Source organism: Stappia sp. 28M-7 (assembly GCF_014252955.1).
In the GTDB taxonomy this organism is placed as follows: Bacteria; Pseudomonadota; Alphaproteobacteria; order Rhizobiales; family Stappiaceae; genus Stappia.
In genome coordinates, this window is sequence record NZ_JACMIA010000001.1 from 2381255 (window position 1) to 2438925 (window position 57671).

Here is a 57671-nt window from a genome sequence, read left to right on the forward strand (position 1 = left end):
GTCGCCTCCTTCCCGGTGGAAGACAGCGACCAGATCATGCTCGTCACCAATGGCGGCCAGTTGATCCGTTGCCCGGTCGACGGCATCCGCATCGCCGGCCGCGCCACCCAGGGCGTCATCGTCTTCAACACCGCCGAAGGCGAGGAAGTCGTCTCGGTCGGCCGCGTCTCCGACGAGGAGGACGCCGAAGAGGCGATGCTCGACGAGGCCGGCGGCGAGACCCCCGCGTCCGGCTCCGACACGTCGGGCGATGCCGGCGACGGCGAGACTGGCGATGGCGAGACTGGCGAGGACGGGGCTCCGGGCGACGACGCCTGATCCCGCCTTACCGTCTCACGACACCATCACGGGCCGCAGGACACTCCTGCGGCCCTTTTTCTTGCGCGCTCCCCTCCCATCCCCTCGGCTGTCACCCCGGATGGCACTCGCTTTCACGCACCACCCTCTCGGTTCGTCATCCCGGGCAAGGCGCAGCCGCGACCCGGGACCGGCGAGCCGAGAGCCTCGCGAAGGCACTCAGGAACAACCCCACACCCGCCGCGCCTTCCCGATCCCGGATCTTCGGCCTCGTCCGGAAAGACGCGGGAGAGGCAAGCGCAGGAGACAGGCAGGCGCGCGGGGAAGACGGAAACGATCCTCTGATGTGAACCCCACCCACAGGATGTCATCCCGGTTTCGGCAACGCCGAAGACCGGGATCCAGTAACCCCGTACGGTTCTGCCCAAGCCTCAACGCTGCCGCGCGCCGAAGCTGGACTGCCGCCTTCGCGCCACCATCCACCCCGGCGGATACTGGATACCTGCCTGCGCAGGTATGACAGCGGACAGTGGAACGGGCGCCTCCCGCCCCACCCCTGCCGAGGGTGCCAATGGGTCCCGGGTCGCGCTCCGCTTGCCCGGGATGACCTCCGAGAGGGAGGCACCATCACCCCCCACCACCGGAGATCCCACCTCGGTCGTCAGCCCACCGCCGTCGTCCCAACCTCTGACGTCACCCCGGACGAAGGCGAAGCCGGAGATCCGGGGCCCATTCGTTCCCAGAGCGGCCGCAATGACACCGAAACCTCGCCCTCCCTGACGACACCACACCCGCCGTGCCTCTCCGGTCCAGGCTCGGCGCTGCACATCATCCGCCCCGCCCACAGGATGTCATCCCGGTTTCGGCAACGCCGAAGACCGGGATCCAGTAACCCCGTACGGCTCTGCCCGAGCCTGAGCGCTGCCGCCGGAACGTCGGTGGCGGCCAACTTCGCGCCACCATCCACCCCGGCGGATACTGGATACCTGCCTGCACAGGTATGACAGCGGACAGTGGAACGGGCGCCTCCTGCCCCCCCTGCCGAGGGTGCCAATGAGTCCCGGGTCGCGCTTTGCTTGCCCGGGATGACCTCCGAGAGGGAGGCAGCATCTCGCACCCCACCACCGGAGATCCCACCTCGGTCGTCAGCCCACCATCGTCATCCCGAGAAAACGCGCCCCTCACCCTTTCGGGCTGAACAGATGCACCGGCTCGGCGACGCCGCGAAGGCGATGCTCGCCGAGGTCGTCCAGCGGCACATCGAGACCGCGCGCAGCCGCCTGCGAGATCAGGATCTCCCGGCCGAGTTCCTTGGTCAGCGCCTCGATGCGGCTTGCCGCGTTAACCGCCGGGCCGATCACCGTGAAATCGAGCCGTCCGGCCGAACCGACATTGCCGAAGAACACCTTGCCCTCGTGCAGCGCGATGCCGGTGCGCAGCGGCGCCCACACCTCCCGCGCGTCCGCGACCGCCTGGGGCGGCGTCTCGTTCAGCGCCGCGATCCCGGCAAGGGCCGCCCGCGCCGCGCGCAGGGCCGCGTGTGCCGCCCCCTCGCCTTGCGGAAACACTGCCAAAACCCCGTCGCCCATGAATTTCAGGATCTCGCCGCCTTCCGCGATCACCGCCCCGGCCAGCCGCTCGAAATAGGCGTTGAGCAGCGCCGTCATCGCCGGTCCCGGCAGCCGCGCCGACAGATCGGTGAAGCCGCGCAGGTCCGACATCCAGATCACCGCATCGATTTCCTCGCCGACGCCCCGCCGGATGCTGCCCTGCAGCACCTTGCCTCCCGCCGCCGGCCCCAGATAGGCGTCGAGCAGGTTCGCCGAGATCCGCCGGTCGATATGCCGGGCAACATGCAGCGCCAGGATCGACAGCAGCCGGTCGATACCCGCCCGCTCGGTTTCCGTGAAGCCGCCCGGCTGGCGCGTTGCCAGCGACACCAGGTTGTGCTGGCTGCCGGACCCGGTTCCGCCGGCAGCCGTCAGCGGCAGCGCCATGTAATGGCTGTAGCCGAGTTGCCCCAGTTCCCGCAGCAAGGGGTAGTGCGCCGAGGTGTCCTCGTCGATCGTCCGGTCGAACGCCTCGCCGCGTTCGATCACCGCAAAGATCGGGCTTCGCCGATAGGCATCCGTCGCCAGGATATCCTCGGCCACCTGGATCTCGTCGCAGATCCCGTCACCCGCCTCCCAGTTCCAGGCAAAGCCGTAGATCTGCGGGTGCAGCGTGCCCACATGCAGGCTCGCCCGCTCGAAGGACGGCAGCGCCGCCGCCATGCGCCAGCAGAACGCCTCGAAGAAATCCAACACGTCGGCCACAGCCAGCGCCTCGCCGAGCAACCAGGCCTCCACATCCCCCAGCGTCTGGATCGGCGCCCCTTGCGCCTCGCGCTGCGAGCGCCGGCGCAGCCGCACCCCTTTCGCATAGGACCTTGGAAACGGATCGATCCCGGCCATCCCCGTCTTTCCCGCCTCTTCATCCGGCCACCCCGGACAGCACGTCATGACCGCACTCTACCTCAAGGCAGCCGCACCGGGGACAAGTCGAACGATGCGGCGCGGCGCCCGGCGGGGATAAGTGCGCCGGACAGGCGGGGACAAATGCGCCCGGGGCACGCCGCCCGGCAGCATCGGCGATTTCGGGAAATTGAGACGGCCGAAATCAAAATTTCGCAATTTCGAGACGGAATTTTGCAAAATCCGTCTCGAAATTCTCAAGGCCTATTCGGCCGCCTCGACCTTCGGCTTTATCACCGGTTCCATCGCGCTCAGTTCGGCCGGATCGAGATGGCACAGGATCCTGTGTCCATCGCCGAAGCTGCGCAGCGGCGGCAGCTCGACATCGCAAGTGCCCGGCATCATGTAGGGGCAGCGGGTGGAGAACGGACAGCCCGGCGGCGGGTTGGTCGGCGACGGGATTTCCCCCTTGAGCACGATGTGCCGCTTCTCGATCCGCGTATCGGCGATGGGCACCGCCGCCAGCAGCGCCTCGGTGTAGGGATGGTAGGGCGGCGCGAAGATTTCCTCGGTCGTGCCCTGCTCCATGATCCGGCCGAGATACATCACCACCACCCGGTCGGCGAGATACCGCACCACCGACAGGTCGTGGCTGATGAACAGCATCGTCGTGCGGTTCTCGCGCTGGATGTCCATCAGCAGCTCGGTCACTGCCGCCTGCACCGAAACGTCCAGCGCCGACACCGGCTCGTCGGCGATCACCACCTTCGGATTGCCGGCGAAGGCGCGGGCGATGCCCACCCGCTGCTTCTGCCCGCCGGAGAGCTGGCGCGGCTTGCGCTTGGCGAAATCGCGCGGCAGCTTCACCGTGTCGAGCAGCCGGAAGACGATCTCCTCCACCTCCTCGTCCTTGCTGGCGACCCCGAACTTGCGGATCACCCGCGCGATCTGGCTGCCGACGGAATGCGACGGATTCAGCGTGTCGAACGGGTTCTGGAAGACCATCTGCAGCTTCGAGATCGTCTCGGCCTTGCGCCGCTCCACCGGCAGATCGCCGAGTTCGACATCCCCCAGCATCACCTTGCCGTCGGTCGCGTCCTCCAGCCCCATCAGCACCTTGGCGAAGGTCGACTTGCCGCAGCCGCTCTCGCCGACGATGGCCACCGTCTCGGCCTCGCGCGCGGTGAAGCTCAGCTTCTCGTTGGCCTTCACCACCCGCTCGCTGCCGCCCATCACGAACAGCCCGCCCTCCTCGATCAGATAGTGCTTGGTCATGTCCTCGACCGAGAGCACCACCTCGCCCGCCTCGACCGGCGGCTTCGCCTCGCCCTTCGGCAGGTCGCGGTTCCAGTCGATCTCCTGGAAGCGTTCGCAGCGCACCTTGTGGTCGTCGTCGCCCGGAACGGCACGCATCGGCAGCCGGCCGACATTGCACAGCCCGTCGCGGAAGAAGGTGCAGCGCGGCCCGAAGTTGCACCCCTCGGGCCGCTCGTGCGGCAGCGGCAGCTGGCCCGGGATTGCCACCAGCGGATGGGCGTTCTTGTCGGCGCCGGGCAACGGGATCGAGCCGAACAGTCCCCGCGTGTAGGGATGGCGCATCTCGTCGAAGACGTCATGAATGTCCCCGACCTCCACCGCCTCGCCGGAATACATCACGGTCAGCCGGTCGCAGGTCTCCAGGATCAGCCCGAGATTGTGCGAGATGTAGATCATCGAGGTGCCGAACTCCTCGGCGATCTCGTTGATCAGCTCGACGATGCCCGCCTCCACCGTCACGTCCAGCGCCGTTGTCGGCTCGTCGAGCAGCAACAGCTTGGGGTTCGACAGCAGCGCCATGGCGATCACCACGCGCTGCTGCTGGCCGCCGGAAATCTGGTGCGGGTAGGACGCCAGGATACGCTTGGGGTCCGGCAGGCGCACCTTGGCCAGCATCTCCTCGGCCCGCGCCAGCGCCTCGCGCTCGCTCAACCCGTCATGGTAGATCGGCACCTCGGCCAGCTGCGCGCCGATGGTCATCGACGGGTTCAGCGAGGCCATCGGCTCCTGGTAGACCATGGCGATGCGCGAGCCGCGGATCTGCCGCAGCTCCTCCTCGCTCATCTGCCGCATGTCGCGGCCCTCGAACAGGATCTCCCCGCCGACGATCGCGCCGTTCTTGCCCATGTACTGCATGATGGCCAGCGCCACGGTCGACTTGCCGCAGCCGCTCTCGCCGACGATGCCGTGCGCCTCGCCCGGCATGAGCTTCAGGTTGAAGTCCACCACGGCCGGGATCTCGCCGGCGCGCGTGTAGTAGGAGATGCAAAGGTTCCGGCATTCGAGAACGGGAACCTCTTCGGCGGCGTGATCGCTCATTGTGTCCCCCTCCTCAGTCGCGCAGGCTCATTTCCCGAAGGCCGTCGGCCATCAGGTTGAAGCCAAGGATCAGGCTCGAAACGGCCAGCGCCGGCACGAGCAGCATGTAGGAGAACTTCCACAGCATCGCCGTCTTGGCGCTCTCGCGGATCATCAATCCCCAGTCCGGGTCGGGCGGCTGCAGGCCCAGCCCCAGGAAGGTCAGCGTGGTGATCGCCACCGTCGTGTAGCCGAGCCGCAGGCAGGCATCGACGATGATCGGCCCGCGCACGTTCGGCAGCAGCTCGAAGATCATGATGTAGAGCGGATGCTCGCCGCGCGTCTGCGCCGCGTAGACGTAGTCCCGCGTCTTGATGTCGAGCGCCAATCCCCGGACGATGCGCATGATCGCCGGTGCCGAGGCGAAGGTCACCGCCACCACGATGTTGAAGCCCGACGGCCCCAGATAGTTCAGGATGACGATGAACAGCACCATCACCGGGAACGACAGCAGCACGTTGGCGACGAACGAAATGATCTCGTCCCACCAGCCGGCCAGGTAGCCGGAGATCAGGCCGAACATGGCGCCGAACACATAGGCGACCATGGTCGCCGTGACGCCCCAGACCAGCACCCGCTGGCAGCCCCAGATCATGCGCGACAGCATGTCCCGGCCCTTGAAGTCGGTGCCGAGCCAGAAGAACAGGCCGTTCCGCTCGGTGAAGGGCGTCGTGAACGGGGCGATCGGCTTGTTCGGGTCCATCAGGGGCAGGTACGGCGCGCTGACCGCCATCAGCAGCCAGAAGAACACCAGCGTAATGCCGATCACGGCGACCCGGCTTTCGCGGAAGGCGCGGATGCCGAGCACGTAGAGCATCAGCGTCGCAGGGATCGCCGGCAACAGCACGGCCCGCGCCTCACCTCCGATCGCCTGGCCGAACATCACATAGGCCATCAGCGGCAGCCACATCAGCAGAAACAGCGCGATGACGGGCTTCGGCCGCGACAGGCGGTCGAGGGCGGAGGGGCCGGACGGGATCTCGGTCACTGCCATTGAGTGCGTCTCCGGTCCTTACGCAAAACGGATGCGTGGGTTCAGGAAGGTGTAGCCGATGTCGGAGATGATCTGCGACAGCACGGCGACGGCGACGGCGACCAGCGTGCAGGCCTGCACCACCTCCACATCGGGAAACAGCGCCGCTTCCAGCAGCAGCTTTCCGAAGCCGTCATATTCGAAGAAGACCTCGACCACGACGACGCCCGACAGCAGCCAGTTGAGCTGCAGCACGATCAGCGTGAACGGCGCGATCAGCGCGTTGCGCAGCGCGTGCCGCATCACCACCCGGCGGTACGGCAACCCCTTCAGGATCGCGGTGCGGATGTATTGCGAGGTCATCACCTCGGCCATCGAGGCGCGGGTCATCCGGGCCACATAGCCGAAGTCGTAGATCACCAGCGTCAGCACCGGCAGGATCAGTTCGCGGAAGTTGAACCCGCCGATCATCGCCGATTTCACCGGCAGCCATCCGAGGCCGAGGGCGAAGATGATGGTCAGCAGGATGGCGCTGGCGATCTCCGGGATACTGGTCGTGAAGACCGATACGAACGAGATCGTCCGGTCCTGCAGCGATCCCTCCTTCATCCCCGCGAGAATGCCCAGGATCAGCGACAACGGGATCATCAGCGCGAAGACGAAAAAGGCCAGGATGCCGGTATTGGCCAGCCGGTCCGCCAGCAAGGGGCCGACCGGACGGTTCTTCTCGTAGGAAAAGCCGAGATCGCCGCTCAGGATGTTGCCGACCCAGTTGGCGTAGCGCTGGTAGAACGGCACGTCGAGGCCGCGTGCGGCGAGCCAACTCTTGTAGCTCTCCTCGGTCAGAGCCGAGACGGCAAAGCCGCCCAGCTCCTGCACTGCCAGCCGTTTCTTGAACTCCGGCGTGTCGAAGATCGCGAACAGCAACAGCGAGGAGACCGCCATGATCAGAACCATCTGAACCAGGCGTCTCAGGATCAGTTTCAGCATGTGGCGCCCACCGTGTCGGCCCATCGATCATGCCGCAAGCGCGGCATGCGGGCCCTCCCCCTGACCTCGGCAAAGGACCGCCGCGCCCGAAAAACCCAGGCGCGGCAATCCGTTGTCCGTATCAGCTCATCCAGACCTTGTTGAACTGGTGGTACTGGGTCGGGTGGCCCGGATAGCCGTTCACCGACTTGGAGGCCATGCAGTAGACCGGCCGCCAGATCGGCATGACCATCACCGAGGCGTCCTGCAGGATCTGCGAGGCCTTGGCGAGCAGCCCCTTGCGGGCCTCCACGTCGAGCGTCGCCTCGGCCTCGTCGAGCGCCGCGTCGAACTCGGGCGAGGCGAAGCCGGACTCGTTCCACGGCACGCCCGTGCGGTAGCCGAGCGACATCACCATCGTGCCGAGCGGACGGTGCGTCCAGGCGGTCGCGCCGAACGGCGTCTTGGTCCAGATCTCCCAGTACTTGGAGGCCGGAATGACGTTGATGTTCAGCGTGATGCCCGCGTCCTTGAGCTGGTCGCGCATGGCCTCGGCGGCCGTCTGGTGCCACGGGCCGTCCGTGTTGCCGACATCGATGGTCAGCGTGATGCCGTCCGGATGGCCGGCCTCGGCGAGCAGCGCCTTGGCGCCCTCCACGTCGCGGGTCAGCGGCGCCAGCGCCTGGTAGTCCGGATGCACCGGGGCCACGTGGTGGTTCTCGCCCACGTCGCCGCCTTCCGGGTAGACCAGCGGCTTGATCGCGGCATTGTCGATGGCCATGGTCACGGCCTTGCGCACGCGCTCGTCCGTAAACGGCTCGGCATCGACGCGCATGCGGCAGCACAGGCACTGCGCGGTGCGGGCGGCGATGATGTTGCCGTCGATGGCCTTGGCCAGCTCCATCTGCTCGACGCCGAAGTCGTAGATCGCATCGACGCTCTGGCCGGCAAAGGCGGTCAGCTGGTTGTCGGCATCGAAATTGTAGTAGTGGATCTCGTCGAGAAACACCGTGCCGCCCCAGTATTTGAAAGGCTGGCCGCCGACCTCGGTGACGCGCTTCAGGATGCAGCGGTCGCCGACCACGTTCTCGGTGATCGTATAGGCGCCCGTGCCGTTGATCGCGTTGTCGAGCGGCGGCTTGAAGCCGCGATGCACGATGGCGGTCGGGTAGTTGTACATATCCTCGGGGAAGGACAGCACCGGCTTGGTCAGGTTGAAGCGGATCGTGTGATCGTCGACGATCTCGATGGCGCCGTCGATGAGGCTCTTCTTGCCGTCCTTATCCTCGACCATCGCCGAGACCGACGACAGGCCGATATTCGACGAGCCGAGATCCGGGTTGGTCCAGCGCTCGAAGTTGAACTTCACGTCCTCGGCGGTGAAATCGTCGCCGTTGTGCCACTTCACGCCCTTGCGCAGGTAGAAGGTCCAGGTCTTCAAATCCTCGGAGGCTTCCCAGCGCTCGGCCAGCATCGGCCGGGTCACATTGTCCGGGCCGGTCATCGCCAGGTATTCCAGCATGTGGCGCGTCTGGTTGGAGGCCTGGGTCCACGAGAAGGTCGCCGGATCGTCGATCTTCTGGACCTGCATCGCCACCTTCAGGATGCCGCCGGCCTTGGCGTTCGGGTCGTCCGCCGGGAACGGCAGGTTGGCTGCATCCTGGGCGACCGCCGGGCTCGGCAGGCCGGCCATCGCATAGGCCGCGCCGGCGCCCACGCCCAGAAGCGCGGCGTAGCGGACGAACTCGCGGCGGCTCAACCGGCCGCTGTCCATCTGTTCCTGTGCTTCCCTGACTTTCGGATGCATCTTGCTTGACGTCTCGTTGGTCGACATGCCCTGTCTCCCCTCCAACCGATTGCTGTGTTTGCTCTTTTCATCGCCGCTGCGGGCCGGAAGCCCGCCGCGCATGGTGTTCGTGGCCTTGCCGGTCCCGCGTTGGCGCTGGCGCGCCGGCGGGGTGCGACTGCGGACCTGCCCTCGAGATCCTCCTTGTCGGCCGGCCGCGGTTCCGGCCCCTCGCCGGACGCGCGTACCGATGCTCTTTTCCGATGCCGCAGCGTCCGGCATTGCCGCCGCCACGGATCCAACCGCGTCAACCTAGCATGCAATCATGGTGGCTTGGCAAAGCCCTGCGTCCATTTTTTTGAGGTCCGGATCGAACGTGTCGGTATCGGACAACAGATAGTCGCATAATCGATATCGCCTTTCCCTCGTTGCCGGCGCTAGGCTTCTGTCACATCGCGCGTATTGAAACGCGAACGCTTCCGAAACAACCGGCGCTCTGCTTGTCGTTTTCGGAGATGGCTGCATTTTACTGAGACGGATACGAAACTAGACGTCCGCAACCGCAGCGGGGAGCCGGGTTCGCATGGTCGAGATCGACGAAGTTGAGGCCACCCCGGCCGCCGATGACGAGGGCGCCGGCCGGCGCCGCGGACGCAGGGGCCGCCGGGACGTCCAGGGACATCCGGACGCCATCGAACAGAAGCCGTTCCGGGCCCGCCGCAATCCCTTCGCACCGGTCCAGGCGGTGTCCGAAGATCAACTTGAGGCGATCCATTCCGCCTCGCTCGACGTCCTGGAAAATATCGGTGTCGATTTTATCAATAGCGAGGCAAAGGCCCTTTTGAAGGCCGCCGGCGCCGACGTATCCCCCTCATCCGACCGAATCAGGATGGATCGCGGCCTGGTTCTGGAGGCGCTGGCGAGCGCGCCGGAGGCGTTCATCCTTCACGCGAGGAACCCGGAGCGGAACCTGAAGGTCGGCGGCGACAGCGTCATCTGGAGCGGCGTCGCCAGCGCCCCCAACTGCGCCGACGCGCAGCGCGGCCGGCGGCCCGGCAGCCAGCAGGACTATCGCGACTTCCTCCGCCTCAGCCAGGTCTTCAATGTCATCGACCTGAACGGCGGCTACCCGGTCGAGCCGGTCGACATCCACGCGTCGGTCCGCCATCTCGACTGCATCTCAGACTTCGTGACGCTGACCGACAAGGCCTTCCACATCTACTCGCTCGGCCGCGAGCGCAATCTGGACGGTATGGAGATCGCCAGGATCGCACTTGGACTAACACATGAGGAATTCGAAAGAACTCCTTCTGTCATATCGATTATCAACTCTTCGTCTCCGCTGCGTCTCGACACACCGATGCTCCAGGGCATTCTCGAGATGTCGCGGCGCGGGCAGCCGATCGTGCTCACCCCGTTCACGCTTGCCGGTGCGATGGCGCCGGTCACGGTCGCCGGCGCCCTCGTGCAGCAGAACGCCGAGGCGTTGGCCGGGCTCGCCTTCGCCCAGATCGTGCGCCCAGGCGCGCCGGTGGTCTATGGCGGCTTCACCTCCAATGTCGACATGAAGTCCGGCGCCCCTGCCTTCGGCACGCCGGAATACATGCAGGCGGCCCTTGTCGGCGGCCAGCTCGCCCGCCGCTACAAACTGCCCTACCGCTCCTCGGCCGTGTGCGCGGCGAATTCGCCCGACGCCCAGGCCGCCTGGGAAACCGTGTTCTCGCTCTGGGGCGCGCTGATGGGCGGCGCCAACTACATCAAGCACGCGGCCGGCTGGCTGGAAGGCGGGCTGACGGCCGGCTTCGAGAAATTCGTCATCGACATCGACCTGCTGCAGATGATGGACGCCTTCCTTCAGCCGCTCGACACTTCGCCGGACGCGCTGGCGGTCGAGGCGATCCGCGATGTCGGGCCCGGCGGCCACTTCTTCGGCACCGCCCATACGCAGGCCCGCTACAAGACCGCGTTCTATCCGCCTATCATCTCCGACTGGCGGAACTTCGAGACCTGGCGCGATGCGGGCTCGCCGACCGCCTACGACAAGGCGCAGGTGGTCTGCAAGAAGGCGCTCGCCGAATACGAGGCGCCGCCGCTCGATCCGGCCATCGCCGAGGAGCTGGCCGCCTTCGTCGCCCGGCGAAAGGCCGAAGGCGGCGCCCCCACCGACTTCTGACGTCGGCGGCCGATTGCCGCCGACGCTCCCATCCCTTTCCAGACAAGCGGGGAAGCAGACGAATGAAATCCCAGGCTCGCGTGGTGGTGATCGGCGGCGGCGTCGTCGGCTGCAGCGTCCTTTATCACCTGACCCGGAGGGGCTGGACCGACGTGCTGCTGATCGAGCGCTCGGAGCTCACCTCCGGCTCGACCTGGCATGCGGCCGGCGGCTTCCACACGCTGAACGGCGACCCGAACGTCGCCAAGCTGCAGGCCTATACCGTCTCGCTCTACAAGGAGATCGAAGAGCTTTCCGGCCAGTCCTGCGGCCTTCACCTGACCGGCGGCCTGCAGCTGGCCGACACGCCCGAGCGGCTCGACTGGCTGAAGATGGCCCATGCCCGCGGCCGCTATCTCGGCATGGAAACTGAGATCATCTCGGCGAAAGAGGCCAAGGAGCTGCTGCCGCTGATCGACGAGCGGCACTTCGTCGGCGCCATGTGGGACCCGATCGAGGGCCATCTCGACCCCTCCGGCACCACGCACGCTTATGCCAAGGCGGCGCGCAAGGCCGGTGCCGAGATCTCGCTGCGCAACCGCGTCGTCGAGCTGGCCCAGAAGCCGGACGGCACCTGGCTCGTCGTCACCGAGCAAGGCACGGTGGAGGCAGAACACGTGGTCAATGCCGGCGGCCTTTGGGCGCGCGAGGTCGGCCGCATGGTCGGGCTGGAACTCCCGGTCCTTGCCATGGAGCACCACTACCTCCTGACCGAAGACATGCCGGAAATCGCCGAGATCGTCGCCTCGACCGGCAAGGAGATGGTCCACGCCATCGACTTTTCCGGCGAGATCTATACCCGCCAGGAACGCGGCGGCATGCTGCTCGGCACTTATGAACGGGCGGCAACGCCCTGGAGCCCGCGCCAGACGCCCTGGGACTTCGGCCAGGAGCTGCTGGCCCCGAACCTGGAGCGCATCGCCCCCTCGCTTGAGATCGGCTTCGAGCACTTCCCCGCGCTCAAGCACACCGGCATCAAGCAGTTCGTCAACGGTCCCTTCACCTTCGCCCCCGACGGCAATCCTCTGGTCGGCCCGGTGCGCGGCCTCACCAATTTCTGGTGCGCCTGCGCAGTCATGGCCGGCTTCAGCCAGGGCGGCGGCGTCGGCCTTGCCCTCTCGAACTGGATGGTCGACGGCGATCCCGGTTTCGACATCTGGGGCATGGACGTCGCCCGCTTCGGCCCCTGGGCCACCCTCGCCTATACCAACGCCAAGGTGCGCGAGAACTATTCCCGCCGCTTCCGCATCCGCTATCCCAACGAGGAACTGCCGGCCGCCCGTCCGCACCAGACGACGCCGCTCTACGACCGCATGCGTGCGCAAGGCGCCGTGATGGGCGACAGCTGGGCGCTGGAAACGCCGCTCTGGTTCGCACCCGAGGGCACCGAGCCCCGCGACATCGTCTCCTTCCGCCGGTCCAACGACTTCGCGCACGTCAAGGCCGAGTGCCAGGCGGTGCGCAAGGGCGTCGGCATCACGGAGATCGCCAATTTCGCCAAGTACGAGATCGCAGGTCCCGGCGCCGAGGCCTTCCTCGACAAGCTGATGACCAACCGCATGCCAGCCCTCGGCAAGATGGTGCTGACGCCGATGCTCAATGAGACCGGCAAGCTGATCGGCGACTTCACCATCGCCCGCATTGCCGACGACCGCTTCCTGATGTGGGGCTCCTCGCAGGCCGAGATCTATCACATGCGCTGGTTCGAGCGGCACCTGCCGCAGGACGGCTCGGTACGCGTGACGCCGATCAATCTCGGCTGGGTCGGCCTGTCGATCGCCGGCCCCAAGGCACGCGACCTGCTGGCGCGCGTCACCGGCGACGACGTGTCGAACGCCGCCTTCCCCTTCATGGCCAGCCGGGCGATGGACGTCGCCTCGGCCCCCTGCCATGTCAGCCGCATCAGCTATACCGGCGACCTCGGCTATGAGATCTGGATGGCGCCGCATTACGAGCGCCGTGTCTACGACGCCTTGAAGGAAGCGGGCGCCGATCTCGGCCTGCGCGACTTCGGCATGCGCGCCCTGCTCTGCCTGCGGCTGGAAAAGAACTTCGGCACCTGGTTCCGCGAGTTCCGACCGATCTACGGGCCCTATGAGGCCGATCTCGGCCGGTTCGTTGCACTGAACAAGGGCGACTTCATCGGCCGCGAGGCCGCCATGCGGGAGAAGGAAACCGGCGGCACACTGCGCCGGGTGAGCTTCGTCGTCGAGGCGAACGATGCCGACGTGATCGGCGACGAGCCGATCTGGCACGAGGGAAAGGTGGTCGGCTGGATCACCTCGGGCGGTTACGGCCACTTCGTCGATGCCTCGCTGGCGCAGGGCTACCTGCCGAAGGACCTGGCCGCGCTCGGCCCGGACGGCGCCTTCGAGATCGAGATCATCGGCGAGCGGGTCAAGGCCCGCATCATCGCCGAGCCGCTGTTCGACCCGCGCGCGGAGCGCATGCGCATGTAGGCGGCGCGGTGCGCCCCCTCAGCTGCCCGGATTCATCTCCCGGAAGCAGGCGATCACATGGCTGGCGAAGGCGTCGCTCGCCTTGCCGGCATTGCCCGCCTCCTTGAGGATCAGGTGGTAGTCACCGATTTCCGGCAAGCCGTGGCGCGCGTCCAGCTTCTGCAGCGGCGGCGTGATGACGCTGGTCGGGAACGGTGCGACGGCAAGGTCGGCCAGCAGGGCCGCTTCCTGTCCCGCGCTGTGAAAGCTCTGATAGGCGATGCGATAGGGATGCTCGGCCTTGTCGAGCGCGATGCGCGCGGCCTTTCGCCAGGGGCAGCCGGACACCGACAGCGCCAGCGGCAGCGGGTTGCGGCTATAGGCAACGCCCCCTTCCAGCCCGGCCCAGGCCAGCGGCTCGGTGTAGACGATCTCACCGCCGCGGGCGAGATCGCTGTCGGGCCGGGCCGTGTAGAGGATCAGGTCGAGCTGGCCGTCCTTCAGCTTCTGCAGCAGCGGCGGGCTGCCGTCGAGATGCACATCGACATTGACCGCCGGATGCGAACGGGCGAAGCGCGTCAGGATGTTGGGCAGGAATCGCGTGCCGAAATCCGAGGGCGCGCCGAAGCGCACCTCGCCCTCGATGGAGGGCGAGCGGAACATCGCCACCGCCTCCTCGTTGAGCAGCAGGATGCGGCGCGCGTAACCGAGCAGCGCCTCGCCCTCCGCAGTCATGCGAACACTGCGTCCCTCCCTTGCGAAAACCGCAGTGCCGAGCAGCGTCTCCAGCTTCTTCACCTGCATGGAGACGGCCGAGGGCGTGCGCCCGATCACCTCGGAAGCCTTTGAAAAGCTTCCCGTTTCCGCGATCACGAGGAAGGTCCTGTACAGGTCCGTCTCGATCAGCGGCGTGCCTTTTCCCGGCACCAGATCCATGGCTTGCCCTCCTGGCGCTTCAGTTCAATGAAATTGATCATATACATGAGTTCTTTTGGTTTGCCTGATAGCGCGAATGCGACCATATCCCCGGTTAGAGCGGCAGGACAGTTCGCCCCGTGCGAACCGTCCGAACCGCAACGGCACACGCAACTCAAGCATATGGAGAGCGCCCATGTCCTACCTGACCCGGGTACTCGGCAACACCTTCGGCATTGCGACGCGCATCCATGCGCTGTCGGTCGCCGACACCGACCCGCGCACCCTTGCCGATCTCGGCATGTCGGGCGACGCGGCGAAGCAGGCCCGTTTCCAGTCGTTCCGCGCCGGCGAGCCCGGTGCCTCGAACGCTGCCCGCCTCGGACTGAACGGTCGCTGAGCACGTCTCCCCGCCGGCCCACCGACCGCATCGATCCGCTGTAACGACAAACCGCCGAAGCTCACGCTTCGGCGGTTTTCGTTTTCGTGAAGGCGTGACGAGGAACCGCTGCTCAGAGGCGGCGGTTGACCAGGTTCTCCAGATATTCCTGGCGGCCCGACACGGGACGCGGATCGATGCCCTCGCGCTCGACACGCGCGGCGACCTCTTCCAGCGTGCGCTCGCCCTTCAGCATGGCCGCGGCCTCCGGCGCCTGCCATCCGGCATAGCGCTTCGCCACCGCATCCGACAGGTCGCCCTTTTCCATGAGCTCGGCCGCAGCCAAAAGTCCGCGCGCGCAGGTGTCCATGCCACCGATATGGCCGTGGATCAGGTCGGCCGCGTCCAGCGACTGGCGGCGGAGCTTCGCATCGAAGTTGAGGCCACCGGTGGTCAGGCCGCCAGCCTTCAGGATGTAGTAGAGCGCCAGCGCCACTTCCGGCACGTTCATCGGGAACTGGTCGGTGTCCCAGCCGGACTGGTAGTCGTTCCGGTTCATGTCGATGGACCCGAGAATCCCGAGCGCGGAGGCGAGCGCCACCTCGTGCTCGAAGGAATGGCCGGCGAGCACCGCGTGGCCGACCTCGATGTTCACCTTCACCTCCTTCTCCAGGCCGTAGGCCTTGAGGAAGCCGTAGACCGTGGCGACGTCGTAATCGTACTGGTGCTTGGTCGGCTCCTGCGGCTTCGGCTCTATCAGGATCGTGCCGGGAAAGCCGATCTTGTGCTTGTAGTCGACCACCATCGACAGGAAGCGGCCCATCTGGTCGAGCTCATGGCGCAGGTCCGTGTTGAGCAGCGTCTCGTAGCCCTCGCGCCCGCCCCACAGCACGTAGTTCTGGCCGCCGAGCTGATGGGTCACGTCCATGCAGGCCTTCACCTGGCCCGCCGCATAGGCGAAGACGTCCGGGTCCGGATTGGTCGCCGCGCCCGCCATGTAGCGGCGGTGCGAGAAGAGATTGGCCGTGCCCCACAGAAGACGCGTCTTCGAGGTCTCCATCTTGCGGGCGAATACCTCGGCGATCTCCTGCAGGTTGCGGTTGCTCTCGGCGAGCGTCGCGCCCTCCGGCACCGCATCCCGGTCGTGGAAGCAGAAGAACGGCACGCCGAGCAGATCGAACATCTCGAAGGCGACATCGGCCTTCAGGCGCGCCATCTCCATCGTCTCGCCGAACCAGGGCCGCTCGAAGGTCTGCCCGCCGAAGGGATCGCCGCCCGGCCAGCAGAAGCTGTGCCAGTAGGCCACGGCAAAGCGAAGATGATCCTCCATCCGCTTGCCCAGCACGAGCCGGTCGGCGTCGTACCAGCGATAGGCAAAGGGATTTTCGCTCTCCGGCCCTTCGTAGCGAATGGCGGGAATGCCGTCGAAAAACGCTGTCATCGCAGAACCTCTTTCAGTGCCGGATAAAGCGCCCGGTAGCGGGCGAGGCCTTCCTCGTGGAAGGCGCGCTGCCCCGCGTCAGGGCCGATGGAATGTGCCGTGGGCGGCGGTGCGAAACGGTCGGCGCCGCAAGCGCCGGTGGCCGCCGCGCGGCCGAGCCGCGCCGCACCGAAGGCCGCACCGAAATCCCCGTTGCCGGGCACGTCGATCTCGATGCCCAGAACCGTCGCCAGGATCTCCAGCCAGTTGCGCGAGCGGGCACCGCCACCGATGGCGGTGGCGCGCTCCACGCGGGTGCCGGCGGCCGACAGCACGTCGAGGCAGTCGCAGAAGGCATAGGCGACGCCCTCCAGCACCGCGAGTGCGAGATCGGAGCGGTCATGCGCCTGCGACAGGCCAACGAAGCTGCCGCGCGCCGAGGCATCGTTATGCGGCGTGCGCTCGCCGGACAGATACGGCAGGAACAGCACCGGCGGCCCGTCGCGCCGGGAGCGCTGGCGCGCGGCGGCCTCCGCCTCCAGCGTCGCGACATCGCAGCCCGAAACCCGCGCCAGCCAGTTGAGGCTGTCGGTCGCCGACAGGATCACCCCCATCTGGTGCCAGGTGTCGGGCAGCGCGTGGCAGAAGGCATGGACGGCGCCGGCGGTGTTGGGCCGGAAACGATCGGTCGCGACGAAGAGCACGCCGGACGTTCCGAGCGACAGGAACGCTTCGCCCGGACGCACGGCGCCGATGCCGCAGGCACTGGCGGCATTGTCGCCGGCACCGCCCGCCACCACCGGCGGACGCGCAAAGCCCCAGCGGGACGAGAGCTCCGGCAAGACCGACCCGGTGGCATCGGTCCCTTCGGCAAGCGCCGGCATGTTGGCACGCGCGAGACCGGTTGCAGCGAGCAGCTCGTCCGACCAGTCGCGCCGGGCAACGTCGAGCCACAAGGTGCCGGCAGCGTCCGACATGTCCGAGGCAGCCGCACCGGTCAGGCGCAGGCGGACATAGTCCTTCGGCAGCAGCACGAGCGCAGTTTTCGCGAAGATTTCGGGCTCGTGGCGGGCGACCCATTCGAGCTTCGGCGCGGTGAAGCCCGGCATCACCAGATTGCCGCCGATGCCGCGAAAGTCTGCCCGCGCATCAAGCGCCGCGCATTCGGCTTCCGAGCGTCCGTCGTTCCACAGGATCGCCGGGCGCAGCACCTGGTGCGCTGCGTCCAGCAGTGTAGCGCCGTGCATCTGGCCGGACAGGCCGATGCCGGCAACGGCCGACATTTCGGACGGATGGCTGCGGGAGAGCTCGTCGAGCGTTGCGACCACCGCCTCCCACCAGGCGTGCGGGTCCTGCTCCGACCAGCCGGGATGCGGCCGGGAAACGGTCAGCGAACTGGAGGCGGAAGCAAGGATCGCATCCGTCTCGTCCATGAGTACGGTCTTGACCCCGGACGTGCCGATGTCGATTCCCAGATACACGCGTCCTCCCGCGCCGCCATGCGGCTCTTCATATTATTTTCGATACCAAAATATACCATGGCGCGAGGAAATAAAGAGGCACGATGAAAAGCGGCGACGCGAGGGGATCGCGCCGCCGGGATGCCAGGCCGAGCGAGGAAGGTCATGCAGCAGCGGTCGATGCCGACATGCGCGCCATGGCCCGCTGCTCTGCGAGGGCCAGCACCGCCACCGCGCCGGCCTGGATGCCGAGAAAGGCGTAGCCGAGCCCGGTCGGCGAAACGAGGCCGAAGAGCGGCAGCGCAAGGCTTGCCGCCACCCACAGCCAGTTGCCCGCAACGACAACGAAAACGCCCGCGGTCGGCGGAGCGGGCGGGAGCGCAACCGCCAGCATGAAGGCAGCGATCGGCAGCAGCACAAGCCCCGCGTAGAACAGGAGATTCTCAGGAAGACCGAGCGGCGGCGCCAGAAGGCTAGCGGCGACAAGCAGCAGGCAGCCCATGGCAAGGCAGGTGACGGCATCGAGACCGAGAACGCCGCGCAGGGAAAGGCGGTCGAAGATCTGCAACATGGGAACTCTCCTTGGTTGGCAGACCGGCCGGATGCCGGACTGGATGACAGGAGAGAACACCCACGAGGTCATCGAGGCGATTACCTCACAGGTCATTGAAGACAGAAAAGATCGCGGGCAGGATCAGGCCCATGATCACGACACCCTCCTCCAGCTTTCCCGACCTTCTGCGCCAGTGGCGCAGCCGCCGGCGCCTCAGCCAGCTGGCGCTGGCTGCCGAGGCCGGCCTGTCGCAGCGCCATCTCAGCTTCCTGGAATGCGGCAAGGCACAGCCGAGCCGGGAGATGGTGCTGAGGCTGACCGACCAGCTCGCCCTGCCGCCGCGCGAACGCAACACCCTGCTGGTCGCGGCCGGCTTTTCGCCGCAGATGCCGGAGCGCGCGCCGGACCATCCCGACCTTGCTGCCGCGATGGAGGTGGTCGGGCGAATTCTCGATGGGCACGCCCCTCACCCGGCGCTGGCCGTCGACCGCAACTGGAACCTGGTGCGCGCCAATGCCCCGGCGCTGGCGCTGCTGACGGGCATCGCGCCGCACCTGCTGGAGCCTCCGGTCAACGTGCTGAAAGTGAGCCTGCATCCCGAGGGCCTTGCCCCGCGCATCCGCAACTACCGCGAATGGCGGGCGCATCTGCTGGAGCGGCTGGGCCGGCAGGCCGATCTGTCGGGAGACGCGCAGATCGCAGCTCTGGTGGAGGAACTGGGCAGCTATCCCGTGCCGGCTTCGGCGAAAGCGCAGCCGGTGGCAGGACGAGACAGGCATGCAGGCATCGCCGTTCCGCTGGAACTTCTGGCCGGCGATATCGTCCTTTCGTTCCTCAGCACGACCACAGTGTTCGGAACCGCGCTCGACATCTTCCTGTCGGAACTGGTGATCGAGAGCTTTTTCCCCGCAGACGAGACGACCGCAGCGGCGATGGCAGAACTCAGCGCAGGCCTTGCCGAGAAGTCCCCGGCTGGGTGATCAGTCGTCGGAGCCGGAGCGCATCCGCTTGATCGCCCCGCGCTGCTTCTTGGCAGCGAGCCTACGCTCCTTGGAGGCCTTTGTCGGCCGCGTCGCCTTGCGCGGCTTCGGTCGCTCCAGCGCCTTCCTCACCAGCGCGGCAAGACGCTCCAGCGCGTCCAGCCGGTTGCGCTCCTGGGTGCGGAACCGGTCGGCCTGGATCAGGATCTCGCCCGCAAGCGTCAGCCGGCTGCCGGCAAGGCGGGCAAGCCGCTCCTTGACGTCCTCGGCAAGCGTCCGGTTGGCGGAAAGGTGAAAGCGGAGCTGAACCGCCGTCGCCACCTTGTTGACGTTCTGCCCGCCTGGTCCCGAAGCGCGCACGAAGCTCTCCGACAGGTCCGCAGCCGGGATGCTCACCCCCGGCGCCACCTCCAGATCCATGTCCGCCACTGACGCCATCGCCGTCCCGTTCCGTTTCCCTGTCGCTTTCCGAGGGCCGCTTGGAACGCCCCCGGTGCAATGCTATGTCGGTCGCCAGGACCTAAGATGAGGGGCAGCAGCGTGACACCGGACCGCGACATCCAGCGACTGATCGAGATCATGGCCGCCCTGCGCACGCCCGGGACCGGCTGCCCCTGGGATCTGGAGCAGGACTTCGCAACGATCGCCCCATATACGATCGAGGAAGCCTACGAGGTCGCCGATGCGATCCAGCGCGGCGACATGGTCGAGCTGCGCGAGGAACTGGGCGATCTGCTCCTGCAGGTGGTCTATCACGCCCGCCTTTCCCAGGAACAGGGGGCTTTCGCCTTTCCCGACGTGGTGGAGGCGATCACCACCAAGATGATCCGCCGGCATCCGCACGTCTTCGGCGACGACAATGCCCGCTCCGCCGGCATCGCCAAGGGCATGTGGGAGAAGATCAAGCAGCAGGAGAAGCTGGAGCGCGCCAGCGCCCGGGCCGCGGCTGGCCTTGGCGAAGAGCGCCGGCGGTTCCTCGACGACGTGCCGCCGATCTTCCCTGCCCTGACCGAAGCGGAAAAGCTGCAGCGGCGCGCAGCGCGCGTCGGCTTCGACTGGGGCAGCGCCGGGCCCGTGCTCGACAAGATCCGCGAGGAGACCGAGGAGCTCGCCAGCGAGATCGCGGCAGAGGACGGCAAGACACCCGACCGCGAGCGCATCGCCGGCGAGATCGGCGACCTGATCTTCGCCGTGGCCAACCTGGCGCGGCATCTGGACATCGACCCGGAGGAAGCGCTGAAGCGCACCAACCGCAAGTTCCGGCGGCGGTTCGCAGCCATCGAAGATGCGGCTGAAGGCGAAGGCCGTACGCTCGCCGACATGAGCCTCGACGAGATGGAAGCGGTCTGGCAGGCGGCGAAGTCGAACGACGCCTGAGCCCGCCGGAGCGGCGCTCAGTCCGCCGAGCCCTCGTCTATCTCGGTGAACACACCGCGATAGCGGGTGGTGAACTCGCCCTTGCGCCGCTCGCCGACACGCACGCGAAGGGAGATGCCCTCCTCGCCGTCCGTCCGCCGCAGCACGTCCGTGTTGCGATAGAGCCAGGCAAGCCCCTCGCCGTCCTCCGGCGCCAACCACAGCTCGTAGACGAGACTGTCCTCGGCCAGCCGCAATTCCACCCGCGCCAGAAGATCCGCAACGCCCTCGCCGGTGACGGCTGAAACGGCAACGGGTCCCTCGTCGATGCGATTGGCGGCAAGCAACGTCTGGCGATGCTCGTCGGAGAGCTTGTCGACCTTGTTCCAGACCTCGATCAGGCGACTGCTCTGCGCCTGTTCGAGACCCAGCGCATCAAGCGTTGCGGCCACGTCCGCTGCCTGTGCTTCGGTATCCTCGTGCGAGATGTCGCGCACATGCAGGATGAGATCGGCCTCCGTCACCTCCTCCAGCGTCGCGCGGAACGCGGCGATGAGGTGCGTCGGCAGGTCGGAGATGAACCCCACCGTATCCGACAGGATGACGTCGCGCCCGTGCGGCAGCGTCACCCGCCGAAGCGTCGGGTCGAGCGTTGCGAACAGGAGATCCTTGGCGAAGACCTCGGCCTGGGTCAGCCGGTTGAACAGCGTCGACTTGCCGGCATTGGTATAGCCGACCAGCGCCACGACGGGCTGCGGCACCTTCTTGCGCTTGGCGCGGTGCAGCTCGCGGGTGCGCGTGACCTGCTCGAGATCCTTTTCCAGCCGGTTGATCCGCTCCTGGATGAGGCGCCGGTCGGCCTCGATCTGGGTTTCGCCGGGACCGCCGACGAAGCCGAGACCGCCGCGCTGGCGCTCAAGGTGGGTCCACGAGCGCACGAGCCGGCTTTTCTGCCACTTCAGGTGGGCAAGCTCCACCTGCAGCGTGCCTTCCGCCGTACTGGCGCGGTCGCCGAAGATTTCCAGGATGAGGCCGGTACGGTCGAGCACCTTGCAATGCAGCGCCTTTTCCAGATTGCGCTGCTGGATCGGCGTCAGCGGATGATCGACGACGACGAGCTCGATCTCCTCCGCCTTCACGATGGCGGCGAGTTCCTCGACCTTGCCGCTGCCGAACAGCGTTCCGGGCTTGGGCGTTGCGACCGTGGCGATGCCGCTGGAGACGATCTCGAGGTCGATGGCGGCGGCAAGGCCGATCGCCTCTTCAAGCCGCGCCTCCGGCGAGCGGCGAAGCTGGGCGGCACTTTCGCCGCGCTGCCGGCCGGTCAGCACCGGAACGATGACGGCGGCTCGTGCGCCAGCGGCCCCGCGCGGGCCCTCGAACGGATTGTCCGGTTCCTGCGCGGGTTTGTCCTTCCGATTCGAGCGGGGTTGGTTCTTCAATCAGCCCGCCGTCTTTTCGCCGGTCTCGTCCGGCTCGAACAGCTGCACCGGAGCATTCGGCATCACGGTGGAGATCGCGTGCTTGTAGACAAGCTGCGAGTGTCCGTCACGGCGCAGAAGAACGCAGAAGTTGTCGAACCAGGTCACGACGCCTTGCAACTTCACGCCATTGATCAAAAAGATCGTCAGCGGGGTCTTCTGCTTGCGTACATGGTTGAGGAAAGTATCTTGAAGGTTTTGAGCGCGGTCAGCCATGTTTTATTTTTTCCTGCATTCGCATTGTCGTTTATTGGTGCGCCCAGCCGGAAACAAAATCTGTCACCATGCAGTTCTGCTGCCCGCAGCATTGCGCCCGGCAGACCCGGCGTCAAGAGCCCGGAGGAAGACCCTCGGACGCACGACGCCAGTTTAGCGCATCCTCGTTGCCATTTCTGCCCGTTTATATGCCACAGCCTGCCTCAAGTCACACCGCACTGACTTCGGCGGTCTCATGGAACATGCGTCGCAGTTCCCGCGTCAACTCTCCGGGATGGCCGTTGCCGATGGACTGGCCGTCGATCTGCACCACCGGCATCACCACCGTCGTCGCGGCGGTCATGAAGGCTTCCTTGGCCTGCTTCGCCTCTTCCAGGCTGAAGGCACGCTCCTCGAAAGTGAGGCCGTTGCGCTCGATCATGTCGAGGACGACCTGACGGGTAATGCCCTTCAGGATGCCGCTCACCGCCGGCCGGGTTACCAGGCAATTGTCCTTGGTGACGATCCAGGCATTGGTCGAACCGCCCTCGGTCACCATCCCGTCGCGGTCGACGAACCAGGCTTCCTTGGCGCCCGCTTCCTTCGCCTTCTGCTTGGCCAGCACATTGGGCAGAAGGCCGACGGTCTTGATGTCGACACGCTCCCAGCGGTTCTCCGGCACGGAGATCACCGAAACGCCCTTTTCGGCCAGGGCGGCAGCGGCTGCCGGCTGGGAGGAACGGGCCGTCACCACGAGCGCCGGCTCGACGTATGCGGGCGGAAAGACGTGGTCGCGACGCGACACGCCGCGGGTCACCTGCATGTAGACGAGCCCGTCGCGCACCTTGTTGCGGCGAACGACCTCGTGCAGAACCTGCGACAGGGCGGCACGGCCCATCGGCATGCGGATCGACAGTTCGCCGAGCGAACGCTCCAGGCGGTCGAGATGGCGCCGCTCGTCGACGAGATGGCCGTGCCAGATCTCGCAAACCTCGTAAACGCCATCGGCGAACTGGTAGCCCCGGTCCTCGATATGAATGGCGGCCTCCGCGTGCCGGACATAGCGCCCGTTCACATATGCGATGCGGCTCATGCTTCCTCCAGTCGATTGCGGAACGCGGCAGCCCGGCCGCGTATCAGAAGAATTCCAGGCTGACGCGGAACATCTGCTCCACCTGCCGCACCCGCTCCGCAATGGCAAACAGCACACAGCGGTCATGGGCGCGGATCACGGTGGAGCCGTCCGGCGTAATCACGGTCCCGTCGCGGAAGACCGCGCCGACGCGAATGCCGTCGGGCAGATCGACCTCCCGCAAGGGCTTGCCGACGAGCGGCGAGGTTTCCAGTGCTTCGGCCTCGATGACCTCGGCCGCGCCGTTCTGCAGAGCATGGACACCGCGGATACGGCCGCGCCGCACATGCTGCAGGATCTTGGAGATCGTCACTTGCCTTGGATTGACGAAGGCGTCAATGCCGAGCGCATGGGCGAAGGTCGGATAGCTCGGATTGTTGAGCAGCGACAGGTTGCGCTTGCAGCCGAGCTTCTTGGCCATCACGCAGGACAGGATGTTGACCTCGTCCTCGTTGGTCAGCGCGATCAAGGTGTCCGCGTCCTGAATGTCGGCTTCCTTGAGGATGGTCTGGTCCAGCGCGCTGCCATGCAGGATCACGGCGCGCTTCAAGGTGTCGGCGATGCTGAGCGCGCGCTCGCGCGAATGCTCGATGATCTTGACCTTGGCCGCCGACTGGCGCTGTTCCAGCGTGCGCGCGACATAATGGCCGATATTGCCGCCGCCGGCGATGACGACGCGGGTCGCCTCCGGCTCCTCGTGACCGAAGATCGCCAGCGTCCGCCGCACCTGGTCGCGCCGCGCGACCACATAGACCAGATCGCCGACGAACAGCGTGTCGGAACTCTTGGGAACGAAGAGATGGTTGCCGCGAAACACGCCGGTGACCACAGCGCCGAGATCGGGAAACAGCTCGGTGAGCTGGCGCAGCGGCGTGTTCACCACCGGGCAATCCTCCCGGCAGATCAGGCCGACCACAACCACCTGGTCGTCGGCAAAGCGCACGGTCTCCACCGCCCCGGGCAGCGCAAGGCGGCGCAGCACCATCTCGCCCACCTCGATCTCCGGCGAGATGATGACGTCGATGGGCATGTTGTCCCGGGAGAAGAGGTCGCTCCAATGCGGCTTCAGATAGCTCTGGGCCCGCACGCGCGCCACCTTGGTCGGCACCTTGAACAGGGAATGGGCCACCTGGCAGGCGACCATGTTGACCTCGTCGTAGAGGGTGACGGCGATCAGCATGTCGGCCTGGTCCGCGCCGGCCTGCGCCAGCACATCCGGATGCGCGCCATGGCCGACGAACCCGCGCACGTCGAGCGTGTCGCGGATCGCGTTGATCAGCCGCGGCGAGGAATCGATGACAGAGACATCGTTCTGTTCGGCCGCAAGCTTCTCGGCAATGCCGTAGCCCACCTGGCCGGCGCCGCAAATCACCACTCTCATCGGATCGAAGTCCCTTCAAGGTGTCCGGTCAATCCGGAACCTACCACGTCGCAACGGCTATGAAAGACCAAGCGACTTCAGCTTCCGGTGCAGGGCGGAACGTTCCATGCCGACGAACTCCGCCGTACGCGACACGTTGCCTCCGAACCGCTTAATCTGGGCCTGCAGGTAATCCCGCTCGAACATCTCGCGCGCATCCCGAAGCGGCAGCGCCATCAAGTGCTCGCCGCCGCCATTGGTCGGCAGGCTCGGCACGTCGGCACCGATCTCGCCCGGAAGCAGGTCGGCGGTGATCACGGCCTCCGAATCGCCGCGGGTCAGGATCATCAGCCGTTCGACGTTGTTGCGCAGCTGGCGCACGTTGCCCGGCCAGTCATGGGCCTGCAGCACCGCCATCGCATCCTCGCCGATCTTGCGGATCGGCAGGCCGGATGCAGCCGAAATCTGCTCCATGAAGAAATGGACCAGGTCGGGAATGTCGTCGCGCCGCTCGGCCAACGGCGGCACCTGCAGCGGCACCACGCCCAGCCGGTGGAACAGGTCCTCGCGGAAGCGCGCCTCGGAGATCTCGCCCTCCAGGTTGCGCGCGCTCGAGGACAGGATCCGGATATCGACGCTGACCTTGCCGACACCGCCGACGCGGGTGAAGGTCTGGTCGACAAGCACGCGCAGGATCTTGCCCTGGGTCTCGTAGGGCATGTCGGCGACTTCATCGATGTAGAGCGTGCCGCCATGGGCCTCTTCCATCGCGCCGACCTTGCGGATCCGCCCGTCGGAATCCTCGATGCCGAAGAGCTCCTCTTCCATGCGTTCGGGCGTGATCGTCGCCGCGTTGATCACCACGAAGGGATTGCGCGCGCGCTGCGACATGGCGTGGATCGTGCGGGCGGTCAGCTCCTTGCCGGCGCCCGAGGGACCGATGATCAGCACCCGGCTGTTGGTCGGGGCGACACGCTCGATCATGTGGCGCAGGTTGTTCATCGCGCTGCTGGCGCCCAGCAGCTCCGGCGCATCGCCGCTGCGCTGGCGCAGCTGCTTGATCTCGCGCTTGAGCGAAGTGGCCTCCAGCGCGCGCTCGGTGATCAGCACCAGCCGGTCGGCCTTGAACGGCTTCTCGATATAGTCGTAGGCGCCGCGCTTGATGGCCGACACCGCCGTCTCGACATTGCCGTGACCGGAAATGATCACCACCGGCAGGTCGGGGTCCTGCGCCTTGATGGCATCCAGCAGCTCCAGCCCGTCCAGACGACTGCCCTGGAGCCAGATGTCCAGCACGACCATGGACGGTCGACGCTCCTGGATTGCGGCGAGCGCGCTATCGCTGTCGCCGGCCGTGCGCGTCTTGTAGCCCTCGTCGTCGAGGATGCCGGCGATGAGGTCGCGAATGTCGGCCTCGTCGTCAACGATCAGGATATCATACGCCATCTGTAGCAACCGTCTCCGGGGTCACGGACGCCTCGCCTGCGTCTGGCGGAAGATCCGCCGTGTTTCGTACCATCGTAAGGCGGACCATGGCCCCTCGTCCGCCTCCAATGCTCTCGTCTCGCACCGGCGCATCGAGAAGCTCGATGCCGCCGCCGTGCTCTTCCATGATCTTCTTGACGATTGCGAGACCAAGGCCGGTGCCCTTGTCCCGCGTCGTCATGTACGGCTCCAGCAACCGCTGGCGGTTCTCCACCGGCAGGCCGATGCCATTGTCCACCACCTCGATGGCGATGGTCTCGCCGTCCTGGTGCACGGTGACGTCGATCCGCCCCTTGCTGCCGCTGCCGGCCGGCACCGCCAGTACGGATTCCGTCGCGTTCTTGATGACGTTGGTCAGCGCCTGCCCGACCAGCCTCTGGTCGAACCGCGCCTTGACGGCCACCTCCGGCAGGTCGGTGCGGATCGAGATGTCCGGATTGGCGACGCTCTGCAGGAAGGCTGCCTCGCGCACCGTGGTACGCAGGTCGCTGGTGCTCATCGTCGGCTTCGGCATGCGCGCGAAGGACGAGAACTCGTCGACCATCCGCCCGATGTCGCCAACCTGGCGGATGATCGTGTCGATGCACTGGTCGAACACGGTGCGGTCGTCGTCGACGATCGTCTTGCCGTAGCGCCGGCGGATACGCTCCGCCGACAGCTGGATCGGCGTCAACGGGTTCTTGATCTCATGCGCGATACGGCGCGCAACGTCGGCCCAGGCCGAGGTGCGCTGGGCGGTGACGAGATCGGTGATGTCGTCCAGCGTGACCACGAAACCGTGCTCGCTGCGGGTCGACTGCTCGCTGGTCACGCGCACGTTCACGCTGCGCTCGCGTCCATGCCGGTGCAGCGAGACCTGCGTCTCGGTCATCCGGTCGTCGGCGCGCGCCAGCACATCCTCCACCACCGAGGCAAGCTCCGGAACCACGCGCCCCAAAGGTTCGTCCAGCAGCGCGCTTTCGCTGACATCGAGCAGAGACAGCGCCGATCGGTTCACCAGCGTGATGCGCCCGGTATCGTCGATGCCGATGACGCCGGCGGTGACGCCCGAAAGCACGGCCTCGGTAAAGCGGCGGCGACGGTCGATCTGGTCGTTGGCCGCCAGCAACGCATCGCGCTGACCGCGCAGCTGCGCCGTCATGTTGTTGAAGGTGGCACCCAGATTGGCAAGGTCCCCAGCCGACTTGTCGGTCTCCACCTGGACATAGAGATTGCCCTTGGAAACCTGGTCGGCAGCGCCGATGAGCCGGCGGATCGGCGCCACCAGCATGTTGGCAAAGCCGAAGCCGATCCAGATCGAGGACAGCAACAGCACCAGGGTGACGCCGGTATAGACGAGCGCGAAGGCCACCTGCACGCCGAACCGGCTCTGCTCCATGCGGCCGTACTGGCTGGCCCCGTCCTCGGCCAGACGCATGTAGTCGACCACGCGCTTGTCCATCGCACGGGTGACATAGAGGTACATGTCCTCATAGGCGGAGAGCTTCATCACGCCGCCGACGAGGTTGGATACGCCCGGCGCGATCAGCACCGGCTCGCCCGCCGCCGCCTGCCCGAACGCCTCCACCGGCGGCAGGATCACCTCCACGTCCGGATTGACGACGGCGCGGGTAATCACCGTGCCGTCCGGCTTCATCAGATAGGCGCCGCCGAGCGCGCGCAAGGTGGTCTGCGTCTGGAAGAAACTGTCGAAGCGGGTCGGCTCGAAGTCGTAGACCGCCTTGGCCCGGTCGATATCGCTGGCCATCGCGATAAGGTCGCCCCGCAGCACGCGGGCGTGTTCCTGCAGGTAGGCCTGCGCCACGGTGAGCGCATTGTCGATGATCAGCCGCGTGCGGTCCTCGAACCAGCGGTCGAGGCCGCGGTCGAGGGTGATGGTCGCGAGAATGGCGACAAGAACGGCCGGCACCGCCGCCACGACGCTGAACAGCGTGACGATGCGCCCGTGCAGGCGGGCGGCCGCGCGCCCTCGTCGCCGAGCCTGCAGAAGCGCTGCGAACTCGAGCCCGATCAGCAGCAGCAGGATGGCCACCAGCACGCCGTTGATCACCATCGCGACCTGCGCGACGGGACCGTCCGGCGCGATCGGCGTCACGCCCATCAGCACGAAAAAGGTCAGCGTGATGGAGATCAGCGAGACGATGACCAGCACGAGGCCGATGCGGCGCACGCGCAATCCGCTCCGACCGCTGTCGGATGGGGAATCTGCTCCGCTGGTTCTCTCGGCAAGCACAGTCGGCAACCGTCGCTAGAATCGGCCCAGGCGGGTCCGTTGCTGGGAATGCGGCACCCTTACCACACAATGTTGCCAAATTACGACAGAGATGCCGCCGCGTGAAGCCAGCGTCAGCGGTTGGACCGGATCACCTGGACGTCGAGATCGCGGATTTTCTTGCGCAACGTGTTGCGGTTCACGCCGAGCAGCTCCGCCGCCTTGATCTGGTTGCCTCGCGTTGCGGCAAGCGCCGCACCGATCAACGGATACTCAACCTCGCGCAGGATGCGGTGATAGAGCCCGGGAGGCGGCAGCGCCTCGCCAAAGGCCTGGAAGTAGGTGTTGAGATAGCGCTCGACCGATCCGGAGAGATCGATCTGGGCGTTCTCCTCTTCCTCGACGCTGGGCGCAGGCTGGCTGAGTTCCTGATCGATCAACGCCGCGGAGATCACATCCTGCGGATAAAGCGCCGAAAGCCGCCGGACGAGGTTTTCCAGCTCGCGCACGTTGCCTGGCCAGCGATAGCGGCGCAGCCGGTCGATGGCGGCCGTCTCGATCTGCTTGGCCGGAAGCCCCTCCTTCTCGGCCAGCGTGAAGAAGTGCCGCACCAGATCCGGAATGTCCTCGATGCGTTCGCGCAGCGGCGGGAGCCGGATCGGCACCACGTTCAGCCGGTAATAAAGGTCCTCGCGGAAGAGGCCCTGATTGATCAGCTGACGCAGGTCCTTGTTGGTGGCCGCGACGATGCGCACGTCCGTGCGGATCGGCACGCGCCCGCCGACGGTGGTGTATTCGCCCTGTTGCAGGACGCGCAGGAGCCGCGTCTGCGCCTCCATCGGCATGTCGCCGATTTCGTCGAGGAACAGCGTGCCGCCGTCGGCCTGCTCGAAGCGGCCGGCAGAGCGCTGCTGCGCACCGGTGAAGGCGCCCTTTTCGTGGCCGAACAGCTCGGCCTCGATCAGGTCGCGCGGGATTGCCGCCATGTTGATGGCAACGAAGGGGCCGTTGCGGCGCTTGCCGTAGTCGTGCAGGGCGCGGGCGACGAGCTCCTTACCGGTTCCCGACTCGCCGTTGATCATCACCGACAGGTCGGTCTGCATCAGACGGGCGAGCACCCGGTAGATTTCCTGCATGGCCGGCGAGCGCCCGACCAGCGGGATGTTCTCGCCTGCCTCCTCCGGCTCGTCCATCTTGATCCGGCGCGGCTCCGAAAGAGCGCGGCCGACGATGCTGGTCAGCTCCTTCAGGTCGAAGGGCTTGGGCAGATACTCGTAAGCCCCCTTCTCCGAGGCTCGGATCGCCGTCATGAACGTGTTCTGCGCGCTCATGACGATGACCGGCAGGTCCGGCCGCAGCTTCTTGATGCGCGGCAGGACGTCGAATGCGTTCTCGTCCGGCATCATCACGTCGGTGACGACGAGGTCGCCGTCGCCGGAGCTGACCCAGCGCCAGAGCGTGGTCGCGTTGGAGGTGAGCCGGACGGTGTAGCCAGCGCGTGACAGCGCCTGGTTCAGCACCGTGCGGATTGCGGCGTCGTCATCGGCAACGAGGATGGTCCCGGTCGGCATGGTCGGTGTCCCAGATGTCAGATTTCGTCCTGCGTCGCGTAGGCGGGCATCAGGATTCGGAAAACGGTTCGGCCGGGCTGGCTGTCACATTCGATGACGCCGCCATGGTCGCCGATGATCTTGGCGACCAGGGCAAGCCCCAGGCCGGAGCCGTTGGCCTTGGTCGTCACGAAGGGGTCGAAGAGATGCGGCAGCAGGTCCTCGGGAACGCCCGGACCATTGTCTCGCACGCAGAATTCGAGCGGCAGGCTCACCCGCTCCCGCGAGCCCGGCACCGACAAACGGATGCCGGGGCGATAGGCCGTGGTCAGCGTGATCTCGCCCGCCGGTTCGCCCGCCACCGCCTCGCTGGCGTTCTTCACCAGATTGAGGAACACCTGCACCAGCTGGTCGCGATTGGCCAGGACCAGCGGCAGCGACGGGTCGTATTCGACATTGATCGGGATGTTGCGCGCAAAGCCGGAATTGGCGAGGCGCTGCACATGGTCGAGCACCACATGGATGTTGACCGGCTCGCGCTCCACGGGCCGCTCGTCGGAGAACACCTCCATCCGGTCGACCAGCTTCACGATCCGGTCGGTCTCATCCATGATCAGCCGCGTGAGCGGACGGTCGTCCTCGGCGGCCGAGGCCTCCAGCAGCTGCGCCGCGCCGCGAATGCCGGACAGCGGGTTCTTGATCTCGTGCGCCAGCATCGTGGCAAGACCCGAGACCGTGCGCGCCGCCCCGCGGGACGTCAGCTGGCGGTCGATCTTTTCCGCCATGCCCCGTTCCTGCAGCATCAGGACAACGGCCCCCGGCCGGTCGGTTACCGGCGCGGCGATGATGTCGACGATCTTCTCCGCGCCGATGCGGGGCGAGCTGATGTCCACCTTGTATTCGTTGACTGGCGCACCGCGCTCCCTGACCTGCGAGATCAGCATCAGGAGCGGACTTCCGAAGGGTACGAAATGGGACACCGGATGCCGGCGCAGCACCTGCGCGCTGGCGCGGAAGAAGCTTTCCGCCGCCATGTTGGCCTCGACGATGCGCCCTTGCGGGTCGACCAGGATCAGCGGATGCGGCAAGGCATCGAGGATCTGGCCGTTGGTGCCGGGGATGGGACTGGCAGCGGCTTCGCGTGCGCCTCTCATGCGGCGGCCTCCAGGCTGGTTCCGGTCTCCGGCATGCCCGAAAAACAGGCCATGAGGCTGGCAGCGACAAAGCCGGCATCTTCCGAGGTCAGGATCTTCTGGCGCAGGGCACCGGGCGCATCGGGCGCGCCCGCGTCCAGATACCAGGCGATATGCTTGCGGGCGAGCCGCAGCCCCTTCTGCGGGCCGTAGAGCTCTTGCATCATCTCGATATGCTCGCACACCAGCTCGCCGAGCTCGGCACCGGACGGAACCTGAGGGCTGGGCAGGCCGTCCAGCTCGGCGGCGATTGCCCCCGGCAGCCACGGCCGGCCATAGGCCGCGCGCCCGACCATCACCGCATCGGCGCCGGAACGGGTCATCATCTCGCGTGCATCGTCCGCCGAGGAACAATCGCCATTGGCGACCAGCGGAACGGCAATGCGTTCGCGCACCGCCCGGATCGCATCCCAGTCCGCCTGCCCCTTGTAGAACTGGCAACGGGTACGGCCATGGACGGTGATCATTGCAACACCGGCCGCCTCGGCTCTAGCGGCAAGCTCCGGCGCGTTGAGAGAATCGTGATCCCAGCCAAGGCGCATCTTCAGCGTCACCGGCACGGACACCGCGCCGACGGTCGCCTCTACCAGCGTCAGGGCATGGTCGAGATCGCGCATGAGCGCCGACCCGGAATAACCGGACGTCACCTTCTTGGCCGGGCAGCCCATGTTGATGTCGATGACATCGGCTCCGGCAGCCTCCGCCAGACGCGCGCCCTCCGCCATCCAGCGGGCCTCGCGGCCGGCGAGCTGCACCACATGCGGCGCGCCGGCGATTCCCTCGCTGCGAAGACGGGTTTCCGGATGGCCCTCGGCCAGCTGCTCGCACGCCACCATTTCGGAGACCACGAGCCCGGCGCCGAAGCGATGCGCCAAACGCCGGAAAGCCACATCGGTGACGCCGGACATGGGGGCGAGGAACACGCGATTGGCGCTCTCGACAGTCCCGATCCTGATGCCGCGGCAGCCTGCGCCGTCCTGATGAATGCTCATATGATGTGCACTTTCCTGTGTGCCTACAGAATAGACAATGCCGTTTACGCTGCAAGTGCGAAATTCACGGCTCCGACATAAGCCTTGTGGATGCGTGGCGAAACCGTCAAAACCGCCGCATCCGCATTGACGACCGGACATGACGATGACCTCGCCTGCCAGTTTCCCGCCGGGCGCCGCCGATCGGGTGGCCATGCTGATCGTCGCGGCAGGCAAGGGCCTGCGCGCGGGCGGCGGCCTGCCCAAGCAGTATCGCAAGATCGGCGGCACGCCCGTGCTGCGACGCACAATCGAGGCCGCCCTCGCCTGCGAGCGCGTATCCTGCGTCGTGGTGCTTATCGGCGAAGACGACGGCACCCATTATGCCGACTGCATCGCCGGTCTTGCAGATCCGCGCCTTCGGCCGCCGGCCACCGGCGGCGACACGCGCCAGCAAACGGTTCTGAACGGATTGCGTGCGCTGGACGACTTCGCCCCCGACATCGTTCTTGTCCACGACGGGGCCCGCCCCTTCGTCTCGGCAAAGGTCATAGCTGCGTCCATCGACGCGATTGTGACCGGTCACCGCGCTGCGATTGCGGCGATCCCGGTCTCCGACACGCTCAAGCGCGCGGATGGCGAAAGCGGCGCGATCCTCGGGACGGTGGAGCGCAGCGGACTTTATGCCGCGCAGACGCCGCAGGCCTTCCGCTATAGCGACATTCTGGCCGCGCATGAACGGGCGGCGAGCGAAGGGCTTGCCTCCTTCACCGATGACGCGGCCGTTGCCGAATGGGCCGGCCACACGGTCGTGCTGACGCCCGGCGAAACCGGCAATATCAAGATCACGACGGCGGAGGACCTGCGCCGCCTCGACAGCGAAAGCGCCACCAGGGAGCAGCGCATGGACATGGAAACGCGTGTCGCCACCGCCTACGACGTGCACGCCTTCGAAGCGGGCAGCGGGGTCATTCTCGGCGGCATCCCCATTCCCCACGACCGCGCGCTGAAGGGGCACTCCGACGCGGACGTGGTGCTGCACGCACTCACCGACGCGGTCCTGGCGACCATCTGCGACGGCGACATCGGCCATCACTTCCCGCCGAGCGATCCGCAGTGGCGCGGTGCGCCCTCCGATCAGTTCCTTGCCTATGCGGTGGATCGGCTGCGCCAGCGCGGCGGCCGCATCTCCCATCTCGACGTGACGATCGTCTGCGAGCGCCCGAAGATCGGCCCCCACCGCGAAACCATGCGCGCCCGCATCGCCGAGATTTGCGGCACGCCCCTGCACCGGGTATCGGTGAAGGCAACGACCTCCGAACGGCTCGGCTTCACGGGCCGCGAGGAAGGCATCGCGGCACTGGCGACCGCCACGGTCCGCCTGCCGGCCGAAGACGACGAGTTGCCCGCGCAAGGAGCCAGAGCGTGACCGATCTTGCCCGCATCGAGGACAGCGCCGCCCGGGTGATCCGCGAGGCGAGCGAAGCAGGGCTGATGCTGGCCACGGCCGAATCCTGCACCGGCGGACTGATCGCCGGGGCGCTGACGGAGATTGCCGGCTCGTCCTCGGCGGTCGAGCGCGGGTTCGTGACCTATTCGAACGAAGCGAAAAGCGACATGCTGGGCGTTCCGGCCGATCTGATCGCCCGCGTCGGCGCAGTCAGCCGCGAAGTCGCTATCGCGATGGCGGAAGGCGCGCTCGCCGCATCGCGCGCCGATGTGACCGTCGCCGTCACCGGTATTGCCGGACCGGGCGGCGGTTCGGCCGAAAAGCCGGTCGGCCTCGTTCATATGGCGCTGGCGGCAAAGGGCCTTTCCACGCATCATAAGGAATTGCGGTTCGGCGACATCGGGCGAAGCGGCGTGCGCCTTGCGACCGTGGAGCGCGCGCTGGCGGCCCTGTCACAGACCATCGCTAAAGTTTTAGCGGCCCGCACAACGAACGAGTGACCAGTTCGGCAAAGTTTCTCCCCAGTTAATTGTTTTTTCTGGGGCATGCACCCAAAGTCCTTTGCAAACAGGGACATGTTACATGCGTAAAACCTGCCTGACCATTTTACTCGCAGCAGCACTCCCGGCGAGCGCTCTTGCCGGCGACATCCACATGATCTCCCGGCACTCCGACGGGTCTTTCTATGGCAGCCACAAGGTGTTCACCCGCGCCGGAGACAATCTCCACGAGATCTCGCTCTGCGGACGGGCCTACTTTGCCCGTGCGGCAACAGTCGCCTGGATGAACTACGAGGCAGAAGAAGGCCGCGACGTCGGTTTGGAAATGAACCAGGGCAAGGGCTGGTACCGGATCTGCCAGGACCCGAGCAAGCAGGTCAAGCTCGCCGATATCGGCGTCACCGGCACGAATGCGGAGGTGATGCGTGCGAGCGACGAGGCGGTGAACCGCCGCATGCGCTTCATCTACATCCGCCAGATCTTTTCCAAGGTCGGAAATTCCGGCGCCGCCTCATCGTCCTATCACGCACGCTGAGGCGCTTAGAGGTCAGCCCGAAGCGCCGTAGACCACGTCGGCCCGCGCCTCGAACGCGTCCGAGAACTTGCGGAACGCCCGGTCGAACATTGCCGACATCAACGCGCTGAGCGTGCGGCTCTTGAACTCGTAGGTAATGTCGAAACCGACCTCGCAGGCATCCTCGCCGAGCGGCTTGAACGTCCATACATTTTCAAGATGCCGGAACGGGCCATCGAGATATTCGACAAGAATCCGGCCTGCGGCAGGTTCCAGCGTCACGCGGCTGGTGAAGGTCTCGCGGAACAGCTTGTAGGCGACCGTCATGTCGGCCACCAGGACCTCGCGCCCCTCGCCGAGGTCCTTGCGCCCCCTCACCTGCAGCTTCTCGCAAAGCGGTACGAATTCGGGATACTTCTCCACATCGGCGACCAGAGCGAACATGTCCTCGCTGCTGTGCGCCACCTTGTGGACGGTCTGGAATGACGGCATGTGACGTTCGGTCCTGCGTCTTTCTCGTGTCGACGGCCCGGCACGCGGCCGGGCCGGAATATCAGACGGAAGCAGCCTGGCCCAGCTTGGCCGCGCGCGCACGCTTCAGGTCCGCGAAGTCCTCGCCCGCGTGATGCGACGAACGGGTCAGCGGGCTGGCCGAAACCTTCAGGAAACCCTTGGCATAGGCGATCTTCTCGAATGCCGTGAACTCGTCCGGCGTCACGAAGCGCGCCACCGCGTGGTGCTTGGAGCTCGGCTGCAGATACTGGCCGATTGTCAGGAAGTCGACCTCTGCGGTGCGCAGATCGTCCATCAGCTGCAGCACCTCGTTCCGCTCCTCGCCGAGACCGACCATGATGCCCGACTTGGTGAACATGCTCGGGTCGATCTCCTTCACCTGCTGAAGCAGGCGGATGGAGTGGAAATAGCGCGCGCCGGGACGCACGGTCAGATACTTGGACGGCACCGTCTCCAGATTGTGGTTGAAGACGTCGGGCCGCGCGCGAACCACCGTTTCCAGGGCGCCGGGCTTGCGCAGGAAATCGGGCGTCAGCACCTCGATGGTGGTCGAGGGCGCGCGCTCGCGGATCGCCTGGATCACTTCGGCGAAATGGCCGGCACCACCGTCGGCAAGGTCGTCGCGGTCCACCGAGGTGATGACGACATGCTGCAGGCCCATCGTCGCGACGGCCTCGGCAACGCCGGTCGGTTCCTTCGGGTCGACCGGACCGGGCATGCCCGTGCGCACGTTGCAGAAGGCGCAGGCGCGGGTGCAGGTGTCGCCGAGGATCATGAAGCTGGCATGCTTCTTCGACCAGCACTCGCCGATATTCGGACAGCCCGCTTCCTCGCAGACGGTCACGAGATTGTTGGAGCGCACCACCTGCTGCGTTTCCCGGTAGACGGGAGACGTCGGCGCCTTGACCCGGATCCAGGCAGGCTTGCGCTGAATCGGGTTGTCCGGCCGGTGGGCCTTTTCCGGATGGCGGGGCCGCTCGGCCTGCGAGCTGCCCTGGGTAACCGTGTCGAGGAGTGTAACCATGGCACCTAAGTGTCGCTGTTGGGGTGAAAGGTCAAGCGGTTCCGCGCCGGTCTGCTATACCGCCGCAGCAGGTCTCATGTAGCTCTTCAACTGCGCAACGGCAGCCTCCCCCAGCGGCTGGGAGCGTCGTGTGCTCTCGTTCATCTGCACGATCACGCTGCGCGCCTTCGCCAGATGCCGCCCGTCCTGGCAGATCACCTGTTCCAGGGTTATGGAACTGCGCCCGACGTTCGCCACCGCGGTGCCGATCTCCACCGTGCCGGGCCACAGGCCTTCGGCAAGGAAGTCAAGCTCCAGCCGGGCGATCACAAAGGCCGCGCCCGGTTCTGCCAGCTCCCCGGCCACATGGAACAGGAGCTCCACCCGGCCGGTCTCCAGAAACGTCGAGTAGACCGCGTTGTTGACGTGTCCCTGCCGGTCCGTGTCGCTGTAGCGCAGCTTGTCGCTCGTGCGCAGCGGGTAGGCCTCGATTGGGGCTAACTCGTTCAACTCCGGATCTTCCGCCAGACGAACAGAAGCAGGATCGCGCCCACCGTCGCCAGCACCAACTGATCGATGAAGCCGCCGCTGATGTTGAGCCTGAGGATCTCCGCGAGCTTGCCGCCGACGAGCGCACCGATCAGACCGACCATCAGGCTTCCCAGAAACCCGCCACGACTGCCGAGCACGCGATAAGCCACCGCGCCGGCGATCAGGCCGATGATGATCCACATGATCAGACCCATTGCATAGTCCCTTTCGGAAAATTCAGCCTTGGAAAGAAGGAGCTTTCGACACTCGCGAGAACCGGACGGCGTCCGTCAACTGATCCGTCGCGCGACGAAAACGACGACAATCGCACCGACGGTCGCGACCACGATCTGGTTGACGATGGCATTGCCGAGATTGATGTCGATGCCGAGCAGGTTGAACAGGAAACCGCCGACGAACGCGCCGATCAGGCCGGAGACCAGATAGCGGATCAAACCACCTCCGCCGAGCACGAAGCTTGCCAACCAGCCCGCGACCAGACCGATCACACACCAGATCAGAATGTTTTCGAGTTCCATAGCGAATCCCCCATCACTAGGTATAGAATAGAGCCCCTCCTGCAAAATAACACCCGATGAAAAACAAAACAAAAGACAAAATTCCAAATAATAAAGATACCCACGCAGTTCCCGTCACCCAACGACTGATTTTGGCAATAGATGGTTGAATTTCTTTAATGTAATCATCATATATCTTTTCATTTCTTTCATAGTATTGATTATCATTATATTTTATAATATTAATACTCTCAGTATTCTTTTCGAATCGTTCCGATAAAGCTCCGATTTGGAAGTTTATGTAAGCGCCTCCTGCACACAGGGCCGCAAAAACGATTCCCAAAACGAACATTGTGGCGGGTAAATATAGAAGTGACGGCTCCTGCTGTGGAGCCTCCCGCAACAACGAAATGTAGACAGGAGGAAGTGCAAATAAAGCCGCGCCATTAAGAATAAACGCACTCCTAACTGCAAGCATTCCGTAACTTGCAGAATGCTGCATGCATGCGATATAACGCGCATTATTACGATCAAGCGCTTTTTCAGTTCTTTCTATGACGATTTTTTGTTCTTCTCGCATCCAACCACCTTTGAAACCATTAAACCTTGCGCGCCGTTGAATAAACGGCCGAGATTCTAAAATACAAAGATGACATCGAAGGAAGCCCCCTGTACAGAAGCTGTACTTGGGACGCTCTACGCGTTCAGTACCCGGCCATAGGCGTCGAGCACGCTTTCCTTCATCATTTCCGACAGGGTCGGATGCGGGAAGATCGTGTGCATCAGCTCTTCCTCGGTGGTCTCCAGGTTCATGGCGACCACGAAGCCCTGGATCAGCTCGGTCACTTCAGCGCCGACCATGTGGGCGCCGATCAGCTCGCCGGTCTTCTTGTCGAAGATCGTCTTGATCATGCCCTGGTCCTCGCCGAGCGCGATCGCCTTGCCGTTGGCCGCGAAGCTGTAGCGGCCGACGCGGATGTCGCGGCCCTGCTCCTTGGCCTTGGCTTCTGTGAGGCCGACGGAGGCGACCTGCGGGTTGCAGTAGGTGCAGCCCGGAATGCGGCCCTTCTCCATCGGGTGGACACCCGGAACGCCGGCGATCTTCTCGATGCAGATGACGCCCTCGTGCTCGGCCTTGTGAGCCAGCATCGGCGGACCGGCGACGTCACCAATGGCGTAGATGCCCGGCACGTTGGTCTTGCCGTAGCCGTCGATGACGATGCAGCCGCGGTCGGTTTTGACGCCGAGCGACTCGAGGCCGAGGCCTTCGATATTGCCCTGGACGCCAACGGCGGAGATCAGACGGTCGGCCGTGATCTTCTCGACCTTGCCATCCTTGGTCTCCACATGCGCGGTGACGGAATTCGCGCCCTTCTCAACCTTGGCGACCTTGGCCTCGGTGAGGATCTTGAGGCCGCGCTTTTCCAGCTGCTTGCGGGCGAAGGCGGAGATCTCGGCGTCTTCCACCGGCATGACCTGCGGCATCACCTCGACGACGGTCACCTCGGCGCCCATCGAACGGTAGAAGGAGGCGAACTCGATGCCGATGGCGCCCGAGCCCATCACGACCAGCGACTTGGGCATGACGTCCGGCTTCATCGCCTCGAAATAGGTCCAGATCAGCTTGCCGTCCGGCTCGATGCCCGGCAGGGCGCGCGGACGCGCGCCGGTCGCAACGATGATGTGCTTGGCGGTGTAGGTGCCCTCGCCCTTGACGCCCTTCGGCACAGGGTTCTGCGGCTCGACCACCGGCTTCGTCGACTTGCCGACGCTGATCTCGCCGGGCTTGGTCAGCTTCGCCTCGCCCCAGATCACGTCGATCTTGTTCTTCTTCATCAGGAAGGCGACGCCGCCGTTGAGACGGGCCGAGACGCCGCGCGAGCGGGCGACCACGTCCTTGACGTCGGCGGTCATCTTGCCCTCGAGCTTGAGGCCGTAGCTCTTGGCATGGTTGGCGTGATCGAGGATCTCCGCGGACCGGAGCAGCGCCTTGGTGGGAATGCAGCCCCAGTTAAGGCAGATGCCGCCAAGATGCTCGCGCTCGACGATCGCGGTCTTGAGTCCGAGCTGCGCCGCACGGATGGCCGTGACATAGCCTCCCGGGCCCGAGCCGATGATGATGACGTCGTAGGACGTACCGCTCATGAAAAGTCCTCCAGATAGGACGGCGGGCGCGCCGGAAGGCTGCGCCCGGCGGAAACGGAATAGATGGCAAGACGGCCGGCGCCACAGCAGGGCGCCGGCCGTCCTATCACACCAGCATGCTCATCGGGTTTTCGATGAACTGCCGGAACGCAGACATCAATTCCGCGCCGAGGGCGCCGTCGACCGCGCGGTGGTCGGTCGACAGGGTCACCGACATGACGGTGGCAATTGCCAAGGCGCCGTTCTTGACCACGGCGCGCTGCTCGCCGGCACCGACCGCGAGAATGGTCGCGTGCGGCGGATTGATCACCGCAGCGAAGTCCTTGATCCCGAACATGCCGAGATTGGACACGGAGGTGGTGCCGCCCTGGTATTCCTGCGGCTGCAGCTTGCGGCTGCGGGCGCGGCCAGCCAGGTCCTTCATCTCGTTGGAGATCGCTGACAGGGTCTTCTCGTCGGCACGGCGGATGATCGGGGTGATCAGGCCGCCCTCGATGGCCACGGCAACGCCGACATCGGCGTGCTTGTGGACCAGCATGCCGCCGTCGGTCCAGCTGGCATTGGCCGCCGGCACCGCCTTCAGCGCCAGCGCATGGGCCTTGATGACCATGTCGTTGACCGAGAGCTTGTAGGCCGGCTTGCCGTCCTTGTCCTTCGGCGCCGCGTCGTTGAGCTGGGCACGAAGGGCCAGCAGCGCGTCGAGCTCGCAATCCACCGTCAGGTAGAAATGCGGCACGGTCTGCTTGGACTCCGTCAGGCGCTTGGCGATGGTCTTGCGCATGTTGTCATGCGGCACGACCTCGTAGCTACCCTCCTCGAAGAGCTTGAGCACCTGGGAATCCGCCATGCCAGACGGCGCGGCAGCCTTGGGAGCCTCGGCAGCAGCGGGCTTTTCGGCCGCAGCGGCCTTCGGTGTATCCGCACCCTTGCGGCCGGTACCGGACTTCAGCGCTTCGTCCACATCGCGCTTGACGATGCGGCCATGCGGACCGGAGCCGGAGATCGCGGCAAGATCGAGACCGTCCTGCGCCGCAAGCCGGCGCGCGAGCGGCGAGGCAAAGATGCGCTCGCCCTTGTCGCTGGCCGGCGCCGGCGGCGCCTTGGCGGGGGCCGCCTGCTGGGCGGCTGCCGGAGCGGACGGTTCCGACTTGGCCGGGGCCTCGGACTTTGCCGGAGCCTCCGCCTTGGCCGGCGCGGCGTCGGCCTTCGCGGCGCCGTCGAGGGAGGAGGCATCCTCCCCCTCTTCCAGCAGCAGCGCGATGACCTCGTTGACCTTCACACCCTCGGTGCCTTCCGCAACGAGGATCTTGCCGACCGTGCCCTCGTCGACCGCTTCGACTTCCATGGTCGCCTTGTCGGTCTCGATTTCCGCGATGACGTCGCCGGAGGAGACGGTGTCGCCCTCCTTGACCAGCCACCTGGCGAGATTGCCCTCTTCCATCGTCGGCGAGAGGGCCGGCATCAAAATCTTGATTGGCATCGTCTCTTCCCCGCCTCAGGCCGTGTAGGTGACGGCTTTGACCGCGTCGATGACTTCCTTCACCGAAGGCAGAGCCAGCTTTTCGAGGTTGGCCGCATAGGGCATCGGCACATCCTTGCCGGTGACCCGCAGGATCGGCGCGTCGAGCCAGTCGAACGCCTTCTCCTGGACCTGATAGCCGATTTCCGCGGAAACCGAGCACATCGGGTAGGCTTCCTCGACCGTGACCAGACGGCCGGTCTTCTTCACCGACGCGATGACCGTGTCGATGTCGAGCGGACGGATCGAGCGCAGGTTGACCACTTCCGCGGAAATGCCCGCAGCCGCCAGTTCCTCGACTGCCTTCATGACGTAGGTCATGCCGATGCCCCATGAGACGATGGTCACATCGCTGCCCTTGCGCTCGACCTTGGCCTTGCCGATCGGCAGGACGAAGTCCTCGACATCCGGGATCTCGAAGGTCTGGCCGTAGAGGATCTCGTTCTCGAGGAAGACGACCGGGTTCGGGTCGCGGATCGCGGCCTTGAGCAGACCCTTGGCGTCGGCCGCCGACCAGGGCTGCACGACCTTGAGGCCCGGAACGTGGGCGTACCAGGCCGCATAGTCCTGGCTGTGCTGGGCTGCGACGCGGGCCGCCGCACCGTTGGCGCCGCGGAACACGATCGGCGCGCCCATCTGGCCGCCGGACATGTAGAGCGTCTTGGCGGCGGAGTTGATGATCTGGTCGATCGCCTGCATGGCGAAGTTGAAGGTCATGAACTCGACGATCGGCTTGAGGCCGGCCATCGCTGCACCCACGCCAAGACCCGTGAAGCCGTGCTCGGTAATCGGGGTGTCGATGACGCGCTTGGCACCGAACTCCTCGAGCAAGCCTTGCGAGATCTTGTACGCTCCCTGGTACTCGGCGACTTCCTCGCCCATCAGGAAGACATCGCCGTCACGGCGCATCTCTTCCGCCATCGCATCGCGCAGCGCTTCGCGAACGGTGGTCTTCACCATCGGCGTGCCTTCCGGCACATCCGGATCGCTCACGTCGTCAGGGGCCGGAGCAACGGGCGCTGCGGCAACCGGAGCCGGCTTCTCCGCCGGAGCCTCGGCTTCCTTTTCCTGCGGCGCAGGCGCTGCGGCGGTCTTCGGCGCGGCGTCGAGGGCGGATGCGTCCTCGTCCTCGCCCAGCAGCATGGCGATCGGCGTGTTGACCTTGACGTTCTCGGTCCCCTCAGCAACGAGGATCTTGCCGAGCACGCCCTCGTCGACCGCCTCGACTTCCATGGTCGCCTTGTCGGTCTCGATTTCGGCGATCACATCGCCGGCGGCGACGCTGTCGCCTTCCTTCTTCACCCATTTGGCCAGGGTGCCCTCTTCCATCGTCGGGGAGAGGGCCGGCATCAGAATCTCAATCGGCATCGTACGCTCCCGCGATCAAAGAAGAATGTCGGTGTAGAGCTCGGATACATCCGGCTCCGGATCCGTCTGCGCGAACTCGGCGGACTCCGCCACGATCTCGCGCACCTCCTTGTCGATGGCCTTGAGGTCATCCTCGCTCGCCCACCCGTTCTCCAGCAGACGCTTGCGGACCTGCTCGATCGGATCGTGCTCGGTGCGCATCTTCTGGACCTCCTCCTTCGACCGGTACTTGGCCGGGTCGGACATGGAGTGGCCGCGATAGCGATAGGTGATCATTTCGAGGATGTACGGGCCCTTGCCCGAGCGGCAATGCTCGAGCGCCTTCTCGCTGGCCGCCATGACGGCGCGCACGTCCATGCCGTCGACCTGCTCGCCGGGAATGCCGAACGAGGCGCCGCGCTGGGACAGGTCCGTCGTCGCGGAGGCACGCTCGATGCTGGTGCCCATGCCGTACTTGTTGTTCTCGATGACATAGACCACGGGCAGCTTCCAGAGCTGCGCCATGTTGAAGCTCTCGTAGACCTGGCCCTGGTTGGAGGCGCCGTCGCCGAAGAAGGTCATCGCGACCGCACCGTTCTCGCGGTAGCGGTTGGCGAAGCCAAGGCCGGTGCCGAGCGAGACCTGGGCGCCGACGATGCCGTGGCCGCCGTAGAACTGCTTTTCCTTGGAGAACATGTGCATGGAGCCGCCCTTCCCCTTGGAATAGCCGCCCCGACGTCCGGTCAGCTCGGCCATGACGCCCTTCGGGTCCATGTCCATGGCGAGCATATGGCCGTGATCACGATAGCCGGTGATCATCTGGTCGCCGTCCTTGGATGCCATGCGCATGCCGACGACGACTGCTTCCTGGCCGATATAAAGGTGACAGAAGCCACCGATCAGGCCCATGCCATAAAGCTGGCCGGCCTTTTCCTCAAAGCGGCGAATGAGCAGCATGTGCCGATAGGCACCCAGTTCCTGCTCCTTGGTGAACTCTACGATCGCGGGCGACGATTTGGCCGCCCCTCCCTTCGACCGGGCAGCGCTCTTCGAGCGTGCACCGGAGGCCTTGCCAGACGTTCCAGCCATGTCCCTCGTCTCGGTTTTGCGCCCCTTGCGGGACGGCGTTTCCCCTTCAACAATCTAGCGGAAGGTACGCGAGGCGAAAAGTCAATGAAAGCCGGAAGTTACCGAGTCGAAAAACAGATCAAATAATTGATATATATAGACTTTTCGAATTTTAACAGAAATTCGGTTCAATATACATTATGAACTGAATTTTGGTTATTTTGCCGAGGCATGGCTCGGTCGCAGGATTGCAAGCTCCTGCGGGTTCACCAGATTGAGGCTCGCGCGCGCGCGCTCGTCGATCATGTCCGGATCGAGGCTCTCGGGGCGCAGCAACATCACGCGCCTCAGCAATTCTTCGCGCTCCCCCCGCACCACGGCAAGCTCTTTTTCCAGCTCGGCGTAGCGGTGCTCGATCCGGGCTTTGCCCACGAGACCGAGTTCGCCATTCAGCGCGTGAAAGGCGAAGTAGGCGACAAGCCCCACGGCAATCGCGGGCACCGTGAGGCGCTGGCGAAGGGTGCGGCGGCGGTAACGGGTGGAATTGAACGGCACGGAAGCGACCCGACTCGATACGAACAGTTCGACGGGACCACTATCGGCCAACAGCCTTAATGGTTGGTTGCCGCCCGAGCGAAAGGCTCAGGCGGCAGCAGTTTCGGCCTCAGCAAGGCGCACCAGCTTGAGCAGGACGGCGGCACTGCCCTTGAGCCGCTGCTCGGCGCTGTCCCAGTCGCGCACCAGAACCACCTTCTGATCGGGGCGGATCTTCGCCAGCACACCCTGCTCGGCGATGTAGGAGACCAGGCCAGCCGGATTGGCGAAGGAGCTGTTGCGGAAGGCGATGACCACGCCCTTCGGTCCGGCATCGATCTTCTCCACATTGGCCCGGCGGCACAGCCCCTTGATGAAGACGATCTTCAACAGGTGCTCCACCTCTTCCGGCAGCGGACCGAAACGGTCGATGAGCTCGGCGCCGAACGCATCGATATCTTCCGGCGCCGAAAGGTCCGCCAGACGCCGATAGAGCGACAGGCGCAGCGGCAGGTCGGCGACATAGCTCTCCGGAATGAGAACCGGCGTGCCGACCTGGATCTGCGGAGACCAGGTCTCTTCCGCTTCCGTGTCGTCGCCGGTGCGCAGCTGCGCCACCGCCTCCTCCAGCATCTGTTGGTAGAGTTCGAAACCGACTTCCTTGATGTGGCCCGACTGCTCCTCGCCGAGCAGGTTGCCCGCACCGCGAATGTCGAGATCGTGGCTGGCGAGCTGGAAGCCGGCACCGAGGCTGTCGAGCGACTGCAGCACCTTGAGACGGCGGTCGGCGGTGGTCGTCAGCGACTTGTTGGCCGGCACCGTGAACAGCGCATAGGCCCGCGTCTTCGACCGGCCGACACGCCCGCGCAGCTGGTAGAGCTGGGCAAGGCCGAACATGTCCGCCCGGTGGACGATCAGCGTGTTGGCGGTCGGAATATCGAGGCCCGACTCAACGATGGTCGTCGACAGCAGCACGTCGTATTTGCCCTCGTAGAAGGCGTTCATGACGTCTTCCAGCTCGCTCGGCGCCATCTGGCCATGCGCCACCGCGACCTTCACCTCCGGCACGCTCTGCTCGAGGAAAGCCTTCTGGTCGGCGAGATCCGAGACGCGCGGGCAGACATAGAAGCTCTGCCCGCCGCGATAGCGCTCGCGCAGCAGCGCCTCGCGCACCACCACCGGATCGAACGGCGAGATGAACGTGCGCACGGCAAGCCGGTCCACCGGCGGCGTCGCGATCAGCGACAATTCCCGCACGCCGGTCAGCGCCAGCTGCAGGGTGCGCGGGATCGGCGTTGCCGACAGGGTCAGCACATGCACCTCGGATTTCAGCTCCTTGAGCTTCTCCTTGTGCTTCACGCCGAAATGCTGCTCCTCGTCGATGATCAGCAGGCCGAGATCGCGGAAGGTGACGCCCTTGCCGAGCAGGGCGTGCGTGCCCACGACGATATCGACCGAACCGTCGGCGAGGCCCTTCTTGGTCGCCGCAAGGTCTTTGGCCGGCACCAGCCGCGAGGCATGGGCAACATTGATCGGCAGGCCCTGGAAGCGCTCGGAGAACGTCTTGAAGTGCTGGCGGGCCAGCAGTGTCGTCGGCACGACCAGCGCAACCTGGCGCCCCGTCATCGCGGCGATGAAGGCAGCGCGCAGGGCAACCTCAGTCTTGCCGAAACCGACGTCGCCGCAAACCAGCCGGTCCATCGGGCGTCCGGATGCGAGATCCTCGAACACCGCATCGATGGCGTTGAGCTGGTCCTCGGTCTCGTCATAGGGGAAGCGCGTCGCAAACTCGTCGTAGACGCCTTCCGGCGGAACGATGGGCGGAGCAGTGCGCAGGGCCCGGGCGGCAGCGGTCTTGATCAACCCGTCGGCGATCTCGAGGATCCGCTTCTTCATCCGGGCCTTGCGGGCCTGCCAGGCCCCGCCGCCCAGCTTGTCGAGCTGCGCCTCGGTGTCTTCCGATCCGTAGCGGGTCAGAAGCTCGATGTTCTCGACCGGCAGGAACAGCTTGTCGCCGCCGGCATATTGCAGCTCGAGACAATCGTGCGGCGCGCCGGCCGCCTCGATGGTGCGCAGGCCGATGAAGCGGCCGATGCCGTGGTCGACGTGGACCACAAGATCGTTCTGGGCAAGGCTTGCCGCTTCGGTCAGGACATTGGCGCCCGATGCCTTGCGGCGGCGCTGGCGCACCAGGCGATCGCCGAGAATGTCCTGCTCGCAGATGACGGTCAGGCCGTCGACCTCGAAGCCCTGCTCGATGCCGAGCACGGCGAGCGCAGCCATGCCCTTGGGCAGGCCCAGCGCATCACGGTCGGTCGCAACGGGCGCGGCACGATCAAGCCCGTGGTCGGCCAGCACATGCGACAGGCGCTCGCGCGATCCCTCGCTCCAGCAGGCGATGACGATGCGGTCGCCTGCCTTGCGGCGAGCGCTGGCATGCGCCGCCAGCGCGTCGAAGACGTTGACATCGCCCGCCGAGCGTTCGGCCGCGAAGCTGCGGCCCTGCCGGCCGCCGAGCTCCAGCACCTGCTGCCCCGTTCCGGGCGGCACGTCGAAGGCCGACAGGCGCAGGCTCGCACCATCGGCAAGGGAGGTCGCCCATTCCTCCCCCGTCAGGTAGAGCGCGTCCGGCGCCAGCGGCTTGTACGGCACCGAGCCGGAGCCGCCTGCCTTGCCCAGCGCATCGACACGCGCCTGATAGTGCTCGGAGATCTGGTCCTGGCGCTCGCGCACCACGTCGTCGATGGACGACGACAGGACGAAAGGCACGCCCGCGCAATAGTCGAACAAGGTCGCGAGCCGCTCGTGGAACAGCGGCAGCCAATGCTCCATGCCGGCATAGCGCCGGCCTTCGCTGATCGACTGGTAGAGGATGTCGTCCCGGTCCGTCGCGCCGAAGCCCGCCACATAGCCCTTGCGGAAACGGGAGATCGCCTCTTCCGTCAGCACGACCTCGCTCATCGCGACAAGATCGAGATGCTTGATCTGCCGCGTCGTGCGCTGGGTCTCGGTATCGAAGGTACGCAGCGACTCCAGCGTGTCGCCGAAGAAATCGAGGCGGACAGGCGCTTCCATTCCCGGGGCGAAGACGTCGACGATGCCACCGCGCACGGCGTACTCGCCCGTATCCTGCACGGTCGAGGAGCGCACGAAGCCGTTGGTCTCCAGCCACGACACCAACCCGCCGAGATCGACCCGGTTGCCCGGACGGGCGCTCCAGCTCTGACTGCGGGCGAAATCGGGCACCGGCACGCGCTGCAAGGCGGCATTGGCGGTGGTCAGCAGAATGGTCGGCCGCTCGAAGGCCCCGCCCCCGCCGGCAAGCCGGCTCAGCGAGGTCAGGCGCCGGGCAACCAGCGCGGATGTCGGCGATACCCGATCGTAGGGGAGACAATCCCAGGCCGGCAGGTCGAGCACATCGCAATCAGGCGCGAAATAGGCGAGCGCATCCTGCACGCTGCGGGCATGGCTGGCATCGCGCGCCACGAAGACGAGGGCCAGGCCCGGTCCTGCATCCTTGACGAGAGCCGCCAGCACATAGGCTTCCGCGCCGTCCGGCACGCCCGTAATGACGGCATTGCCTGTCTTGAGGGAGAGTTTGTCGACCACGATTCGTTCCTGACCCGGCCAGCCACGCCCCATGCGGCTGACGGAAGGTTTAGCTGTTCTTGCTGCGATAGGCGGCGATGGCGCGGTAAAGACCGGTATCGTGCTCGGCCGGCACCGGCTTGCGTCCGATCATCCAGGCGAACAGTTCCTGGTCGGAAACGTCCATCAGCACTTCCAGCGTGGCAAGATCCGCCTCGCTCATCGTGGCGATGTTCTCGCCCACATATCCGCCGAGGAGAATGTCCATCTCCTTCATGCCGCGATGCTGGCAGCGATAGAGAATGCGCTTGCGCCGCGCGCTGTCATCGTCGCGTTCGCTTTCGGAGGTGACCGTGCGGTCTGCCATGCCGTTTCCTTTGCCTTCGCCTGCATCCCTGGGGACGCCTCTGCCCGGCCGTATGGGTGCGGCCTTGACAGAACCCTGATCGTGCGCGGGTTATAGCGGTCCCCGCGTGAAACTCAATGCGTGGGGCTGCCGCCGGTTCCAGCGACCGCACCCTTGGCAGCATGTCAACCAGCCAGAAGACCGGCCCGCCTTCCGTCCATGCGCCCTTCGATCCTCGACCCGCTGTTTGCTCCTGTTTCCTCCCTGCCGGGCGTCGGCTCCAGGTTGGCCGTGCGGCTTGCCAGCTTGCTTGGAACGGATCCGGAACGCGAGCCGCATGTCATCGACCTGCTGATGCACATGCCGAGCGGCATCATCGACCGCCGCTTGCGCCCTGGCATCGCCCGCGCACCGGAGGGAGCCATCGTTACGCTCGAAGTGCGGATCGACCGTCATCAGGCGCCTCCCCGCGCCAGCCGCGCGCCCTACCGCATCTTCGGCCACGACGACAGCGGCGAGATCGCCTTCGTGTTTTTCCATGCCAATTCCAGCTGGCTGGAGAAGTCCATGCCGGTGGGCGCCGATCTCATCGTCTCCGGCCGGGTCGAGTGGTTCAATGGCCGCCCGCAGATGGTCCACCCCGACCATGTGGTGCCGGCGGAAGAGGCAGACACACTGCCGCTGGTCGAGCCCGTCTACCCGCTGACGCAGGGCCTGTCGGGCAAGGTGCTGCAAAAGGCTATCGCGGCCGGGCTCGAGCGTGTGCCGGATCTGCCCGAATGGCTGGACGCGGCCCATGGCAAGCGGGCCAACTGGCCTTCGTTCCGCGAGGCGCTGACCGCGCTGCATCGGCCCGACGAGGCACGGCTCGCCGAGCAGGGCGAGGACAGCGCGGCCCTTGCGCGCCTCAGCTACGACGAGTTTCTCGCCAACCAGCTGGCGCTGGCCCTCGTGCGCCGTTCCCTGCGCCAGACACGGGGCATTGGCCGCAAGTTCGAAGGGGTTTTGAAGGCGAGGATCCTGGCCGCCCTTCCCTACTCTCTCACCAATGGACAGGCGCAAGCGGTCACCGAAATCGAGGAGGATCTTGCCTCGCCGATTCGAATGTTGCGCCTGCTGCAGGGTGATGTCGGCGCCGGCAAGACCGTGGTCGGCCTGCTGGCGGCTGCGGCGGCCATCGAGTCGGGCGCGCAGACCGTATTGATGGCGCCGACCGAGATCCTTGCCCGCCAGCATCACGCCTCTCTTGCCCCGCTGTGCGAGGCCGCCGGCATTCGCCTTGCCATCCTCACCGGGCGGGACGGTGCCCGGCACAAGCGCGAGACGCGGGCAGCGCTGGAGGCCGGAGAGATCGACCTGCTGGTCGGCACCCATGCGCTCTTCCAGTCGGACATTGCCTTTGCCAATCTCGGACTTGCCATCGTCGACGAGCAGCACCGCTTCGGCGTTCACCAGCGCCTGATGCTCGCCTCCAAGGGACAGGGCGTCGACATGCTGGTGATGACGGCCACGCCCATCCCGCGCACGCTGGTGCTCACCTATTTCGGCGACATGGAAGTCTCTCGCCTGACGGAGAAGCCCGCCGGCCGCCAGCCGATCACGACAGTTGCCGTGCCGCTCGACCGGATGGACGAGGTGGTCGAGCGCCTGCGCGTCGCGCTCCAGGAGGGCAAGAAGGCGTATTGGGTGTGCCCGCTCGTCGAGGAGTCTGAAAAGTCGGACCTCGCCGCCGCCGAGGAACGACACGCGGTCCTGACTCAGCTCCTGGGACCGCGCGTCGCCCTGGTGCACGGGCGCCAGAGCAGCGACGAGAAGGACGCCGCGATGCGCGCCTTCAAGGACGGGCCAGTCCAGCTGCTCGTCGCCACCACGGTGATCGAGGTCGGCGTCGACGTGCCGGAAGCCTCCATCATCGTCATCGAGCACGCCGAACGGTTCGGCCTGTCGCAGCTGCACCAGCTGCGTGGACGGGTCGGGCGCGGCAAGGAAGCCTCGACCTGCCTGCTGCTCTACAAGACGCCAATCGGCGAGACGGCCCGTGCGCGACTGTCGATCATGCGCGAGACCAATGACGGCTTCCTGATCGCCGAAGAGGACCTGCGGCTGCGCGGCGAGGGCGAGATCCTAGGTACCCGCCAGTCCGGAACGCCGGGCTTCCGTATTGCCGATGCAGGCACACAAGGCGACCTGCTGGAAACCGCACGCGACGATGCCCGGCTGGTGCTGGAGACCGAGCCGGCGCTGGACGGCAAGCGCGGTCCGCATCTGCGTATGTTGCTCTATCTCTTCGGCCGTGACGAAGCGGTCCGCCTGCTCCGCGCGGGTTGACCTCCCGGAACAGCAGCCGGGCCGATCTTAGGCGTCCGTGACCGCCGGTTGCGGCTCGCTCATCTTTGGCAGGCTCGGCGCCAACGCCTCGTACTCCGGGCTGACCAGGCCGGCCGAGATCACCAGCTTCGCCGCTTCCTCGACCGTCATGTCCAGCTCGATAATCTCGCTCTTCGGCACGTAGAGCAGAAAGCCGGAGGTGGGGTTGGGGGTGGTCGGCAGGAAGACCGCCGTCACGTCCGCCCCTTCCGCATCGAGGCGATGGGCAACCTCGCCGCGCGCATCCGTGGCGATGAACACGATCGCCCACAGGCCCGGGCGCGGATACTGGATGATCGCGGCCTTCTTGAAACTGTTGGAGCGCTCTGCCAGCACCGTTTCGAAGATCTGCTTCAGGCCACTGTAGAGATTGCGCACCACCGGCATGCGGCCCAGCAGCAATTCGCCATAGGACAGCAACGTCTTGCCGGCGATGTTCGCCGTCAGGAAGCCGATGACGACGAGCGCCAGGAACGCGACGATCAGGCCGACGCCGGGAACAGGGATCGGAAGATAGGTGTCCGGATTATAGACATGCGGGATGAGCGGCTTGATCCAGCCGTCCACCCACTGGATGATCGACCAGGTCAGATAGGCCGTGATGCCGAGCGGACCGGCAATGATCAGCCCGGTCAGGAAATAGTTCCGCAAACGGGTCATTGCCCTTGGCCGTGCCACCGGCGCGGAGATTGGCTCCAGCTCTTCGGGATTGCTGCTTCCGCTCATGATCGCTTCACGTCCTGCCATACGGCGGTGCGGCTATGGCCGTTCCGCTCTCGTGCGCTGCCCACCCTCGCATATCGCGATGTTGCACCGCCGAACTAGCCCCCTGCCCGAACATTTGATAGTCAGCCTGAGCGATTGAGCAAGTCGCCATGGAGACAAACCGCTTTCATGGACCAGAATGCACCCACGCCCGGCACGTCCTGGGCCCTGCGTCTCGGTTACCGGCTGCTCGGTGCAACGCTGGTGGTGATCGGCATCGTCGGCGCGTTCCTGCCCTTGCTCCCTTCCACCATCTTCTTCATCGGCGCCACCGCCTGTTTTGCCCGCTCCTCGCCGGCGCTCGAGGCCTGGCTGCTGGAGCATCCGCAGTTCGGCCCCGGTATCCGCGCCTGGCGCGATGAACGGGCGATCCGCCCGCGTGCCAAGATCGCCGCGCTTAGCGGCATGGCCTTCGGTTATGCGGTCTTTCTGCTGTCGGCGAAGCCGACGCTGCAGCTGGCAGTCTTCGTCGGCGTCTTCCTGATGGGATGCGCGACCTATGTCGCCTCGCGCCCGTCCGGCTCGGAGCCGGACTGAAGAAGCCTGATGCCTCTTCCTCACCAGTGGTTTACCATCGTGTGACAAGGCGTCGCACCATGTGATGCCGATCACGGCGAGAGGACAACCGCGCGCGCAGACTTGCCTCATCCCGTCATCCGATCCCGCCAGGACTGGCCGACGGTCAAACCAGAGAATGCGAGGATTTGGCAATGACCAAGAGATCACATGCCTTTGCGGGCGCCACCTGCGCCGACCCGCCACTCCTGGCCGCAAGCGTGAGGGGCGCCGTCTGGTTGCTGATGGCGATGACGCTGGCGTTTTTCGCCCTGCTGCAGACCCAGGCTGCTGCCCAGCCGCTGGACCTTGGTCGCGACAGGCCCATCGTCCTGCCCGAACGGCCAATCCTGTGCGCCCCGCCGCGGGTGATGCAGAACGGCCGCTGCGTGCGTCCCGACCGGCCGGTTCTGTGCCCGCCGCCGCGCGTGATGCGCGGGGGGCGTTGCGAGATGCCTGAGCGTCCCGCCGTCTGCCTGCCGCCGAGGGTCATGCGCAACGGTCGGTGCGTGCTGCCGGCCCCGGTGATCTGCGCACCTCCGCGGGTCATGCAGAACGGCCGCTGCATCATGCCGCCCATCGTCTGCCCGCCGCCGCAGGTCCGCCGCGGCAATCGCTGCGTCATGCCGGAGCGTCCCGAGGTGTGCCGTCCGCCGCGTGTCATGCGCGCAGGCCGCTGCGTGCTGCCCCCTGTTGTCTGCCGCCCGCCGGAAGTGCGCCGCGGCGACCGTTGCGTGATGCCGGACCGCCCGCCGGTCTGCCGTCTGCCCTACATCTACTCCGCCCGCGAGCGCCGCTGCATCCTGCCGGTTCCGGTCCCGCCGATCGTCACCCCGCCGGCCTGCGTCGCTCCCTGGCAGTATTCGCGGTCCGCAGGCGGTTGCATCTGCCCGAGCGGCTATGTGGTCGACCGCGGCGAATGCGTGCGCCGCGACAGCCAGGCCTGCACGTTCCCGTTCGTCTATTCCTCGAACCAGAACCGCTGCGTCTGCGCGCAGGGCTATCGCCCCTTCGGCGCAGGCTGCGCACCGGAGCGTCCGGCACCGACCCCGCAGGAGAACATCTCCTGGATCCAGGCCTGCCTGAACTCGGCCGGTTACGATGCCGGCCCGGTCGACGGCCTGACCGGCCGCCGCACCCGCGATGCCTGGGCCAGCTTCCGTAAGGACAGCGATCTTGGCACCGAGGAAGCTCCGTATACCGACCCCGAGACGCTGGCCAAGCTCTTTGCCGCCTGCAACCCGGCCGGTGAGAACGGAACCGGCGGAACCGAACCCGACACGGGCACCGGCGAGGATACGGATACGGGCGGCACCGACACCGGCGATGCCGGTGAGGTTCCCTCGGCCGGCCCGTTTGCCGCGGCCCCGGCCCTTTGCGCCAGCGGCCGGCTCTACAGCCTGCTCAGCGCGGAGGACGAAAGCCTGGAGCCCTGCGGCCGCAGCTGCATCCCGGCGCCGGAAGGCATGAGCGAGGAGGAACTGCTGGAGCAGCAGGAGCGTCAGGGCATCACCTGGTGCCGCTCCTGCGTCACCGTCGGGGCGCTGGGCATGCTCTGCCCTGCCGCAAACGACGACGATGAGGCTGCAACGGACGAGCAGAAGCCGGCGAACTGATCGCCCCTCCACGCCCGCAAAAACAAGGCCGCCCGGAGGTCCTCCGGGCGGCCTTTTCGCTTCAGATCAAAAATACGGACGGTTGCCGCTTATTCCACCGTCACGGATTTCGCGAGATTGCGCGGCTGGTCCACATCCGTGCCCATGAAGACGGCGGTGTGATAGGCCAGCAGCTGCACCGGCAGGGCGAAGACGATCGGCGCGATGAACTCCGGCACATCCGGCACGACGACCGTGCGCCAGGTCGGCGCCCCGCAGGCCGCAGCGCCCTTCTCGTCGGTGATCAGCACCACCTTGCCGCCGCGTGCCGCAACTTCCTCCATGTTCGAGACGGTCTTCTCGAACACCTGGTCGAACGGTGCGATGACGATGACCGGAACATCCTCGTCGATCAGCGCGATCGGGCCATGCTTCAGCTCTCCGGCCGGATAGCCTTCTGCGTGGATGTACGAGATTTCCTTGAGCTTGAGCGCACCTTCCATGGCAAGCGGGAAGCTGGTGCCGCGCCCCAGATAGAGCACGTCGCGGGCCCGCGACAGCGGCTGCGCCAGCGCTTCCACCTCGGCCTCGAGCGACAGCGCGCGATTGACCGTGCCCGGCACCTCGGCAAGGGCACGGACCAGCCCTGCGGCCTCGCCGGCGGACAGATGGCCACGCTGCACACCCGCATGCACCGCGAGCGAGGCAAGGACAGCGAGCTGGCAGGTGAAGGCCTTGGTCGAGGCAACGCCGATCTCGCGACCCGCAATCGTCGGGAACACGAGATCCGCCTCGCGGGCGATGGTCGATTCCGGCACGTTGACCACCGCCGCGACCTTGATGCCCTGCGACTTGCAGTAGCGAAGGCCCGCCAGCGTGTCCGCCGTCTCGCCGGACTGCGAGATGAACAGCGCCATGTCGCCCTTGCGGATCGGCATTTCGCGGTAGCGGAACTCGGAGGCCACGTCGATGTCGACGGGCAGCCTTGCGTAGCGCTCGAACCAGTACTTCGCCACGAGACCCGCGTAATAGGCGGTCCCGCAAGCGGAGATGATCAGACGGTCAAGCGGTGCGAAGTCCATCGACGTGCCGTTGGCAAAGGTCGTCTGCATCTTCGACAGGTCGAGATAGCGCGACAGCGTATGGCCGATGACCTCCGGCTGCTCGTGGATCTCCTTGGCCATGAAGTGGCGATAGTTGCCCTTATCGATGGTAAGGGAGACGGCCTGCGAGGCGATCACCGGCCGCTCGACCGGCGTATTCGAGGCATCCATGATCTCGCAGCTGTGACGGGTGAGGACCACCCAGTCGCCTTCCTCCAGATACGAGATGCGGTCGGTAAAGGGCGACAGTGCGATGGCGTCCGAGCCGAGGAACATCTCGCCCTCGCCATAGCCGATGGCGAGCGGCGATCCGCGCCTTGCGCCGATCAGCAGGTCGCCCTGCCCCTCGAAGAGAAACGCCAGCGCGAATGCTCCCTTGAGCTTGGGCAGCGTCACGGCCACTGCATCGCGCGGGCTGGCGCCGCGGGCAAGCTCCCGCGAGACCATATGCGCGACGACTTCCGTATCCGTGTCGCTGGAAAGTTGCGCACCATCCGCCTGCAGTTCGCCGCGCAGCTCCAGATAATTTTCGATGATGCCGTTATGAACGACTGTCACGCCCGGCGCCGAATGCGGATGGGCATTGGCCTCGGTCGCCGCGCCGTGCGTCGCCCACCGGGTGTGGCCGATGCCGGCAAGGCCGGCGAGCGGTGCGCGCTCCAGCTTTTCCTGAAGGTTGCGCAGCTTGCCGGGCGCACGGCAGCGCAGCAGCCGGCCATCATCGAGCGTTGCAACGCCGGCCGAATCGTAGCCACGATATTCCAGCCGCTTCAGCGCATCGACAAGCAGGCTTGCGACCGGCTGCTTTCCCAAGATACCGACGATTCCGCACATATGTGAGTGTCTCCAAAGGCCGCTGCAGGTGCGCGCCGTTTTGGCATCGCGCCCGTGGTGTCTGGCCACACCCTTAGCGAACGCAGCCTCTTTCCGCACAATCAAAACCTGTTTCAATTCGTGACACGGATTTGCAAACAAAGACAAAACACCTGCCACGCGATCTCGGCAAAGTTGCCCAAAACCCTTTGTGTCGACAGAAACTTCAGGCCTTGTTAACCATGTTCGGCGTTCTCTGGTGAGAGACGAGGCAGGCGCAGGATACGCGGCGTGAAACCGCTGAAGGCGAGCAAGGGAAAAAGGCCGGTTCGGATATCCGGCGACACGCGATCAGTTGCCCTGTGGGGCGGCGGCGCGATGCTTTTTGCTGTTGTTGGCGCTGCATCGGTTTTCCTTGCACAGGAATCGCCCTTTGACGGCCGCCACGCCGGCGCGACGTTGCTGCCCCCGCCGGGTGAGGTCGGGCGGACCGCCTCGATCACCCCGCGCAAGCCTGGCGAGATCGAGGTCTACCCGTCGGACGGTGGTGTCGAGAGCGCACAAGCACGCCGCCTGATGCAGGCCGAACTCGAGACGCTGCGCCGCGAGGTCGCCGCGTTGCGCCGCGCCATGTCCATCATGCACGAACGCGGCGAAATCCTTGCCGAGCGCAGGGAGGACGCGGAGACGAACACCTCCTCCCGCAACTTCCGCCAGGACATGGATGCGGCGGTCGACGCCCGCGCCGGAGCGGCAACGCCCGTCGAGACAGTGCCGGCACCAAACGCAAGGCTGGCCGAGCCGCGGCCCTCCGCCCCCATCGCAGATGATTTGCCGGCAAAAGAGGGTGCTGAATCCAAAAATCTGATTGAAGCGGTGCTGCCCGAAACCTTGCGCGAGCCGGTTCGCATCGTCGCCTTGCCGGTACCCGGCGAAGCGGTTACCACCGCATCCATTCCCGCTCCCGAAGAACAGGCTCCCGCCGCCGAGGAACCCGGTCTTTCGGTGCGGAACGCGGCCGGTCACATCGCCTCCGACAGCGGAGACCGGATCCAGCGCACGGATTTCGGCATAGATCTCGGCCTGCATGCCTCGCAGAGCGCGGCCGAGGAAGCCTGGACGGGCCTGCGCGCGGCGCGCAAGGATCTGCCGGCGCAGCTGGTCAGCCGGATCGTGCCCGAAGAGGACGGCAAGGGCGTAAGGCTTTATGTCGGTCCCTACCCCAACGCCGCCGATGCAGCGGCGACTTGCGTCCACATCGCTGACGAGGGTATCAGTTGCCGGCCCGTGCCGTTCCCACAGGACCGCGCCGAGCAACGTTAGAGACGTGCCTGCGGCGCGTTTCGAGCGGCTGCCCCTCCCCAGCTCAGGCTTTCCATGTTTGATCCCACGAATGTCCGGCAGCGGGCTTTTGCCCTGCTTCTCGTCATGCCGCTGTTCTTCGCGTCCAACATCGTCATCGGCCGCGCCGCCGCCGATACGGTGGAACCGTGGACGCTCGCCTTCCTTCGCTGGCTCGTCGCCCTTTTGATCCTCCTGCCCTTCGCATGGCCCGGCCTCAAGACACATGGCCGCGACATCGTCAGGAACTGGGACCTGATCGGCCTGATGGGCCTGCTCGGGATGTGGTTTTGCGGTGCCGGCGTCTATTTCGCGCTGCGCTACACCAGCGCCACCAACGGAACGCTGATCTACACCTCGTCACCGATTCTGATCCTGGTGCTGGAGTGGCTGTTTCGCGGTCGCGCCATCGGTCGGCGCGAAGCCATCGGCATTGTCCTCGCCATCCTCGGCGTCGTCGCCATCGTGGTGAAGGGATCTCTGGCCCAGCTGTTTGCCCTCCGCTTCAATGCGGGCGATGTGATCTTCGCCATCGCAGCCCTGAGCTGGGCGATCTATTCGGTGCTGCTGAAGCGCAGCACGCTCTCCTCCATCCCGACGATGTCGCTGTTCGCGGCCCTGGCTTTCGCAGGCGTCGTGACGCTTGCTCCCTTCACGCTGGTCGAGATCGCCGACACCGGGCATTTCCCCGCCTCTTTCGACGCCTGGCTGTCTATTTTCGGCCTCGCCTCCATCTCCTCCGTGCTGGCCTTCTACTGTTTCCAGCATGGCATCGCGGTGGTCGGCCCCTCGACCGCTGGACTGTTCATGTACCTGCTGCCCCCCTACGGTGTGCTCATGGCCGTGATCTTCCTTGGAGAGGAGCTGCACGGCTATCATTTTGCCGGCTTTCTTTTGGTGATGGCCGGTCTTCTGCTCGCAACCGCGCCCGCGGCATTGTGGCGGAGGATCGCCGCGTTGCTCCCCGCATCGACCATGCGCCTGTTGCCGCACAAACGGCTTCCCGGCGCCGAATAACCGGCTGGACTGAAACGAAAAAGCCGCCGGGCTTTCGGCCCGGCGGCTGAAGCTTCCCTGACTGCAAGCACTCGAGGCTCAGCCGAACATGTCGGCGGTGATGCCCTCGTACCAGCCGACCGATTCCTCGTAGGTCGTTTTCCTCAAAGCCGCATCCTCGCCGGTCTGGCTGATGAAGCTGTCGACCGAGGCGATCTTGTCTTCGCCGGCTTCGTATCTCGCGCCCACCTTCACGCCGTCGTCGGTCGCAATGAGGCTCCAGCACGTGTTGGAGAACCGCGGCGGGAACTTGCTCGATCCGGTCAGGTCCGCCCGGATCGCCATGGCCGCGACCTTCGCCTGGCTGTTGGCGGAGAAAGCGGACTTGGGCATATC

At 65.8% G+C, this 57671-nt stretch carries 49 protein-coding genes (2 of these 49 running past the window's edge); 14 read left to right on the forward strand and 35 right to left on the reverse strand.

The window, feature by feature from the left end; genetic code table 11:
- Positions 1-318, forward strand: the end of a protein-coding gene (gene gyrA, locus H7H34_RS10470; protein ID WP_245165364.1) for a DNA gyrase subunit A. 2442 nt of this gene lie to the left of the window's left edge; the window shows 318 of its 2760 coding nt (coding positions 2443-2760); the start codon falls outside the window, past its left edge; its stop codon occupies positions 316-318.
- A 1160-nt stretch (positions 319-1478) separates the two neighbouring features.
- Here the strand turns inward: gyrA and H7H34_RS10475 are convergent.
- The 5 genes from H7H34_RS10475 to H7H34_RS10495 form a co-directional block, all read right to left on the reverse strand.
- Positions 1479-2750, reverse strand: a complete 1272-nt coding sequence (locus H7H34_RS10475) for an adenylate/guanylate cyclase domain-containing protein (RefSeq protein WP_185925163.1) — start codon at positions 2748-2750, stop codon at positions 1479-1481.
- 264 nt (positions 2751-3014) lie between these two features.
- Positions 3015-5105: a dipeptide ABC transporter ATP-binding protein gene (locus H7H34_RS10480; protein WP_185925164.1), complete on the reverse strand. Its 2091-nt coding sequence runs from the start codon at positions 5103-5105 to the stop codon at positions 3015-3017.
- Positions 5106-5118: 13 nt separating this feature from the next.
- The gene (locus H7H34_RS10485; RefSeq protein WP_199681024.1) at positions 5119-6138 is read right to left on the reverse strand and encodes an ABC transporter permease; all 1020 of its coding nucleotides are present in this window, start codon (positions 6136-6138) and stop codon (positions 5119-5121) included.
- 18 nt (positions 6139-6156) lie between these two features.
- Positions 6157-7107, reverse strand: coding sequence for an ABC transporter permease (locus tag H7H34_RS10490; protein ID WP_120267943.1), 951 nt, complete (start codon positions 7105-7107; stop codon positions 6157-6159).
- A gap of 121 nt (positions 7108-7228) precedes the next feature.
- Positions 7229-8920, reverse strand: coding sequence for an ABC transporter substrate-binding protein (locus H7H34_RS10495; protein WP_209006197.1), 1692 nt, complete (start codon positions 8918-8920; stop codon positions 7229-7231).
- 535 nt (positions 8921-9455) lie between these two features.
- Here H7H34_RS10495 and H7H34_RS10500 point away from each other — a divergent pair.
- Positions 9456-11045 carry a trimethylamine methyltransferase family protein gene (locus H7H34_RS10500; protein WP_185925165.1) on the forward strand — a complete coding sequence of 530 codons (1590 nt, stop codon included), beginning with the start codon at positions 9456-9458 and terminating at the stop codon, positions 11043-11045.
- Between the two features lie 62 nt (positions 11046-11107).
- Positions 11108-13543, forward strand: coding sequence for a GcvT family protein (locus tag H7H34_RS10505; protein ID WP_185925166.1), 2436 nt, complete (start codon positions 11108-11110; stop codon positions 13541-13543).
- A gap of 18 nt (positions 13544-13561) precedes the next feature.
- Here the strand turns inward: H7H34_RS10505 and H7H34_RS10510 are convergent, their stop codons facing one another.
- Positions 13562-14458 (reverse strand): LysR family transcriptional regulator, encoded by an 897-nt coding sequence (locus H7H34_RS10510; RefSeq protein ID WP_120267940.1) that lies wholly within the window; start codon positions 14456-14458, stop codon positions 13562-13564.
- Positions 14459-14633: 175 nt separating this feature from the next.
- Here H7H34_RS10510 and H7H34_RS10515 point away from each other — a divergent pair, with 175 nt between their 5' ends.
- Positions 14634-14837: a hypothetical protein gene (locus tag H7H34_RS10515; protein ID WP_120267939.1), complete on the forward strand. Its 204-nt coding sequence runs from the start codon at positions 14634-14636 to the stop codon at positions 14835-14837.
- Between the two features lie 112 nt (positions 14838-14949).
- On the opposite strand, the gene xylA is transcribed toward H7H34_RS10515, so the two are convergent.
- From xylA to H7H34_RS10530, 3 genes are all read right to left on the reverse strand, one after another.
- Complete coding sequence (xylA, locus tag H7H34_RS10520; RefSeq protein ID WP_185925167.1) at positions 14950-16257, reverse strand: xylose isomerase; 1308 nt, start codon at positions 16255-16257, stop codon at positions 14950-14952.
- Positions 16254-17717 carry a xylulokinase gene (gene xylB, locus H7H34_RS10525; protein WP_185925168.1) on the reverse strand — a complete coding sequence of 488 codons (1464 nt, stop codon included), beginning with the start codon at positions 17715-17717 and terminating at the stop codon, positions 16254-16256. Before xylB ends, xylA begins: the two co-directional genes overlap by 4 nt.
- 142 nt (positions 17718-17859) lie before the next feature.
- Positions 17860-18267 carry a hypothetical protein gene (locus tag H7H34_RS10530; protein WP_185925169.1) on the reverse strand — a complete coding sequence of 136 codons (408 nt, stop codon included), beginning with the start codon at positions 18265-18267 and terminating at the stop codon, positions 17860-17862.
- A 131-nt stretch (positions 18268-18398) separates the two neighbouring features.
- On the opposite strand from H7H34_RS10530, the gene H7H34_RS10535 reads away from it, so the two are divergent.
- A complete protein-coding gene (locus H7H34_RS10535; RefSeq protein ID WP_185925170.1) occupies positions 18399-19229 on the forward strand; it encodes a helix-turn-helix domain-containing protein in 831 nt (276 codons plus the stop codon).
- On the opposite strand, the gene arfB is transcribed toward H7H34_RS10535, so the two are convergent.
- Positions 19230-19667, reverse strand: coding sequence for an alternative ribosome rescue aminoacyl-tRNA hydrolase ArfB (gene arfB / locus H7H34_RS10540; protein WP_245165041.1), 438 nt, complete (start codon positions 19665-19667; stop codon positions 19230-19232).
- A gap of 102 nt (positions 19668-19769) precedes the next feature.
- Here arfB and mazG point away from each other — a divergent pair, with 102 nt between their 5' ends.
- Positions 19770-20606: a nucleoside triphosphate pyrophosphohydrolase gene (gene mazG / locus H7H34_RS10545; RefSeq protein ID WP_185926506.1), complete on the forward strand. Its 837-nt coding sequence runs from the start codon at positions 19770-19772 to the stop codon at positions 20604-20606.
- 17 nt (positions 20607-20623) lie between these two features.
- Here the strand turns inward: mazG and hflX are convergent, their stop codons facing one another.
- From hflX to dusB, 9 genes are all read right to left on the reverse strand, one after another.
- Complete coding sequence (gene hflX, locus H7H34_RS10550) at positions 20624-22027, reverse strand: GTPase HflX (protein ID WP_185925171.1); 1404 nt, start codon at positions 22025-22027, stop codon at positions 20624-20626.
- Positions 22028-22282, reverse strand: a complete 255-nt coding sequence (gene hfq / locus H7H34_RS10555) for an RNA chaperone Hfq (protein ID WP_067215116.1) — start codon at positions 22280-22282, stop codon at positions 22028-22030.
- 208 nt (positions 22283-22490) lie between these two features.
- Complete coding sequence (gene dat, locus H7H34_RS10560; protein ID WP_120267932.1) at positions 22491-23354, reverse strand: D-amino-acid transaminase; 864 nt, start codon at positions 23352-23354, stop codon at positions 22491-22493.
- A 43-nt stretch (positions 23355-23397) separates the two neighbouring features.
- Positions 23398-24774, reverse strand: a complete 1377-nt coding sequence (gene trkA / locus H7H34_RS10565) for a Trk system potassium transporter TrkA (RefSeq protein WP_120267931.1) — start codon at positions 24772-24774, stop codon at positions 23398-23400.
- A gap of 57 nt (positions 24775-24831) precedes the next feature.
- Positions 24832-26199, reverse strand: coding sequence for a nitrogen assimilation response regulator NtrX (gene ntrX / locus H7H34_RS10570; protein WP_120267930.1), 1368 nt, complete (start codon positions 26197-26199; stop codon positions 24832-24834).
- Positions 26189-28414 carry a sensor histidine kinase NtrY-like gene (locus tag H7H34_RS10575; protein ID WP_245165043.1) on the reverse strand — a complete coding sequence of 742 codons (2226 nt, stop codon included), beginning with the start codon at positions 28412-28414 and terminating at the stop codon, positions 26189-26191. Before H7H34_RS10575 ends, ntrX begins: the two co-directional genes overlap by 11 nt.
- Before the next feature lie 170 nt (positions 28415-28584).
- Positions 28585-30021 (reverse strand): nitrogen regulation protein NR(I), encoded by a 1437-nt coding sequence (gene ntrC / locus H7H34_RS10580; protein WP_185925172.1) that lies wholly within the window; start codon positions 30019-30021, stop codon positions 28585-28587.
- A 17-nt stretch (positions 30022-30038) separates the two neighbouring features.
- Positions 30039-31154: a two-component system sensor histidine kinase NtrB gene (locus tag H7H34_RS10585; protein ID WP_185925173.1), complete on the reverse strand. Its 1116-nt coding sequence runs from the start codon at positions 31152-31154 to the stop codon at positions 30039-30041.
- On the reverse strand, positions 31151-32185 hold the full coding sequence (dusB, locus tag H7H34_RS10590) for a tRNA dihydrouridine synthase DusB (RefSeq protein WP_185925174.1): 1035 nt from the start codon (positions 32183-32185) through the stop codon (positions 31151-31153). The genes H7H34_RS10585 and dusB overlap by 4 nt, the downstream gene beginning before the upstream one ends.
- Before the next feature lie 145 nt (positions 32186-32330).
- On the opposite strand from dusB, the gene H7H34_RS10595 reads away from it, so the two are divergent.
- From H7H34_RS10595 to H7H34_RS10605, 3 genes are all read left to right on the forward strand, one after another.
- Positions 32331-33593, forward strand: a complete 1263-nt coding sequence (locus H7H34_RS10595) for a bifunctional 2-C-methyl-D-erythritol 4-phosphate cytidylyltransferase/2-C-methyl-D-erythritol 2,4-cyclodiphosphate synthase (RefSeq protein WP_245165045.1) — start codon at positions 32331-32333, stop codon at positions 33591-33593.
- Positions 33590-34114 carry a CinA family protein gene (locus H7H34_RS10600; protein ID WP_199681019.1) on the forward strand — a complete coding sequence of 175 codons (525 nt, stop codon included), beginning with the start codon at positions 33590-33592 and terminating at the stop codon, positions 34112-34114. Before H7H34_RS10595 ends, H7H34_RS10600 begins: the two co-directional genes overlap by 4 nt.
- A gap of 82 nt (positions 34115-34196) precedes the next feature.
- On the forward strand, positions 34197-34649 hold the full coding sequence (locus H7H34_RS10605; RefSeq protein WP_147421826.1) for a hypothetical protein: 453 nt from the start codon (positions 34197-34199) through the stop codon (positions 34647-34649).
- Between the two features lie 12 nt (positions 34650-34661).
- Here the strand turns inward: H7H34_RS10605 and H7H34_RS10610 are convergent, their stop codons facing one another.
- The 13 genes from H7H34_RS10610 to H7H34_RS10670 form a co-directional block, all read right to left on the reverse strand.
- Positions 34662-35120, reverse strand: coding sequence for a type II toxin-antitoxin system RatA family toxin (locus H7H34_RS10610; RefSeq protein WP_120267925.1), 459 nt, complete (start codon positions 35118-35120; stop codon positions 34662-34664).
- Between the two features lie 61 nt (positions 35121-35181).
- On the reverse strand, positions 35182-36165 hold the full coding sequence (lipA, locus tag H7H34_RS10615) for a lipoyl synthase (RefSeq protein WP_185925175.1): 984 nt from the start codon (positions 36163-36165) through the stop codon (positions 35182-35184).
- A gap of 54 nt (positions 36166-36219) precedes the next feature.
- A complete protein-coding gene (locus H7H34_RS10620) occupies positions 36220-36654 on the reverse strand; it encodes an acyl-CoA thioesterase (RefSeq protein ID WP_185925176.1) in 435 nt (144 codons plus the stop codon).
- On the reverse strand, positions 36651-36890 hold the full coding sequence (locus tag H7H34_RS10625) for a GlsB/YeaQ/YmgE family stress response membrane protein (RefSeq protein WP_185925177.1): 240 nt from the start codon (positions 36888-36890) through the stop codon (positions 36651-36653). The genes H7H34_RS10620 and H7H34_RS10625 overlap by 4 nt, the downstream gene beginning before the upstream one ends.
- 75 nt (positions 36891-36965) lie before the next feature.
- The gene (locus H7H34_RS10630) at positions 36966-37214 is read right to left on the reverse strand and encodes a GlsB/YeaQ/YmgE family stress response membrane protein (protein ID WP_185925178.1); all 249 of its coding nucleotides are present in this window, start codon (positions 37212-37214) and stop codon (positions 36966-36968) included.
- A gap of 16 nt (positions 37215-37230) precedes the next feature.
- Positions 37231-37773 (reverse strand): hypothetical protein, encoded by a 543-nt coding sequence (locus H7H34_RS10635; protein ID WP_185925179.1) that lies wholly within the window; start codon positions 37771-37773, stop codon positions 37231-37233.
- A 116-nt stretch (positions 37774-37889) separates the two neighbouring features.
- A complete protein-coding gene (gene lpdA, locus H7H34_RS10640) occupies positions 37890-39338 on the reverse strand; it encodes a dihydrolipoyl dehydrogenase (RefSeq protein ID WP_185925180.1) in 1449 nt (482 codons plus the stop codon).
- A 106-nt stretch (positions 39339-39444) separates the two neighbouring features.
- On the reverse strand, positions 39445-40818 hold the full coding sequence (locus H7H34_RS10645; RefSeq protein WP_185925181.1) for a pyruvate dehydrogenase complex dihydrolipoamide acetyltransferase: 1374 nt from the start codon (positions 40816-40818) through the stop codon (positions 39445-39447).
- A 15-nt stretch (positions 40819-40833) separates the two neighbouring features.
- Complete coding sequence (locus H7H34_RS10650; protein WP_120267919.1) at positions 40834-42225, reverse strand: pyruvate dehydrogenase complex E1 component subunit beta; 1392 nt, start codon at positions 42223-42225, stop codon at positions 40834-40836.
- A 15-nt stretch (positions 42226-42240) separates the two neighbouring features.
- The gene (pdhA, locus tag H7H34_RS10655; RefSeq protein WP_120267918.1) at positions 42241-43293 is read right to left on the reverse strand and encodes a pyruvate dehydrogenase (acetyl-transferring) E1 component subunit alpha; all 1053 of its coding nucleotides are present in this window, start codon (positions 43291-43293) and stop codon (positions 42241-42243) included.
- A gap of 195 nt (positions 43294-43488) precedes the next feature.
- A complete protein-coding gene (locus tag H7H34_RS23615) occupies positions 43489-43827 on the reverse strand; it encodes an FtsB family cell division protein (protein ID WP_208996637.1) in 339 nt (112 codons plus the stop codon).
- Between the two features lie 87 nt (positions 43828-43914).
- A complete protein-coding gene (gene mfd / locus H7H34_RS10665) occupies positions 43915-47415 on the reverse strand; it encodes a transcription-repair coupling factor (protein ID WP_371811382.1) in 3501 nt (1166 codons plus the stop codon).
- Between the two features lie 49 nt (positions 47416-47464).
- Positions 47465-47761 carry an FAD assembly factor SdhE gene (locus tag H7H34_RS10670; protein WP_120267916.1) on the reverse strand — a complete coding sequence of 99 codons (297 nt, stop codon included), beginning with the start codon at positions 47759-47761 and terminating at the stop codon, positions 47465-47467.
- Between the two features lie 198 nt (positions 47762-47959).
- On the opposite strand from H7H34_RS10670, the gene recG reads away from it, so the two are divergent.
- A complete protein-coding gene (gene recG / locus H7H34_RS10675; protein ID WP_185925183.1) occupies positions 47960-50068 on the forward strand; it encodes an ATP-dependent DNA helicase RecG in 2109 nt (702 codons plus the stop codon).
- Positions 50069-50095: 27 nt separating this feature from the next.
- Here recG and H7H34_RS10680 read toward each other — a convergent pair whose 3' ends face one another.
- On the reverse strand, positions 50096-50767 hold the full coding sequence (locus H7H34_RS10680; protein ID WP_208996673.1) for a DUF502 domain-containing protein: 672 nt from the start codon (positions 50765-50767) through the stop codon (positions 50096-50098).
- A 234-nt stretch (positions 50768-51001) separates the two neighbouring features.
- Here H7H34_RS10680 and H7H34_RS10685 point away from each other — a divergent pair, with 234 nt between their 5' ends.
- Both H7H34_RS10685 and H7H34_RS10690 read left to right on the forward strand, forming a co-directional pair.
- Entirely contained in the window at positions 51002-51409 is a 408-nt protein-coding gene (locus tag H7H34_RS10685) for a YbaN family protein (protein WP_185925184.1), read from the forward strand.
- Positions 51410-51582: 173 nt separating this feature from the next.
- Positions 51583-53043 carry a peptidoglycan-binding domain-containing protein gene (locus H7H34_RS10690; protein ID WP_185925185.1) on the forward strand — a complete coding sequence of 487 codons (1461 nt, stop codon included), beginning with the start codon at positions 51583-51585 and terminating at the stop codon, positions 53041-53043.
- Between the two features lie 89 nt (positions 53044-53132).
- On the opposite strand, the gene glmS is transcribed toward H7H34_RS10690, so the two are convergent.
- Positions 53133-54959, reverse strand: coding sequence for a glutamine--fructose-6-phosphate transaminase (isomerizing) (glmS, locus tag H7H34_RS10695; RefSeq protein ID WP_185925186.1), 1827 nt, complete (start codon positions 54957-54959; stop codon positions 53133-53135).
- 270 nt (positions 54960-55229) lie between these two features.
- Between glmS and H7H34_RS10700 the strand changes: the two genes are divergently transcribed.
- Both H7H34_RS10700 and H7H34_RS10705 read left to right on the forward strand, forming a co-directional pair.
- The gene (locus H7H34_RS10700) at positions 55230-56261 is read left to right on the forward strand and encodes an SPOR domain-containing protein (RefSeq protein ID WP_185925187.1); all 1032 of its coding nucleotides are present in this window, start codon (positions 55230-55232) and stop codon (positions 56259-56261) included.
- Positions 56262-56315: 54 nt separating this feature from the next.
- Entirely contained in the window at positions 56316-57296 is a 981-nt protein-coding gene (locus tag H7H34_RS10705) for a DMT family transporter (RefSeq protein WP_209006200.1), read from the forward strand.
- Positions 57297-57374: 78 nt separating this feature from the next.
- Here the strand turns inward: H7H34_RS10705 and H7H34_RS10710 are convergent, their stop codons facing one another.
- Positions 57375-57671, reverse strand: partial view of an NAD(P)/FAD-dependent oxidoreductase gene (locus H7H34_RS10710; RefSeq protein WP_185925188.1) — the end only. The gene runs 981 nt beyond the window's last position; 297 of the gene's 1278 nt are visible here — the last part of the coding sequence; its start codon lies beyond the right edge, outside the window; it ends in the stop codon at positions 57375-57377.

Excerpts from the sequence above, each read along its gene's own strand:
- H7H34_RS10690 (WP_185925185.1), top strand. The coding sequence starts at position 51,583 with ATGACCAAGAGATCACATGCCTTTGCGGGCGCCACCTGCGCCGACCCG.
- H7H34_RS10480 (WP_185925164.1), bottom strand. The coding sequence starts at position 5,105 with ATGAGCGATCACGCCGCCGAAGAGGTTCCCGTTCTCGAATGCCGGAAC.
- H7H34_RS10650 (WP_120267919.1), bottom strand. The coding sequence starts at position 42,225 with ATGCCGATTGAGATTCTGATGCCGGCCCTCTCCCCGACGATGGAAGAG.
- H7H34_RS10705 (WP_209006200.1), top strand. The coding sequence starts at position 56,316 with ATGTTTGATCCCACGAATGTCCGGCAGCGGGCTTTTGCCCTGCTTCTC.
- H7H34_RS10530 (WP_185925169.1), bottom strand. The coding sequence starts at position 18,267 with ATGTTGCAGATCTTCGACCGCCTTTCCCTGCGCGGCGTTCTCGGTCTC.
- H7H34_RS10685 (WP_185925184.1), top strand. The coding sequence starts at position 51,002 with ATGGACCAGAATGCACCCACGCCCGGCACGTCCTGGGCCCTGCGTCTC.
- H7H34_RS10535 (WP_185925170.1), top strand. The coding sequence starts at position 18,399 with ATGATCACGACACCCTCCTCCAGCTTTCCCGACCTTCTGCGCCAGTGG.
- H7H34_RS10645 (WP_185925181.1), bottom strand. The coding sequence starts at position 40,818 with ATGCCAATCAAGATTTTGATGCCGGCCCTCTCGCCGACGATGGAAGAG.
- glmS (WP_185925186.1), bottom strand. The coding sequence starts at position 54,959 with ATGTGCGGAATCGTCGGTATCTTGGGAAAGCAGCCGGTCGCAAGCCTG.
- trkA (WP_120267931.1), bottom strand. The coding sequence starts at position 24,774 with ATGAGAGTGGTGATTTGCGGCGCCGGCCAGGTGGGCTACGGCATTGCC.
- H7H34_RS10490 (WP_120267943.1), bottom strand. The coding sequence starts at position 7,107 with ATGCTGAAACTGATCCTGAGACGCCTGGTTCAGATGGTTCTGATCATG.
- H7H34_RS10635 (WP_185925179.1), bottom strand. The coding sequence starts at position 37,773 with ATGCGAGAAGAACAAAAAATCGTCATAGAAAGAACTGAAAAAGCGCTT.
- hfq (WP_067215116.1), bottom strand. The coding sequence starts at position 22,282 with ATGGCTGACCGCGCTCAAAACCTTCAAGATACTTTCCTCAACCATGTA.
- dat (WP_120267932.1), bottom strand. The coding sequence starts at position 23,354 with ATGAGCCGCATCGCATATGTGAACGGGCGCTATGTCCGGCACGCGGAG.
- ntrC (WP_185925172.1), bottom strand. The coding sequence starts at position 30,021 with ATGCCGACCGGGACCATCCTCGTTGCCGATGACGACGCCGCAATCCGC.
- pdhA (WP_120267918.1), bottom strand. The coding sequence starts at position 43,293 with ATGGCTGGAACGTCTGGCAAGGCCTCCGGTGCACGCTCGAAGAGCGCT.
- H7H34_RS10625 (WP_185925177.1), bottom strand. The coding sequence starts at position 36,890 with ATGGGTCTGATCATGTGGATCATCATCGGCCTGATCGCCGGCGCGGTG.
- arfB (WP_245165041.1), bottom strand. The coding sequence starts at position 19,667 with ATGGCGTCAGTGGCGGACATGGATCTGGAGGTGGCGCCGGGGGTGAGC.
- H7H34_RS10475 (WP_185925163.1), bottom strand. The coding sequence starts at position 2,750 with ATGGCCGGGATCGATCCGTTTCCAAGGTCCTATGCGAAAGGGGTGCGG.
- H7H34_RS10595 (WP_245165045.1), top strand. The coding sequence starts at position 32,331 with ATGACCTCGCCTGCCAGTTTCCCGCCGGGCGCCGCCGATCGGGTGGCC.
- H7H34_RS10515 (WP_120267939.1), top strand. The coding sequence starts at position 14,634 with ATGTCCTACCTGACCCGGGTACTCGGCAACACCTTCGGCATTGCGACG.
- lipA (WP_185925175.1), bottom strand. The coding sequence starts at position 36,165 with ATGGTTACACTCCTCGACACGGTTACCCAGGGCAGCTCGCAGGCCGAG.
- H7H34_RS10500 (WP_185925165.1), top strand. The coding sequence starts at position 9,456 with ATGGTCGAGATCGACGAAGTTGAGGCCACCCCGGCCGCCGATGACGAG.
- H7H34_RS10510 (WP_120267940.1), bottom strand. The coding sequence starts at position 14,458 with ATGGATCTGGTGCCGGGAAAAGGCACGCCGCTGATCGAGACGGACCTG.
- recG (WP_185925183.1), top strand. The coding sequence starts at position 47,960 with ATGCGCCCTTCGATCCTCGACCCGCTGTTTGCTCCTGTTTCCTCCCTG.
- H7H34_RS10605 (WP_147421826.1), top strand. The coding sequence starts at position 34,197 with ATGCGTAAAACCTGCCTGACCATTTTACTCGCAGCAGCACTCCCGGCG.
- H7H34_RS10505 (WP_185925166.1), top strand. The coding sequence starts at position 11,108 with ATGAAATCCCAGGCTCGCGTGGTGGTGATCGGCGGCGGCGTCGTCGGC.
- dusB (WP_185925174.1), bottom strand. The coding sequence starts at position 32,185 with ATGAGCATTCATCAGGACGGCGCAGGCTGCCGCGGCATCAGGATCGGG.
- H7H34_RS10495 (WP_209006197.1), bottom strand. The coding sequence starts at position 8,920 with ATGTCGACCAACGAGACGTCAAGCAAGATGCATCCGAAAGTCAGGGAA.
- lpdA (WP_185925180.1), bottom strand. The coding sequence starts at position 39,338 with ATGAGCGGTACGTCCTACGACGTCATCATCATCGGCTCGGGCCCGGGA.
- H7H34_RS10485 (WP_199681024.1), bottom strand. The coding sequence starts at position 6,138 with ATGGCAGTGACCGAGATCCCGTCCGGCCCCTCCGCCCTCGACCGCCTG.
- H7H34_RS10610 (WP_120267925.1), bottom strand. The coding sequence starts at position 35,120 with ATGCCGTCATTCCAGACCGTCCACAAGGTGGCGCACAGCAGCGAGGAC.
- ntrX (WP_120267930.1), bottom strand. The coding sequence starts at position 26,199 with ATGGCGTATGATATCCTGATCGTTGACGACGAGGCCGACATTCGCGAC.
- xylA (WP_185925167.1), bottom strand. The coding sequence starts at position 16,257 with ATGACAGCGTTTTTCGACGGCATTCCCGCCATTCGCTACGAAGGGCCG.
- H7H34_RS10585 (WP_185925173.1), bottom strand. The coding sequence starts at position 31,154 with ATGAGAGGCGCACGCGAAGCCGCTGCCAGTCCCATCCCCGGCACCAAC.
- H7H34_RS10680 (WP_208996673.1), bottom strand. The coding sequence starts at position 50,767 with ATGACCCGTTTGCGGAACTATTTCCTGACCGGGCTGATCATTGCCGGT.
- H7H34_RS10670 (WP_120267916.1), bottom strand. The coding sequence starts at position 47,761 with ATGGCAGACCGCACGGTCACCTCCGAAAGCGAACGCGACGATGACAGC.
- H7H34_RS10630 (WP_185925178.1), bottom strand. The coding sequence starts at position 37,214 with ATGGAACTCGAAAACATTCTGATCTGGTGTGTGATCGGTCTGGTCGCG.